Origin of the sequence: Heyndrickxia shackletonii (genome assembly GCF_001420715.1) — a bacterium.
Classification (GTDB): domain Bacteria; phylum Bacillota; class Bacilli; order Bacillales; family Bacillaceae_C; genus Margalitia; species Margalitia shackletonii.
In genome coordinates this window covers 1,897,889-1,949,458 of record NZ_LJJC01000004.1, presented here as the reverse complement: position 1 = coordinate 1,949,458, position 51,570 = coordinate 1,897,889, and the positions used below count along the sequence as shown (strand labels likewise).

At 36.8% G+C, this 51,570-nt stretch carries 57 protein-coding genes, 1 pseudogene and 1 riboswitch (1 of these 59 running past the window's edge); of the genes and pseudogenes, 14 read left to right on the top strand and 44 right to left on the bottom strand.

What is annotated here, in order from left to right:
• Window positions 1-14: 14 nt before the first annotated feature.
• The 12 genes and pseudogenes from AN964_RS09235 to AN964_RS09180 form a co-directional block, all read right to left on the bottom strand.
• Window positions 15-278, bottom strand: a pseudogene (locus AN964_RS09235) (IS1182 family transposase); the annotation flags it as partial.
• Between the two features lie 370 nt (window positions 279-648).
• Complete coding sequence (locus AN964_RS09230; protein WP_055739399.1) at window positions 649-2,421, bottom strand: ATP-binding protein; 1,773 nt, start codon at window positions 2,419-2,421, stop codon at window positions 649-651.
• Window positions 2,418-3,134 carry a response regulator gene (locus AN964_RS09225; protein ID WP_055739398.1) on the bottom strand — a complete coding sequence of 239 codons (717 nt, stop codon included), beginning with the start codon at window positions 3,132-3,134 and terminating at the stop codon, window positions 2,418-2,420. The genes AN964_RS09230 and AN964_RS09225 overlap by 4 nt, the downstream gene beginning before the upstream one ends.
• Window positions 3,135-3,240: 106 nt before the next feature.
• On the bottom strand, window positions 3,241-4,443 hold the full coding sequence (gene ccsB / locus AN964_RS09220; RefSeq protein ID WP_055739397.1) for a c-type cytochrome biogenesis protein CcsB: 1,203 nt from the start codon (window positions 4,441-4,443) through the stop codon (window positions 3,241-3,243).
• 12 nt (window positions 4,444-4,455) lie between these two features.
• Complete coding sequence (resB, locus tag AN964_RS09215) at window positions 4,456-6,090, bottom strand: cytochrome c biogenesis protein ResB (protein WP_055739396.1); 1,635 nt, start codon at window positions 6,088-6,090, stop codon at window positions 4,456-4,458.
• 17 nt (window positions 6,091-6,107) lie between these two features.
• Window positions 6,108-6,647 (bottom strand): thiol-disulfide oxidoreductase ResA, encoded by a 540-nt coding sequence (gene resA / locus AN964_RS09210; RefSeq protein WP_055739395.1) that lies wholly within the window; start codon window positions 6,645-6,647, stop codon window positions 6,108-6,110.
• Window positions 6,648-6,750: 103 nt separating this feature from the next.
• Window positions 6,751-7,482 (bottom strand): 23S rRNA pseudouridine(2605) synthase RluB, encoded by a 732-nt coding sequence (gene rluB, locus AN964_RS09205; protein WP_055739394.1) that lies wholly within the window; start codon window positions 7,480-7,482, stop codon window positions 6,751-6,753.
• 317 nt (window positions 7,483-7,799) lie between these two features.
• Window positions 7,800-8,333, bottom strand: coding sequence for a spore maturation protein (locus AN964_RS09200; RefSeq protein WP_055739393.1), 534 nt, complete (start codon window positions 8,331-8,333; stop codon window positions 7,800-7,802).
• A gap of 5 nt (window positions 8,334-8,338) precedes the next feature.
• Entirely contained in the window at window positions 8,339-8,926 is a 588-nt protein-coding gene (locus AN964_RS09195; RefSeq protein WP_055739392.1) for a nucleoside recognition domain-containing protein, read from the bottom strand.
• The gene (locus AN964_RS09190; RefSeq protein ID WP_055739391.1) at window positions 8,919-10,037 is read right to left on the bottom strand and encodes a D-alanyl-D-alanine carboxypeptidase family protein; all 1,119 of its coding nucleotides are present in this window, start codon (window positions 10,035-10,037) and stop codon (window positions 8,919-8,921) included. Before AN964_RS09190 ends, AN964_RS09195 begins: the two co-directional genes overlap by 8 nt.
• Before the next feature lie 319 nt (window positions 10,038-10,356).
• The gene (gene scpB, locus AN964_RS09185; protein ID WP_055739390.1) at window positions 10,357-10,941 is read right to left on the bottom strand and encodes an SMC-Scp complex subunit ScpB; all 585 of its coding nucleotides are present in this window, start codon (window positions 10,939-10,941) and stop codon (window positions 10,357-10,359) included.
• Entirely contained in the window at window positions 10,942-11,691 is a 750-nt protein-coding gene (locus AN964_RS09180) for a segregation/condensation protein A (RefSeq protein ID WP_055739389.1), read from the bottom strand.
• A gap of 468 nt (window positions 11,692-12,159) precedes the next feature.
• Here AN964_RS09180 and AN964_RS25435 point away from each other — a divergent pair, with 468 nt between their 5' ends.
• Window positions 12,160-12,252: a YjcZ family sporulation protein gene (locus AN964_RS25435; RefSeq protein ID WP_083489277.1), complete on the top strand. Its 93-nt coding sequence runs from the start codon at window positions 12,160-12,162 to the stop codon at window positions 12,250-12,252.
• 150 nt (window positions 12,253-12,402) lie between these two features.
• On the top strand, window positions 12,403-12,897 hold the full coding sequence (locus tag AN964_RS09175; protein ID WP_055739388.1) for a DUF309 domain-containing protein: 495 nt from the start codon (window positions 12,403-12,405) through the stop codon (window positions 12,895-12,897).
• Between the two features lie 37 nt (window positions 12,898-12,934).
• Here AN964_RS09175 and AN964_RS09170 read toward each other — a convergent pair whose 3' ends face one another.
• The 20 genes from AN964_RS09170 to AN964_RS09075 all read right to left on the bottom strand — a co-directional run bounded on the left by AN964_RS09170 (window position 12,935) and on the right by AN964_RS09075 (window position 31,011).
• Complete coding sequence (locus AN964_RS09170) at window positions 12,935-13,297, bottom strand: GNAT family N-acetyltransferase (RefSeq protein WP_055739387.1); 363 nt, start codon at window positions 13,295-13,297, stop codon at window positions 12,935-12,937.
• A gap of 339 nt (window positions 13,298-13,636) precedes the next feature.
• Window positions 13,637-14,965 (bottom strand): diaminopimelate decarboxylase, encoded by a 1,329-nt coding sequence (gene lysA / locus AN964_RS09165; RefSeq protein ID WP_055739386.1) that lies wholly within the window; start codon window positions 14,963-14,965, stop codon window positions 13,637-13,639.
• 297 nt (window positions 14,966-15,262) lie between these two features.
• Window positions 15,263-16,744, bottom strand: coding sequence for a spore germination protein (locus AN964_RS09160; RefSeq protein ID WP_055739385.1), 1,482 nt, complete (start codon window positions 16,742-16,744; stop codon window positions 15,263-15,265).
• Window positions 16,707-17,300: a stage V sporulation protein SpoVABEA gene (gene spoVAEA / locus AN964_RS09155; protein ID WP_055741194.1), complete on the bottom strand. Its 594-nt coding sequence runs from the start codon at window positions 17,298-17,300 to the stop codon at window positions 16,707-16,709. Before spoVAEA ends, AN964_RS09160 begins: the two co-directional genes overlap by 38 nt.
• A 33-nt stretch (window positions 17,301-17,333) precedes the next feature.
• A complete protein-coding gene (locus AN964_RS09150; RefSeq protein ID WP_055739384.1) occupies window positions 17,334-17,756 on the bottom strand; it encodes a stage V sporulation protein AB in 423 nt (140 codons plus the stop codon).
• Window positions 17,746-18,366, bottom strand: a complete 621-nt coding sequence (locus AN964_RS09145; protein WP_055739383.1) for a stage V sporulation protein AA — start codon at window positions 18,364-18,366, stop codon at window positions 17,746-17,748. Before AN964_RS09145 ends, AN964_RS09150 begins: the two co-directional genes overlap by 11 nt.
• 390 nt (window positions 18,367-18,756) lie before the next feature.
• Window positions 18,757-19,515 carry an RNA polymerase sporulation sigma factor SigF gene (gene sigF / locus AN964_RS09140; RefSeq protein WP_055739382.1) on the bottom strand — a complete coding sequence of 253 codons (759 nt, stop codon included), beginning with the start codon at window positions 19,513-19,515 and terminating at the stop codon, window positions 18,757-18,759.
• 12 nt (window positions 19,516-19,527) lie between these two features.
• Window positions 19,528-19,968: an anti-sigma F factor gene (spoIIAB, locus tag AN964_RS09135; protein ID WP_055739381.1), complete on the bottom strand. Its 441-nt coding sequence runs from the start codon at window positions 19,966-19,968 to the stop codon at window positions 19,528-19,530.
• A 2-nt stretch (window positions 19,969-19,970) separates the two neighbouring features.
• The gene (gene spoIIAA, locus AN964_RS09130; RefSeq protein ID WP_055739380.1) at window positions 19,971-20,321 is read right to left on the bottom strand and encodes an anti-sigma F factor antagonist; all 351 of its coding nucleotides are present in this window, start codon (window positions 20,319-20,321) and stop codon (window positions 19,971-19,973) included.
• Between the two features lie 116 nt (window positions 20,322-20,437).
• The gene (locus AN964_RS09125) at window positions 20,438-21,607 is read right to left on the bottom strand and encodes a D-alanyl-D-alanine carboxypeptidase family protein (RefSeq protein ID WP_055739379.1); all 1,170 of its coding nucleotides are present in this window, start codon (window positions 21,605-21,607) and stop codon (window positions 20,438-20,440) included.
• Between the two features lie 209 nt (window positions 21,608-21,816).
• Window positions 21,817-23,121, bottom strand: a complete 1,305-nt coding sequence (locus AN964_RS09120) for a pyrimidine-nucleoside phosphorylase (protein WP_055739378.1) — start codon at window positions 23,119-23,121, stop codon at window positions 21,817-21,819.
• Entirely contained in the window at window positions 23,121-23,951 is an 831-nt protein-coding gene (locus AN964_RS09115; protein WP_055739377.1) for a purine-nucleoside phosphorylase, read from the bottom strand. The genes AN964_RS09120 and AN964_RS09115 overlap by 1 nt, the downstream gene beginning before the upstream one ends.
• Window positions 23,952-23,962: 11 nt before the next feature.
• A complete protein-coding gene (deoB, locus tag AN964_RS09110) occupies window positions 23,963-25,150 on the bottom strand; it encodes a phosphopentomutase (protein WP_055739376.1) in 1,188 nt (395 codons plus the stop codon).
• 212 nt (window positions 25,151-25,362) lie between these two features.
• Window positions 25,363-26,256, bottom strand: coding sequence for a site-specific tyrosine recombinase XerD (gene xerD / locus AN964_RS09105; protein WP_055739375.1), 894 nt, complete (start codon window positions 26,254-26,256; stop codon window positions 25,363-25,365).
• 6 nt (window positions 26,257-26,262) lie between these two features.
• On the bottom strand, window positions 26,263-26,475 hold the full coding sequence (locus AN964_RS09100; protein ID WP_055739374.1) for a YqzK family protein: 213 nt from the start codon (window positions 26,473-26,475) through the stop codon (window positions 26,263-26,265).
• A gap of 207 nt (window positions 26,476-26,682) precedes the next feature.
• Window positions 26,683-27,156 carry a ferric iron uptake transcriptional regulator gene (gene fur / locus AN964_RS09095; protein ID WP_055739373.1) on the bottom strand — a complete coding sequence of 158 codons (474 nt, stop codon included), beginning with the start codon at window positions 27,154-27,156 and terminating at the stop codon, window positions 26,683-26,685.
• 111 nt (window positions 27,157-27,267) lie between these two features.
• Window positions 27,268-27,918, bottom strand: a complete 651-nt coding sequence (spoIIM, locus tag AN964_RS09090; protein WP_055739372.1) for a stage II sporulation protein M — start codon at window positions 27,916-27,918, stop codon at window positions 27,268-27,270.
• A gap of 183 nt (window positions 27,919-28,101) precedes the next feature.
• The gene (locus AN964_RS09085) at window positions 28,102-29,283 is read right to left on the bottom strand and encodes a class I SAM-dependent methyltransferase (protein ID WP_083489275.1); all 1,182 of its coding nucleotides are present in this window, start codon (window positions 29,281-29,283) and stop codon (window positions 28,102-28,104) included.
• Between the two features lie 14 nt (window positions 29,284-29,297).
• Entirely contained in the window at window positions 29,298-30,467 is a 1,170-nt protein-coding gene (locus AN964_RS09080; protein ID WP_083489274.1) for an endonuclease Q family protein, read from the bottom strand.
• Window positions 30,454-31,011 (bottom strand): NUDIX hydrolase, encoded by a 558-nt coding sequence (locus tag AN964_RS09075; RefSeq protein ID WP_083489273.1) that lies wholly within the window; start codon window positions 31,009-31,011, stop codon window positions 30,454-30,456. Before AN964_RS09075 ends, AN964_RS09080 begins: the two co-directional genes overlap by 14 nt.
• Window positions 31,012-31,244: 233 nt before the next feature.
• Between AN964_RS09075 and mciZ the strand changes: the two genes are divergently transcribed.
• From mciZ to AN964_RS09060, 4 genes are all read left to right on the top strand, one after another.
• The gene (mciZ, locus tag AN964_RS25430) at window positions 31,245-31,373 is read left to right on the top strand and encodes a Z-ring formation inhibitor MciZ (RefSeq protein ID WP_083489272.1); all 129 of its coding nucleotides are present in this window, start codon (window positions 31,245-31,247) and stop codon (window positions 31,371-31,373) included.
• Window positions 31,374-31,441: 68 nt separating this feature from the next.
• A complete protein-coding gene (locus AN964_RS09070; protein WP_055739369.1) occupies window positions 31,442-32,353 on the top strand; it encodes an aldo/keto reductase in 912 nt (303 codons plus the stop codon).
• 503 nt (window positions 32,354-32,856) lie between these two features.
• Window positions 32,857-32,940: riboswitch (cyclic di-GMP riboswitch) on the top strand.
• Between the two features lie 26 nt (window positions 32,941-32,966).
• Window positions 32,967-33,110, top strand: coding sequence for an anti-repressor SinI family protein (locus AN964_RS25425; protein WP_083489271.1), 144 nt, complete (start codon window positions 32,967-32,969; stop codon window positions 33,108-33,110).
• A 149-nt stretch (window positions 33,111-33,259) separates the two neighbouring features.
• Window positions 33,260-33,592: a helix-turn-helix domain-containing protein gene (locus AN964_RS09060; protein WP_055739367.1), complete on the top strand. Its 333-nt coding sequence runs from the start codon at window positions 33,260-33,262 to the stop codon at window positions 33,590-33,592.
• Window positions 33,593-33,643: 51 nt separating this feature from the next.
• Here the strand turns inward: AN964_RS09060 and AN964_RS09055 are convergent, their stop codons facing one another.
• The 4 genes from AN964_RS09055 to AN964_RS09040 all read right to left on the bottom strand — a co-directional run bounded on the left by AN964_RS09055 (window position 33,644) and on the right by AN964_RS09040 (window position 36,682).
• Window positions 33,644-33,901 (bottom strand): YqkE family protein, encoded by a 258-nt coding sequence (locus AN964_RS09055; RefSeq protein WP_055739366.1) that lies wholly within the window; start codon window positions 33,899-33,901, stop codon window positions 33,644-33,646.
• An 82-nt stretch (window positions 33,902-33,983) separates the two neighbouring features.
• Entirely contained in the window at window positions 33,984-34,652 is a 669-nt protein-coding gene (locus AN964_RS09050) for a CoA transferase subunit B (protein WP_055739365.1), read from the bottom strand.
• 29 nt (window positions 34,653-34,681) lie between these two features.
• Window positions 34,682-35,371 carry a CoA transferase subunit A gene (locus tag AN964_RS09045; RefSeq protein WP_055739364.1) on the bottom strand — a complete coding sequence of 230 codons (690 nt, stop codon included), beginning with the start codon at window positions 35,369-35,371 and terminating at the stop codon, window positions 34,682-34,684.
• A 123-nt stretch (window positions 35,372-35,494) separates the two neighbouring features.
• The gene (locus AN964_RS09040; RefSeq protein WP_055739363.1) at window positions 35,495-36,682 is read right to left on the bottom strand and encodes an acetyl-CoA C-acetyltransferase; all 1,188 of its coding nucleotides are present in this window, start codon (window positions 36,680-36,682) and stop codon (window positions 35,495-35,497) included.
• A gap of 264 nt (window positions 36,683-36,946) precedes the next feature.
• On the opposite strand from AN964_RS09040, the gene AN964_RS09035 reads away from it, so the two are divergent.
• From AN964_RS09035 to AN964_RS09015, 6 genes are all read left to right on the top strand, one after another.
• Window positions 36,947-37,603, top strand: coding sequence for a 5-bromo-4-chloroindolyl phosphate hydrolysis family protein (locus AN964_RS09035; RefSeq protein ID WP_055739362.1), 657 nt, complete (start codon window positions 36,947-36,949; stop codon window positions 37,601-37,603).
• The gene (locus AN964_RS09030) at window positions 37,600-38,778 is read left to right on the top strand and encodes a toxic anion resistance protein (RefSeq protein WP_055739361.1); all 1,179 of its coding nucleotides are present in this window, start codon (window positions 37,600-37,602) and stop codon (window positions 38,776-38,778) included. The genes AN964_RS09035 and AN964_RS09030 overlap by 4 nt, the downstream gene beginning before the upstream one ends.
• Window positions 38,779-38,895: 117 nt before the next feature.
• Window positions 38,896-39,792, top strand: coding sequence for a hydroxymethylglutaryl-CoA lyase (locus AN964_RS09025; RefSeq protein ID WP_055739360.1), 897 nt, complete (start codon window positions 38,896-38,898; stop codon window positions 39,790-39,792).
• 70 nt (window positions 39,793-39,862) lie between these two features.
• On the top strand, window positions 39,863-39,994 hold the full coding sequence (locus tag AN964_RS27260) for a hypothetical protein (protein WP_268888405.1): 132 nt from the start codon (window positions 39,863-39,865) through the stop codon (window positions 39,992-39,994).
• A gap of 477 nt (window positions 39,995-40,471) precedes the next feature.
• Window positions 40,472-41,392, top strand: a complete 921-nt coding sequence (locus AN964_RS09020) for an alpha/beta hydrolase (protein ID WP_055739359.1) — start codon at window positions 40,472-40,474, stop codon at window positions 41,390-41,392.
• Between the two features lie 79 nt (window positions 41,393-41,471).
• Window positions 41,472-41,684 carry a CDGSH iron-sulfur domain-containing protein gene (locus AN964_RS09015; protein ID WP_055739358.1) on the top strand — a complete coding sequence of 71 codons (213 nt, stop codon included), beginning with the start codon at window positions 41,472-41,474 and terminating at the stop codon, window positions 41,682-41,684.
• Between the two features lie 36 nt (window positions 41,685-41,720).
• Here the strand turns inward: AN964_RS09015 and AN964_RS09010 are convergent, their stop codons facing one another.
• From AN964_RS09010 to AN964_RS08980, 7 genes are all read right to left on the bottom strand, one after another.
• The gene (locus AN964_RS09010) at window positions 41,721-42,053 is read right to left on the bottom strand and encodes a YolD-like family protein (RefSeq protein ID WP_055739357.1); all 333 of its coding nucleotides are present in this window, start codon (window positions 42,051-42,053) and stop codon (window positions 41,721-41,723) included.
• A complete protein-coding gene (locus tag AN964_RS09005; RefSeq protein ID WP_055739356.1) occupies window positions 42,050-43,336 on the bottom strand; it encodes a Y-family DNA polymerase in 1,287 nt (428 codons plus the stop codon). The genes AN964_RS09010 and AN964_RS09005 overlap by 4 nt, the downstream gene beginning before the upstream one ends.
• Window positions 43,337-43,687: 351 nt before the next feature.
• Window positions 43,688-43,867, bottom strand: a complete 180-nt coding sequence (locus AN964_RS09000) for a FeoB-associated Cys-rich membrane protein (RefSeq protein ID WP_055739355.1) — start codon at window positions 43,865-43,867, stop codon at window positions 43,688-43,690.
• Window positions 43,868-43,879: 12 nt separating this feature from the next.
• Window positions 43,880-45,889 carry a ferrous iron transport protein B gene (gene feoB, locus AN964_RS08995; protein WP_055739354.1) on the bottom strand — a complete coding sequence of 670 codons (2,010 nt, stop codon included), beginning with the start codon at window positions 45,887-45,889 and terminating at the stop codon, window positions 43,880-43,882.
• On the bottom strand, window positions 45,886-46,119 hold the full coding sequence (locus tag AN964_RS08990) for a FeoA family protein (protein ID WP_055739353.1): 234 nt from the start codon (window positions 46,117-46,119) through the stop codon (window positions 45,886-45,888). Before AN964_RS08990 ends, feoB begins: the two co-directional genes overlap by 4 nt.
• A 190-nt stretch (window positions 46,120-46,309) precedes the next feature.
• A complete protein-coding gene (locus AN964_RS08985; protein ID WP_055739352.1) occupies window positions 46,310-47,107 on the bottom strand; it encodes an SDR family NAD(P)-dependent oxidoreductase in 798 nt (265 codons plus the stop codon).
• A 167-nt stretch (window positions 47,108-47,274) separates the two neighbouring features.
• Window positions 47,275-48,240 (bottom strand): MBL fold metallo-hydrolase, encoded by a 966-nt coding sequence (locus tag AN964_RS08980; RefSeq protein ID WP_055739351.1) that lies wholly within the window; start codon window positions 48,238-48,240, stop codon window positions 47,275-47,277.
• Window positions 48,241-48,687: 447 nt separating this feature from the next.
• Between AN964_RS08980 and proC the strand changes: the two genes are divergently transcribed.
• Window positions 48,688-49,503 (top strand): pyrroline-5-carboxylate reductase, encoded by an 816-nt coding sequence (gene proC, locus AN964_RS08975; protein ID WP_055739350.1) that lies wholly within the window; start codon window positions 48,688-48,690, stop codon window positions 49,501-49,503.
• Window positions 49,504-49,583: 80 nt separating this feature from the next.
• Window positions 49,584-50,606, top strand: a complete 1,023-nt coding sequence (gene namA, locus AN964_RS08970; protein WP_055739349.1) for an NADPH dehydrogenase NamA — start codon at window positions 49,584-49,586, stop codon at window positions 50,604-50,606.
• A 51-nt stretch (window positions 50,607-50,657) separates the two neighbouring features.
• Here the strand turns inward: namA and rnz are convergent, their stop codons facing one another.
• On the bottom strand, window positions 50,658-51,570 hold the 3' portion of the coding sequence (gene rnz / locus AN964_RS08965) for a ribonuclease Z (protein ID WP_055739348.1). 14 nt of this gene lie beyond the right edge of the window; only the last 913 of its 927 coding nucleotides appear in the window; its start codon lies beyond the right edge, outside the window; the stop codon is at window positions 50,658-50,660.

Sequence of the window (51,570 nt, the reverse complement as noted above, 5' to 3'; positions counted from 1 at the left end):
CCCTCTCTTATCTAGGCCATATTCGTTTTTAATTCTTCAATCGTTTGACGCATCGAACGAATGCCAAATGTATATTGAATAAAGGTAAGTTTAATCAAGATCACGGGATCAATACTTGGGCGTCCAACTGCGGAATATGTTTCTTCCACTAAATCATAAATGAAAGAGAAATCAATCGCTGCCTCCATTTTTCGGACTAAATGATTTTCGGGAACCAACTGGTCTAAAGCGATCATTTCTACTTGATCACGTTGAATGGAATTATGTTTTGAAAGCATCTTCATCACCCCAAGTATTATTTCTATTTATATTTTAAAACAAAAAAGACTGTAGGCAAGCTCGATCTTCATCGAGTTTGTCTACAGTCTGAAATGCGCTAATTTTTTAGCGCATTTCTTTTTATTTTATCGATAAGAAAGAAAAACGGCATTCATTTGTCCAGCTCCAGGTGAACTTTGAACTTCAATTTCAATAGAGCCTATCGGCTAGCGGATTTCTACGTCTCAAGTCAACATCAGTTCGTGAACTACCTCACTGTGTTTCCTTTATCTCAATCGAAGACTCCGAAATCCGTACTCCGATGAGCAAGGCCTTCCGCTTTTCTGTGTTTCCCATGAAACAAGATTTCTCGTCAGAATTAGCACTATTTCATGAAGTGTACGGCAAAAAGAAGGAAAATGTCGTGCCTTGTCCAATTTTGCTTTTAACAAAAATATGTCCATTATGAGCATCTACAATATTTTTAGCAATCGCGAGCCCCAATCCTGTACCTGATTTACCGCGTGTTCTTGCTTTATCCGCTTTATAAAAGCGCTCAAAGACAAACGGTAAATCCTCCTCTGGGATCCCTGACCCATTATCCTGGACATGAACTGTGATTCCATTCTCTTTTCTATCCACCATCACTTTTACATTGCCATTTTGTCCGGTATGTCTAATTGCATTATCTATAAGATTGGTCAATACTTGCTCAATTCTGTCAGGATCCAAATCAATAGAAGTATTATTATCAGTTATTCTTTCATATGAAAGATTCACGTTCTTTTCGCGTGCAAGACCTTGAAATTTATTCGTAACCCTTTCAATAAACGGATTTATTTCCGTATCTTCCTTGTACAATGTTATGTGTCCAGCTTCCATTCTTGCTAAATCAAGCAGTTCATTTACAAGTCTGCCAATCCTTAAAGTCTCATCATAAATAATTTTTGCAAATTCTTTCTTTTCCTCATCCGATGCTGCAATATCGTCTATAATCGCTTCACTATATCCTTGCAGCATAGCAATTGGAGTTCGCAATTCATGTGACACATTGGCAATGAAATCATCCCGAAGCTTATCCAGTTTTCGTTCTTCCGTCATATCCCGAAGTACTGCAACTGCTCCACGAACATCTTTTTGATTATACAGCGGACTGACAATAACCACATAGGAATGTCCTTGTATCTTTAATTCATCTGTTTGCTCTTTTTCTGTTTCAATCACTTTGTGAAGTAAAGCTAATATTTCTTCTGGAGCAGGAAGATCTAGATTTTGACTGGGGTCATTTAACCATTGCTGAAGAAACTTCTCTCCTGGAGGATTGGTAATTAATATCGTTCCATCCCTGTCAAAGGTTAATACTCCATCCGCCATACTGCTTAATATGGATGTCAATTGCTCTTTTTCCTGCCGAAGAGCATTCATATTAAATTTTAATTGTTTTCCCATTTGATTAAACGCTGTAGCCAATTCCCCAATTTCATCATGAGTTAAAATAGGGACCTTTGTATCAAATTTTCCTTTTGCCACCTCAAATGCTGCAAGCCTCATCTTTCTTAAAGGAGCAGCGATTCTTGTCGACAAGAAAAATGCAAAGAAAGTTGTTAAAATAATTGCTATTCCTGCTGAAAGCAAAATGATTTTTGTTGTTTGCTGTGTCGTATCTTTTAATACGTTTAATGATTGATAGATAAAAATTGCTCCATTTTCACCCTTTACTGTTTGTAAAGGTACACCTACCACGAGTGTATTATCATAACGATTTCGTGACTTTTCATTTGGGGGTTCTATTTCCTTTTTCTCTGTCTTTTGGCTTTTAAAAACCTTTGAAAGCTGCGGATCATTTAAAATCTTGGCAGGAGTGATATGTTTATTTTTACTTGGAGCTGAGTAAAAAACATTACTTCTATTGTAGGCAATAATAACTTGAGTTGGTTTATCCACTATTTCTAACGCCATCTGAATTCCTACATTATCATTCGGATGTTGCTCAACGATGTGAGCAATTTTATTTGCGGTTGTCTCTAAATCCTGTTCAATTTGGGTAACATGATAACTCTCGAAAAATTCAAGTAGTAATATAGTCAGGATGAAAAGGACAAACGAAACTAAAAGCAAGATAGTTAACCATAGTTTGCCTACAACACTTTTCCAAATTTTCATTCAGAAGTAACCTCAAATTTATAGCCTACTCCCCATACTGTTATAATCATTTTCGCCGCATTTTCCGACACGCGGTTTAATTTTTCTCTTAATCTTTTAACATGGGTGTCCACCGTTCTTAAATCACCAAAAAACTCATAATGCCAAACTTCCTTCAGCAGATGTTCACGATCAAATACTTTATCCGGTGATTTTGCAAGGAAATATAATAATTCATATTCCTTTGGAGTAAGATTCACTTCTACCCCATCAGCGGTAACGCGATGAGCATCATTATCAATAGATAAGTGCGGAAATACGATAACATCCTTTGCCTTTGTATCTGTGTTCAAAAAGCTTGTAGAGGATGATCTTCTTAACAGTGCTTTCACCCTTAAAACTACTTCACGAGGACTAAATGGTTTTACAATATAGTCATCGGTCCCTACTTCAAAACCTTCTACACGGTTTGCTTCTTCCCCTTTTGCTGTTAACATAATCACGGGAGTAGATTTCACAGCTCGAAGTTCTTTACAAACCTCAATCCCATTTTTTCCAGGCATCATTAAATCCAGTAAAATGCAATCATAATCATTTTCAATCGCTTTTATTAAAGCTGTTTCACCATCTTCTGCTTCCTCAATTAAATAATTTTCTCTTTCTAAATACATTTTTAATAATCTTCTAATCCGATCCTCATCATCAACAACTAAAATTCTTGCTTCAAATTCCATTACAATGACCCCCTGTTTCATATTTCGAAAAAAAGCCTCCACATTAGTGAAGGCATTTATTTACCGGACGAAGCGCCGTCCCAAAAAGTTTCATCAAATTTGGAAATTACGCATAAGAATGTAAGCCTGCTATCACTAAATTGACCGCTATTAGATTAAACATAATAATCGCAAAACCAATTACTGCAAGCCATGCTGATTTACTGCCGTGCCAACCTTTTGAAAGACGTAAATGCAAAAATGCTGCATAGAATAACCATGTAATAAGTGCCCAAACTTCTTTCGGATCCCAGCTCCATGCTTTCCCCCACGCTTCTTGTGCCCATATCATTGCAAATATTAGCGCACCTAATGTAAAGACTGGAAATCCAATAATTACCGAGCGGTAACTAATCTCATCTACTAAGTCTAGTTTAATATTCTTTACTAAAGGCTGCAATAATGCTCCGATTCGTTTGCGTGTAATTAATCGAATAAGGATATACAAAATAATTCCTGTAAAGACGGACCAAATCACTGTATTTAACTTCACCGCATTGATGAGAGCAGGAACATAAAATAATGGTTTAAATTGATCCGGATTTTGCATTTTCCCTTCATGCGGTCCAACAATTGCTGGTAGTTCAAAAGTCATACCTTGTTTACCTGCTTGTTCGACACCCTCTTTGTTCACCCAATCAAATTTTGCTGAATAATTCGTTGCGTGGAAGATTGATGTGATAATAATAAATCCAACAACGGATATAAGGATAAACATAACAAATTCCAGCCAAAATGTACTTTTGCTTTTTTTCGTTTGATTGATACTCTTCACTAAATAGATTAATCCTGCTGCAAAACTGATAGCCAGAATCGCTTCTCCCGTTGCCGCTGTCGTTACATGAATATGAAGCCAATAACTTACTAAAGATGGTACTAATGGATTGACTTCTCTCGGGAACAAACTTGCATATGCTATAACGAGTAATGCTACAGGTAATGCAAATACTCCTAATACTGCAGTCTTATAGATTAAGTAAATGATGATAAAAGCAGCTACAAGCATCATTCCAAAAAATGTAGTGAACTCATACATATTGCTAACAGGTGCATGACCTGAAACGATCCAGCGTGCAATAAAATATCCGAGTTGACAAACAAACCCTATGATAGAAATGGTAATACCTATCAAGCCCCAACGATTCATTGCTCTTCCTTCCGTTTTTTTGGAATCGGTGCGGATCGCACCGCCAAAAAAGAATGTCCCAATTAAATATAAAACGAAAGCTACAAACAATAAATTACTGCTTATACTTAATAGCTGATTCATTTCCATCCCTCCTTATTCGATCTCTTTTTCTTTCTTACTTTCTTGCTGATCTAGTGGTATCGGTACATTAGTACCCTCTAAGATTGCCGCTATCTCGGTTTTGATTCCATAATAATTTTTATTTGTATGAGCCGCAACGAAAACTTTTCCGTCTTTTCTAAGCAGCCAAATTCTTCGATGATTCCAATAAGCACCTTGAATGACTCCTATCATAAAGATAGCACCACCGACTGCCAAAATCCATAAAGTTAAATCCTTATGAACCGTTAAAGCGGAAACATTTCTAGTCTCAATTCCTGCAAATGACATTTTATAATCATTTACTCCAAGAGGCTCCACATTTTGTCTGATTGCAACGAAGCTTACCTCACCCTTAGGGTGTTCCGGAGTAAACATTTTAAATAAAAAGGCAGGATTGTCCGGGATACGTGAACTTGACTGTGGTTCGCCATTCTTTGCAAAACCAGTAAAATTAGGATAATACCCGATTAATTCTACCCTATATCCCTTTTGCAGATTATAAACATCTTTTGGATTGAAAAGGTCTATTTTTACAGTTCCAAATGTTTTTCCAGTTTTTTTATTCGTCAATTGTAAAGACATTGATTTTAATTCGTTTGGTTTATAATCCATTTGATAAACGGAATAATGAGCAAATTTCAAAGGATGATTTACACTTATTTTGTCATCCTTTACTTTTTCTAATTTATCCGATTCACCTGGAAGAGCTCCGTCTTTACGTTTATATAACGTTACATTTGTTTGGAAGTTTTTCGCTACTGTGCCGACTCGATCTAAAGCTTGGTCAAAAGCCTTATTATCTTTCCCTTTTTGATATGTATCGAGAATAAATTGGTGGTTTTTCAGTGCATATTTTTCATTAGTACCGGGAATAACATTTGTTTCTCCCTCTCTTATCCAAAGTAAATCATCCACATACATTCCAGGAACAAAGCGAAGCATTGCTCCAATCAAGAATATGATAAGACCTATATGATTTACATATGGTCCCCACCTGGAAAAACGATTTTTTTCTGCAAATAAATTTCCGTTTTCTTCTTTAACATTATAGTGTTTATCTTTTAATCTTTCTTTTACTTTAGCAAGTGTTTGATCACCTGTATCAGAACCTTCAATAAAAAGACGTTGACGCTTAAGAAATCCTTCATGCCTAGTTACACGCTGATTTTTCAAAGCCCTGTGAAGTGGAATGAAGCGATCAAGACTGCAAATAACCAAGGAAACCCCAATTGCAGCAATTAATAAGAAATACCACCATGATCCGTATAAATTATCAAACCCTACTTTATACCATAACTGACCAACCCATCCATATTCGTCATGATAATATTGTTCAGGAGACAGGTTTGTAGGTAACATATCCTTTTGCGGAAAAATAGTACCTAGTGATGAGGCAACTAAAGTAATGACAATAAGCCATACTCCAACTTTTACGGAAGAAAAGAAATTCCAAATTTTATCTACAATTGTTTTATTATATGTTTGGGAACGTCTTGCACTTCCTTCATAGCGCATATTGTACAGCTTTTCTTTTTCCGCTTCTTCCGTTAGCGCTTTCCCGCAAGATTCACAAAGGATGGTACCGACCGGATTCACGTGTCCGCACTCACATTTCATTTCACTCATATGTAAAACTCCTTAGGTTAAGGTTTAATGCTCTCCATAAACCCTTTAAAATCGTTTTTCGTTAAATTTTCATTGCCAATAATCACTTTTTTTACCTTTCCATCAGGACCGATCAGAACGGAATGAGGCAGATTATCTACTCCATACACACTTTGCACATCCCTGTCTTTATCCATTAAGATTGGAAAAGATAACTTATATTGCTTGACAAATTTGTTAACGATAAAATTTGCTTCCCCGACATTGACAGCCAATATTTCAACACCTTTGTTTTTGTATGTTTTATACACATCATCCATGTACGGCATTTCCGATTTACAAGGCGGGCAATAAGTTCCCCAAAAGTTTAAAAATACACCTTTCCCCTTGTAATCCGAGAGGCGATGTGTATTTCCCTGCATATCCGTCAGTTGAAAATCCGGTGCCTTATCCCCAACACTAAGTTTCCCTTGATTATCCTTATTTAGATTTGCATATAATGTGTAACCAACCGCTGCTAATAAAATAATTAAAATTGCTGTCCGTATGTATAATCTTCGCTTTTTTTTCTGAGACATTTTTGCAACCTCCAATCTATAAAACGGTCACACACTTTTGGCTTCATTATAACATTATTGAAACTATAGCAAAAAAGCATTATTTGAAGGTTATGTGAAACTTTTACATTCCGCTGCCGCTTTCGGCCATTGCCCGTAACTGTTTAACCTCATGCGGGGTCAATTCCCGTATTTCTCCGGCATTTATACCACTTAATGTTAAAAAAGCAAATCGTTCGCGTCTTAACTTTTGAACGGGATGTCCTATTGCTTCGAGCATTCTTCGAACTTGTCGGTTTCTTCCTTCATGTATGGTTATTTCCATGATTGATTTTTGCTTTTTCTTATCGAATGATAATAGCTTCACTTTGGCCGGAGCAGTTTTGCCATCTTCAAGACGAATCCCTTTTTCTAATTGCTTTAAAGCCATTTTTGTCGGTATCCCTTGTACTTTCGCTACATAAGTTTTATTTATTTCATAACGTGGATGCATAAGCAAATTTGCAAACTCCCCATCATTTGTTAATAATAACAATCCGGATGTATCATAATCTAATCGACCAATTGGATATACCCTTTCCTTAATATCCGGCAGAAAATCGGTTACTACTTTTCTACCCTTATCATCTGATACCGCAGAAATTACTCCACGTGGTTTATAAAATAAAAAATATACTTTTTCTTCTTTTTCTAGCGGTATTCCTTCCACTTCAATTTTATCTGATGGAGATACCTTGGTTCCAAGCTCTTTCACTACTTTTCCATTCACTTTCACTTTTCCTTCAATAATTAAACCTTCAGCCTTCCTGCGTGAAGCAACTCCTGCTTGTGCAATTACCTTTTGCAGTCTTTCCATTTCTTTTCACCTCATATTAAGTTCTTTATCAATTGGCTTCTTTCTTCATCTTTGTTGCTATTTCAACCGAAATTCTTTCAAATTCCATATTCAGCACTATTATGGATAACTATCTTTAAAATAGATGCCCTGAAACTAGGACTGAATAGGACTTTAAACTAAGTTCGAAAAGGAACAATGTATTCAAAAAACAGCCTTATCCTTTATGAATTATTACATATGAAAAGGAAAAAGCAAAGAAACTATTCTTTTATCCAGTCTACCCTTTTCAGACAAAATAAAAAACTAGCCGCTAACGACTAGTTTTTTAAGTATCATTACTTACCGAACATTAACGAAACAATAATAATTGCTGCAGCAATTCCTACTAGGTCTGCCAGGAGGCCAACTTTTAAGGCGTCTCCCATTTTCTTAATTCCGACTGCTCCGAAATAAACAGTTAAAACATAAAGGGTTGTGTCTGTACTTCCCTGAATAGTGGATGCCAATCTGCCAATATAAGAATCCGGATGATGAACAGATAATATATCACTCATTAATCCTAATGCAGCATTACCGGAAATCGGCCTTATTAATGCAAGCGGAACAACTTCTGATGGTACGCCAAGCCAATCCAGCATCGGCCGCAGGAATTGTACAAAGAAATCGAGTGCACCAGATGCCCGAAAGACAGTAATGGCTACAAGCATCCCAACTAAAAATGGAATGATTGAAACAGCAATTTTTATTCCTTCTTTTCCGCCTTCTACAAAAGTTTCATAGGCGGGTACTTTTTTCCACACACTGTATATTAATATAAACCCTATTAACAACGGGATAATCCAAATCGAAACAAGCGAAATCCATTGCATTTAATTCACCTCTTACGCGATCTTTTATAATGATAGTAGCGATCAATTAAGATGGCAGCGATGGTTGCGATGAATGTTGCAATTAAGGTAGGTCCAACAATTTCTGTAGGAGAAGCAGATTTATAATTCATTCTAATCGCAATGACTGTTGTTGGTATGAGGGTTAACCCAGATGTATTCAGAGCTAAAAAGGTGATCATCGATCTGCTTGCAATGGGCTTTCCGCCATTTAATTCTTTAAGCTGTTCCATTGCTTTTATTCCTAATGGTGTGGCTGCATTACCCAGGCCAAACATATTCGCCATAATATTGGATAAGATGTATCCTAATGCTGGGTGATCTTCCGGAACTTCCGGAAATAGTTTTTTAATGATTGGCCGAAATAATCGGGACAGTTTATCCAGCAGCCCAGATTCTTGGGCAATTCGCATGATTCCAAGCCAAAATACTAAAATACTGATGAGTCCGATGCATAAAGTTACCGCTTCATTCGCAGAATGAAAAATCGCCTCATTAACTGCCTTCATTTTCCCATTCACTGCTGCAAAGATTAATCCTATAATTGTCATTCCAATCCAAATATAATTAACCATTTGTTTTCACACCTATTTGGATTAAAAAGACATGCAAGAATTCCTTAATCCAACCTTCTTTGGCTTTTTTATTCGTAAAATGATAATAAATTGGAACCGTACGAATCGGTGTTTTATCCAAATATATAACAGCTTTGCCAACTATTTCAGGAATCTTTTCAGGGTCCTTCCAGCTTTTGTTTGGTTTCATCACTTTATATTCAATTTCGACTTCTTCTCTTTCCTGCTTTGTTAGCGGATAATCTACCTCATGTTTGATATACACATTATTTTTTAAGTATTTGTTTTTTATAGCTGAAATTTTTCCTTGCTTTAAAATGATGGTAGAATCGTAATTTTTAAATCCGTATTCGAACATGGAAATATGGTCATTCCAATCGTCCGGGTCATTTAACGTTACAACTATAAGATTCTCACCATTTTTGGAAGCGGTCGTAACAAGAGTACGTTTTGCCAATTTTGTAAAACCCGTTTTTCCACCTGTGCAGTATTTGTATTTTTCTGTCAATAGGCGATTCTTATTTCGCCAGCCTTTATACGTTTTTGTTCCTGCTATTTTTTGATACGTTTTATTTTGCATGGCATATCTTGTTAGCAATGCCATGTCGTAGGCGGTGGAAAAGTGATCCATTTTTCTGCTATCCAGTCCATTTGGGTTAGCAAAATGGGTGTTATTCATTCCGATTTCCTTTGCCTTTTGATTCATTAGAAATACAAAACCTTCAATACTTCCTCCTACATTTTCCGCAATTGCATTGGCTGCATCATTGCCCGAACGCAACATCAGACCGTAGACCAAATCTTCAAGCTTTACTTTGTCACCCGGTTTTAAATAGATGGAAGATCCTTCAGTACGAACGGCCTTTTCACTAATCGTCACTTTCTTTTCTAATTTGCCTGATTCAATAGCAAGAATGGCTGTCATAATTTTAGTGATAGAGGCAATTCTGCTAACTTCATTCGCGTTCTTTTCATACAAAATTCTTCCGCTATCTTGATCCATTAATATAGCACTCCTCGCACTAATGGATCCTTTAGCACCTGCTGTTCGAGGAGGAAATACGGTTAGAATTAGAACAAAAATAACGAGAAGGAAAATAATTCGTTTCATGAATTTGCTCCTCTTCCTTTTAATCTTTTATACCTTGTCGAATTTAGATTTCTTCTAAAAAAATTCTTTGTACAAGTCTATGCTGGACAAGTAGGAATATGATTAGAAAATAAGAAAAGCGCAAGCGCCGCAGCTCTAGCGTACGGATTTCGTAGTCGCTCACCTCGAGATAAAGGAAACACAGTGAGGTAGTTCACAAGCTGACGTTGACTCTAGCCGATAGGCAACTGCAGTTAGACAAAGGAAATTACAACAAAATAAAAAGAAGGTGAAGGAACAGTGTGTACACTGTTCCTCCACCTTCTGAACCATTTTTCCATTAGTCCATCGTTTCCTGAAATTTTTCGAAAAATAAATCGGCATCCTCTTGCGGGAAATCATCCTCTACTTTTTCCGGTAACGGAGGTAATTCCTTTAAATCTTTTAAACCAAAGTAATCTAAAAATTCTTTAGTGGTTCCATATAAAATGGCTCTTCCAGTGCCATTCGCACGCCCAACATCTTTAATTAATCCTTTTGAGAGTAATGTTTGCAACGGGCGTTCTGTTTTTACTCCCCTAATTTCTTCAATTTCAAGCCTTGTAATCGGCTGCTTATAGGAGATGATTGCTAATGTTTCCAAAGCCGCTTGTGATAATGTGTGCATTCCAGGAGATTCTACAAGTCTTTTTAAATAGATAGAGTGTTCCTTCTTTGTAGCCAGTTGAAAGGTACCAGCAAGTTCTATTAATGTAATTCCGCGGTTAGGGTTTTGTTCGTACTCTTGTCTTAACATTTCTACAACCTCAACAGCTTGAAATTCTTCAATTTCAAGTACCGTTTTAATTTGTTTCAATGATAGTCCTTCATCACCGGCAGCAAATAGCAAGCTTTCAAGAATGCCTAGCCAATTTATTATTTCCATTCAGTTCACTCCTTTTGGCCGTGATATAAAAATTTCGTGAAAATTGCCTTCCTGCTCTACAAAAATCTCATTTCGTTTCATAAGCTCCAGTATTGCGAGAAAGGTAACAACAATATGATCCTTATTTGGAAATGGAAATAAAGAGTTAAAACTTCTTTTTCCTGAAGATATGGTAACTTCTTTGATAATTTCTTCCATTCGCTTCTCAATAGATATTTCCTGGCGGGTTATTTTTGTTGATAATGGCTTTTGTAATTTTTTTCTTCTTAAAAGCTTGTTAAGAGCACCAATCATATCGTATACAGATATATCGATATCTAATTTATCCGGCTGTATCTCTTTCATATATTCCGTTAAATCACTTGGAGGTTTAGTAAACATTTGGCTTCGATCTTCCTCCAAATGTTTTAGCTCTAGTGCTGCTTCTTTATATTTTTTATACTCAATAAGCTTTTCAACAAGATCATCCCGAGGATCCTGTTCTTCATATTCGAAATCATCTTCCGATAACTCTTCTTCCTGCTGAGGGAGTAGCATCCGGCTTTTAATTGCCAATAACGTGGCAGCCATAACTAAATACTCACTCGCAACATCAAGTTCTAAAACTTTCATTGCATGGACATATAATAAATATTGCTCGGTTATTTCAGCCATAGGGATATCGTAAATGTCTATTTCCAAACGATTTATTAAATGAAGCAATAGGTCTAAAGGACCCTCAAAGGCCTCTATTTTTACACTATATTCCATCGAATCACCAATTCCAATTTTTAAAACTTTTATACACTCGTTTTGTACAGTCTTTGTCCAGCTGCGGCGCCTATCGGCTAGTGGATTTCTCCGTCTCCTCCCTACGATAAGTCAACATCAGGTAAAATTACATTTCAAATTTTACTCGTTGAAAATGGAAGTGCTATTTTCACTTGTTCGTTTACTACCTCACTGTGTTTCCTTTATCTCGAGGTGAGCGACTACGAAATCCATACGCCGGTGAGCAAGGGCCTTCGCTTTTCTTAGTATAGAGGATATTACCTTTAAGGGAAACAAAAATTTATTTTCTGAAAAGTTATTCCCCTTTTTGAATGTAACAATCTTTCCGATATCAACCTTTTAGATAAATCCGCCTAAATCTTCTTCAAATTTAGGCTTTGGCCTATACAACCTATTACACCCATTCATAGTATAAATCGTACAAAACTATTTTAGGAGGTTAATCATATGGCCGATGGATTCGGATACGGCGGCGGCTTTGCGTTAATTGTAGTATTATTTATTTTGTTAATCATTGTTGGAAGTGCATATATTTACTAAACCTTTCCTAGCCTTCTATGAAAAGAAATCGGTTTATAAGCTGATTTCTTTTTTATGGAAAAAAATACAAAAGTCCTCGCTTTTTTCAAACATAGCTATCGCTTTGTGTTAAAATTTATATAGTTTGAAATAGAGAGGAGTATCTTTTTTTTGAGATTTCCGAATGCATATATTCAATTTTTAATACATTTCCATGGTGACAGGGACTATTTCGAATGTCATGAAATATTAGAGGATTATTGGAAAGATACGGAGCCCGGCAATCGAAATTCTATTTGGGTGGGATTTATTCAGCTAGCTGTAGCACAATACCATTATAGGCGCGGAAATGATATTGGAGCAAAAAAATTATTGTTAAAATCCATGAACATTCTTAAACAAAGAAAAATCGAATTAACAAAGCTTGGGATCGATATCGATCCATTCTTTGTATTACTAGAGAGCTTATACACCTCATATATAAATGGCAGTGCATATAAAAATATAAATTTACCTATTTGCGATCAGTATTTATTAAGTATTTGTAAAAAGGAATGTGTTCAATCAGGGTTAGAATGGTGCAGTGATGATGACCATATTTCTAATTTCATTGTTCATCGTCATCTGTATAAGGACCGAGCTGATGTTGAAACAAGACGGAAATAACCATAATTTGAAGAATAATGCATAGAAAAGGCACAGACTATTCGTCTGTGCCTTTTTCATGAAAATCGCATTTATCAAAAAAGCTTTCCGTTTGTTCATTAGGTAATAAATTTTTATCTTCGTAAATATGCTTTAAAGCTTTCAGCATATTTTTGCCAATACCTTCATGGCGATGTGACGGATTAACAGAAATATGTTGTATTTCAACCTTATCGCCTTTTAAGACTACTCCAACAAGTCCTATTACATCATCCTCTTTCCACAAGAAAAGTTGCCACTCATCGTCCGTTTCATACTGTTTCATGGTTTGCTGCAACTTTTTTAAATCCTTTTCATTTGGCATAAATGATAAAAGTCCCATAGCAATTTTCTCAAAGGCCTTCTTATACCTAATTAACATAAAATATCCCTCGATTATCGTTCTTTTACTTTTTTACCATTATGAACATTTAGACATAAAAGTAAACCTGTATCATTTAGTGTGCGATATAAACGATTCCTATCATACTAGAATCCTATAAAATGTACAAGCCAAAAAATTACTTTTTAACAAAGAAAAACCAATAATACAGTCCCCATCCCAATGCAATTATACAAATGATGATGAATAACAATATGTTATTTTTCTTCAAATTATTACACTCCCCAAAACAGAATAGCACTATTAAACAAAATAGTTTATTATCTTCCACTTGTCAAATATACAATCTATCTGAGGAGTGCGATTATAAAAATCTAATTAAAGGGTTTCAATAACAGACCGTTCTATTAAGGGCATGTCTAAACGGATAATATCTTCATATGTTTCCCTTTTAATGACGAGCTGAGCTTTCCCTGACTCCACAAAGACAACTGGAGGCCTAGGTATACGATTATAGTTATTTGCCATGGAATAACCGTAAGCACCTGTACAAAAGACAGCCAATATATCAGAACAATCCGCTTTTGGCAGCGGTAAATCCCATATAAGCATATCTCCGGATTCACAGCATTTTCCAGCTATCGATACCGTTTCCTCCACTTTATCATTTGGACGATTTGCAAGTACCGCTTCATATTTTGCTTCATAAAGTGCAGGACGGATATTATCACTCATTCCACCGTCAACGGCAATATATTTTCTAACATTAGGTACTTCTTTACTCGAACCGACACTGTATAAGGTTGTTCCTGCTTCGCCTACTAATGATCTTCCTGGTTCAATCCATATTTCTGGCATATTTAATCCGAGGAGGCTGGTTTGTTCGCGTACCTCATGAATAATTTCACTGACATATACCGAAGGAGATAAAGGCGCATCGTCCACCGTGTAGCGTATTCCGAACCCTCCGCCTAAATTTAACACTTTAGGAAAATAGGAATAGCGTTTATTCCAGCTTGCTAATTTTTGAATTATTTTTTTGGCAGCTAACACAAACCCCGTTGTTTCAAAAATTTGTGAACCAATATGGCAGTGAATTCCTAATACATCTAAATATTTAGATGCTAACGCTTTTTCTAATGCAATATCCGCTTGACCGTTTTGCAAATCATAACCAAATTTAGAATCTTCCTGTCCTGTTAGTATATAGTCATGAGTATGCGCCTCTATACCGGGAGTAACCCTTAATAGTATTGAAATATTCTGATTCCTTTCCTTGCACAATTGATCCAATAATTCTAATTCGTAAAAATTATCGACTACGATACAGCCGATTTGATAGTGTAAAGCCATTTCTAATTCTTCTTTACTTTTGTTATTACCGTGAAAATGAATTCTTTCCGGTGGAAAGTTAGCTGCAATCGCGGTATATAATTCTCCTCCTGAAACAACATCCAACGATAAGCCTTCTTCGTTTACTAGATTTATCATTGCTATGGATGAAAATGCTTTACTGGCATATGCCACTTGTGCATTAACAGCTAATTTCTCAAACGTATTTTTAAATCCTCTTGCACGATTTCTAATCAATTCAACATCATATACATATAAAGGTGTTCCGTACTTTTCCGCTAATTCAACAGTATCTACTCCACCAATTTCAAGATGACCCTTTTGATTTACTTTTGATGTTCCATGAAAATACATATTTTTCCCTCTTCCCTTTACGATATCCTTTCAATTTCCAACCTAACTTTTATAAGAAAATAGACAGCCCGTCCAATGACAAACTGTCCAAAATATCCGTTGTAAATAAGAATAATTTATCACATTAAAGCGTTATTTGCAAAGGCTCTTTTCTTAAAATTAGTTGTTTTTGTATACGATAACTTTTGATAATCACCTATTTGGGCTAAAATGATAAATTTTATAAGAAAAGATGACCTTTAACCAAGTCTGGGTAGGGATTTATAACTGATATAAAAATATCCTTGTCAAAGCTTTTTAAGAATTTGGCGGCTGCCTAAATCGATCCCTCGGCTGAACAATGCTTGGACGAACTGCAGATCCCGGAACTGTCCGTCTAATTAATATTTGTACAAATGCTTGTGGGTTAAAAGGAAGGAACGGCCATAAATATGGAGCATTTAACGTTCGAACATTAGCTAAAAATAAGATAAATAATGTGCTTCCAATCATAAACCCCGGAACTTTAAAAAATGCTACGCAAAGCAACAAAAATAGTCTTACGATTTTATTTGCCACACTTAATTCATAACTCGGAGTTGCAAATGTTCCAATTGCCGCAACTGCAACATATAAAATAACTTCAGGAACAAATAGACCAACATCGATTGCAATTTGTCCGATTAATACTGCTGCAATTAAACCCATTGCAGTCGCAAGCGGGGTTGGAGTATGGATGGCTGCAATCCTTAAAAAATCAATCCCAATATCCGCAATGAAAATTTGTACAATCATTGGTATATGAGTATGTTTATTTGGTCCGATAAACTCTAACTTATGCGGAAGCAATGAAGGTTCTACAACAAATAAATACCATAAGGGCAACAAAAATACGGAAGCGATTATACCTATATAACGAATCCAGCGCACAAATGTCCCGACTGCCGGAGCATTTCTATATTCTTCTGCATGCTGAGAATGATGGAAAAAGGTAGCAGGTGTTATCATCACACTTGGTGAAGTATCGACAAAGATTAAGACATGACCCTCCAGCAGATGAACAGCACCCACGTCTGCTCTCTCCGTATAGCGCACGAGCGGATATGGATTGTATTTTTGTTTTAATATAAATTCCTCCACCGTTTTATCTGCCATCGTTATTCCATCGACATCAATTGCTTTTAAATCCTTCTTGATTGTTTCCACTAAGTCCAGATTCGCAACACCATCTATATAGCCTATAGCAACATCTGTTTTGGATCGTTTCCCAACTTTCATAATTTCAAAGCGTAATCTTTCATCGCGGATTCTTCTTCTTGTCAGTGCAGTGTTTAAAATAATATTTTCAACATAACCATCCCGTGAACCTCTGACTACTTTTTCTGTATCAGGTTCTTGAGGCTGACGTCCAGGATAATTTCTTACGTCAACTATGATTGCTTCCCCGACACCCTCCACTACAATACCTATCAAACCTGATAAGACTTGAATTACCATTTCATCAATCGTTTTGACAATTTGTACTTGCTGGTGAACAATTCGGTTTTTTACAATATCATACACTTTAGTAGAAAGCCGTTCTGTATCATTTAACGTAACTAGGTACTCTAGTATTTCTATAATAAAGCTTGTATCTGACAATCCATTCACATAATAAAAGTGAACATTCTTTTTGAGTACTGTAATTTTTCTAACTCCTATATCAAAGCTAGTACCCAATCCAACCCTTTTCTTATAAAAATCCTCTAAATCATCAAGACTTTTAGGAATTGGTTCCTTTGTCAAATCTGCTTCTGCCATAAAACCCACTCCTTTCCAGAATTAACTTTATTGCCTCCATGGTAATTGGTGCCCCATTCTTGTAATGATCCACTTTCCCCATCTTACCAATATCTCCAATCCCGACAATAATGGGAACATCCAATTGATCAAGACAATAAACTGTATCTCCATTAATTCTTTGCAGTTCCATATCAGGTTCTCCAAATTTATCAACACCATAGGGGGTTAAATTTCCGTTACGATCAATACTAACGTCCACTTTTGCCCATTCTCTATCATGCGTATTGGAAGAAACAGCAAGTACACCTAATACCTCGATATCATTATGTTTTGCCACATACATCAAGGCTTGTTCACCCCTGCCCTCGCCTACAAATCCACTGTCATCGAACATTACGAATACAGGGTCACTTGGAGCGCTTTTAATCATTTTTACAATCTCTTCTCCTGTAAATAACGAGGGATTTCCTCCTGATTGCGAAATACATCTGCCTCCGATTTCTTTTGCAACCAATTCAATCGCATGCTTCGCATATTCATCACCATCTGTAATTAATATCACCTGGCGCTTCATATTCATTCAAAAAATTCCTTTCAGGCTCAGAAATTAACGATCAACGAAATAAATCCAATGAAACAAAGATCCAAAAACCTTCCCAAAAACAATGGCCATCAACGCGATTATCAAATGCCCTTCTACACCGATACGTTTTGTTAAAATGGGAATGACATTTACTACTTCGGTTAAGGCAGCTGCTAACATCCCTACAAAGACTCCACAAAATAGTCCGATTGGAACGAGAAATAAGGAAGAGATAGAAAAGGTCGTATCCTGTAGTCCGACCCAATCACCAAAAATCGTTCCTAATACGATGGACCACTCATATTGATAAATCTTATTATATGTTTTTGTTAATTGCGTCAGCCTAGGCACAATCCCTAATACTGTTAAAAAGGCTACAAAACCGCAACCCACAATTAATCCACCAGCAAAACCTATAAATAGCAGGATAATTGTATTAATGATCATCTAGGTGTCTTATAGCTTCCTTATTTTCATTTACTATCACATATTGATCTAAATCTTGCTGGTAGTTAAATATTTCAACTTCTAGTGGGCTTGGCTCTTCATTGAAACGTTTTTTGAAGATATGATTAAAAAAAATAATCATCCCTAGACCAAGACCAATCGAGTAAGGAATTTGTAAAATTAATGGTTTGTTCACTGTTCTTCCAGTGATCATTTTATAAATCTTTTGATGTACTTCCTGCATACTTACATCTTCATGAAAATTCATAATAGCTAGCGCGGATCCAATGAAAAGCAGCAGCCAAATGATAATAAAAAAGGGAAGGGATACCGTTCTTTTTTTATAAATTACCTCCACAATTGTCTGTGATGGTCCAACCAATTGGATATCCAATTCACTCCATTTCTTTTTTAATACATCAATGATTTTCATAACATCGATTACCACCGTGTTTTTATCTTCTTTTGTAACTTGATAAATAAAAATCTCTTTTAGCTGTTTCAAATATTTATCTGGTGCGATTATTTGGGCAATATCATTTAAGGTGATCCTGCTATTTTGATTTACTTCCACTCTATTTCGCATTCGTAAATAAATGGAATCTTCCATGTTTATTTCATCCCCTGCCATTTTATTTCTGTATTCTGTAGTATGTGGAAAGGGCAATATTATCATTCATAGAAAAATCAAATGCGGAAGCGCCTTGCTCATCGGCGTATGGATTTCGTAGTCGCTCACCTCGAGATAAAGGAAACACAGTGAGGTAGTTCACGAACAAGTGAAAATAGTACTTCCATTTTCAACGAGTAAAATTTGAAATGTAATTTTACCTGATGTTGACTTATCGTAGGGAGAAGACTACGAAATCCACTAGCCGATAGGCGCTGGTGAAATTTGAAGTACCAATTTCACTTGAAGCTAGACGTAGACAACTTTAAAAAAAGGTTATCTATAGTGTAAAATTAAATAATTTCCTGAAACATTAAAAAACCGCAGGAATTATAATTCCATACGGTCTTTCATTTGCTCCAGTATTTTCTTCTCCAGCCTAGATACTTGAACCTGTGATATACCAAGTCTTTCGGCTACCTCTGATTGGGTTTGGTCTTTATAGTACCGCAAATAAACAATCAGCCGTTCCCTATCATCCAAACCCCTTATTGCCTCTTTTAAAGCTATTTTGTCAAACCATTTTTGATCATTTTGATCAGCGATTTGGTCTAATAATGTAATTGGATCACCATCATTTTCATAAACTGTTTCATGAATAGAGGATGGAGCACGACCCGCTTCTTGGGCCATGATGATATCTTCAACAGGAATATCTAAATAAAGAGCAATTTCATTAACAGTTGGTATCCTACCATTCGTCTTGGACAACTCATCCTTTGCCTTGCGAATTCGATTGCCAATTTCCTTCAAAGACCTACTTACCTTTACAGTCCCATCATCACGAATAAAACGCTGAATTTCACCAATGATCATCGGAACTGCATAGGTGGAAAACTTTACATCATATGATAAATCAAATTTATCTACAGATTTCAATAAACCAATACAGCCTATTTGAAATAAATCATCCGGTTCGTAGCCTCGGTTTAAAAAGCGTTGAACGACAGACCACACAAGCCGCATGTTTTTTTCCACAATTTGATTACGTGCTTCCTGATCTCCATCCTGGCTTTTTTGGATCAAATCCTTTACTTCTTGATCCTTTAAAAAAGTCTGTTTATTCTCCTTCTTTACCTCCACATCCATTGGCACGACTCCTTAATTACATAAGGCATTTTTTAAAGCCAAATGCTTTTTTAAACGAACAATGGTGCCTAGTCCTGGTTGTGATTCAATCATACATTCGTCCATAAAATTTTCCATGATTGTAAAGCCCATTCCTGATCGTTCAAGTTCAGGCTTGGTTGTAAAAAGGGGCTGGCGCGCTTCCTCGATATCCGTAATCCCGACTCCTTCATCCCGAATCGATAAGTCAACAAAGCCATCTTCAATAGCAAGATCAATGTAGACTATTCCGCTTGGATTTCCTTCATAACCGTGAATAATTGCATTGGTAACAGCCTCGGAAACAACTGTTTTTATTTCCGTTAATTCATCTAAAGTTGGATCCAATTGCGCTATAAAAGCTGCTACTGTCACCCTTGCAAATGACTCATTTTGGCTTAGTGCACAAAACTGTAATTGCATTTCATTTCTCATTGCTACGCAACCCCCAATCTTTGTAAAGCATATTGTTCAGATTCATCTAAACGAATAATCTTAAACAAACCCGACATTTCAAATAATCGTTTGACTGCCGGTGAGATTGCGCAAACAACCATTTCACCATTTTTCTGTTTTACCTGTTTATATCTTCCAAGGATGACCCCTAAGCCTGAACTATCCATGAACGATAAATGTTCTAAATTTAAAACAAGATGCTGAATATCATATTTGTCAATAGCATTTGTTACATCGTTGCGAAGAGTTTCCGCTGTATGGTGATCTAATTCTCCCTTTAATCGAATACACAAAACATCTTGCTTCACTTCTAAATCAATTGTAAGACTCACTATCCACAGCCTCCTTAAATCTGTTATAGTGAGTCAATTCGATATTTTTACCCCATTTTCCTTCCTGTTGACAAAACTAGAAGCAGGTCGCTAAAATTTGCGAATATTCGACTACTTTAATTCTGAGTAAATAGTCCAAATGACCGTTTAAAAAGCTTCCACCATCCGGCACTTTTCACATTTTCTTTTGCAACTAGGTCAGACTTAACCAACACTTTTCCATCTTTTTGTACCGTTAATGTTCCAACAATATCGCCTTTATGAATCGGTGCTTTTAGATTCTTTCTAAAAGTCTTTGTTTTTACAATATTATCTGATTTTTCCCCTCTTTTGGTTAAAACAGATATTGGTTCACTAGTTACAGCATGAATATATTTTTTCTCACCTTTACTCACCTTTACTTCGCCTAATGATTGCCCGCTTTTATATAGAGGATGTGTAACATATTGGGAAAAGGCAAAATCAAGCATTTTTGATACTTGTGCATTTCTCACTTTTGTGGAAGGTGCACCAAATACAACTGCAATGACTCTCATATTATTTTTCTTCGCTGTCGCTGTTAGACAAAATTTTGCTTCGTTGGTAAAGCCCGTTTTCAAGCCATCTACTCCTGGATAAAATTTAACAAGTTTATTGGTGTTTACTAACCAAAATTTTTTATCCGTATTTTCCCGCAAGTAATCCTCATATGTACCGGTAAATTTCGTAATTTTTTCGTATTTTAACAACTCTTTTGCCATAATGGCCATGTCATAAGCAGAACTATAATGATCTTTTACAGGCAATCCGGTTGTATTTTGAAAATGGGTATCTTTTAATCCAAGTGCTTTTGCCTCTTTATTCATCATAGCGACAAATGATTCTTCACTTCCGGCAATTTTTTCAGCCATCGCAACCGCTGCATCATTAGCAGAACCGATAGCGATCCCTTTCAACATTTGTTCTACCGTCATCTCCTCCCCCGGTTCAAGGAAGATTTGAGACCCCCCCATAGATGCCGCATATTCACTCGTACGAACCTTTTCGTTCCATGAAAGAGTACCTTTGTCAATTGCTTGCATAATAAGGAGCATCGTCATTACCTTTGTCATGGATGCCGGAGGAAGTTTTTCATGGCTATTTTTTTCATATAAAATACTTCCTGTATCTCTCTCGATTAAGATAGCCGATTTTGCTTCAGGTGCTAACTCTGAATTGCCTTCTGCAGCATAGGAGTAGGCACTCCCTATCACAATACTTGAAAAAATAATAAACGAACAAATGATGAAACTGCATATCTTTTTCATAAAAGACCCCTCCAATAATTTCCTTTTAGTTGTTTAAAAAATTGCTAAGTTTAAATTGTTTACATTACCATAAGTGTCTTTGCCTTGATGGAAATTTTACAATATACATAACCACATTTTTTCCATTTCAAGTATTTTTATTCAAACTTTTCCTTTACAAAAAAAAAGAAAAAACTGTTGAGATTTCTCCCAACAGTTTTTTCTTTATATTAAATGGTTATTTCTTCTTGAATCAGTTTTGGAGCGGATACTTTTTGTGTTGAAATTTTGATATTTTGATAAAGCGTCTCTTTTACTTCCTCAATATCTTGTTGGTTAGCATAAATGGTTACAAGTGATTCGCCTTTTTTCACTTGATCTCCGATTTTTTTCTTTAAAACAAGGCCTACAGCAAGATCAATTTCGGATTCTTTTGTTGCTCTTCCTGCTCCTAACATCATGGCAGCAGTTCCAATTTCATCAGCAACTATTTCGGAAACATATCCATCCTCAAGAGATGGAAGTTCAATTTGAAACTGTGCTTGTGGCAGTTTCGAAGGATCATCCACAACCGAAGAATCTCCCCCTTGTGATTGTAAAAACGTTTTAAACGTTTCAAGTGCCTTACCATTCGCAATAACTTCCTTCAATTTTTCTCTCGCTTCTGCGGTAGAAGATGCTTCTCCTCCTAGATACACCATATAGCTGCCTAAGGTTAAACATAATTCTGTTAAGTCCTCCGGTCCATTCCCGCTAAGTGTATCAATTGCTTCTTTTACCTCTAACGCGTTTCCGATTGCAAAGCCAAGGGGTTGGCTCATATCGGATATAATTGCCATTGTTTTTCGTCCAACATTATTCCCAATATTCACCATTGCTGTCGCTAGTTCTCTTGCGTCATCCAGTGTTTTCATGAACGCGCCTGCGCCTGTTTTAACATCTAAGCAAATCGCATCTGCACCAGCTGCAATTTTTTTACTCATAATGGAGCTAGCAATTAATGGAATACTGTCTACTGTTGCTGTAACGTCTCGGAGCGCATAAAGCTTTTTATCTGCAGGTGTAAGATTACCGCTTTGTCCAATGACAGCAATTTTATTTTCATTCACTAATCTGATAAATTCATCATTTTCAATCTCAACATGGAAGCCAGCAACGGATTCCAATTTATCGATTGTTCCACCTGTATGTCCTAAACCGCGCCCACTCATTTTTGCGACTGGTACTCCAAGTGCAGCTACAAGCGGTCCCAATACAAGTGTTGTAGTATCTCCAACACCACCAGTTGAGTGCTTATCTACCTTAATGCCCTCGATACCAGCAAGATCAATCGTATCTCCCGAATTCACCATTGCCATTGTTAAATCTGCACGCTCTCGTTCCGTCATTCCTTGGAAAAAAATAGCCATTGTCAACGCACTTACTTGATAATCCGGGATTGTATTATTTGTATAACCATTTATGATAAATTGAATTTCTTCTGTTGATAATTCTTTGCCATCTCGTTTTTTCTCAATTAAATCCACCATTCTCATCATTCTTCACCCATTTTTATATTTTTTACAATCTCTTTTACATATGTTAAAAACTGAGATCTTACTTTATCCGTTGTTTCTATTACTTCATCATGTGTTAATGGCTGATCTAAAATACCTGCAGCCATATTGGAAATACAAGAGATACCTAATACTGAAAGATCAGCATGTCTCGCTACGATAACCTCCGGAACTGTAGACATTCCGACTGCATCCCCACCAAGTGCACGGAGCATTCTCACCTCAGCAGGTGTTTCATAGGTTGGCCCTGTATTGCCAACATATACACCTTCTTGAATGGTTATATTCAGCTTTTCTGCCACTTCTTTAGCAAGCGCACGTAAATCCTTGTTATAGGCTTGAGACATATCTGGGAATCGCGGCCCTAAACGACCATCATTCTGACCAATTAACGGGTTATAGCCCATATTATTAATGTGATCAGATATAATCATTAAATCACCAGGCTGAAAGTTTTCATTTATCCCGCCAGCCGCATTGGTCACAATAAGGATTTCAACCCCAAGCTGTTTCATCACGCGGACCGGAAAGGTAACTTGATCTAAACTATATCCTTCATAGTAATGGAATCGTCCTTGCATTGCGACAACTTCCTTTTCCCCTAGTGAACCAAATACGAGTTGTCCTGCATGCCCCGCCACAGTTGAAACTGGAAAATCTGGAATCTCATTATAAGGAATTTTGATAGGGTTTTTGATTTCATCTGCTAAAACACCTAATCCAGATCCTAAAATTAATCCAATTTTCGGTTTTCCCGTATATTTGTTCTGTAAAAATTGAGTGGCCCTTTCAATTTGACTATAATCCACTGCTACTCCCCCTAGTTTTGTAAGTCTTTTAAAAAGCTTGTTCCATACTGTGGCATCTTCACATGGAAATTATCCGCGACAGTCGCACCGATATCTGCAAAAGTTCTTCTTAAAGGCAATTCTTTACCGCCATCAAAACGTTTGGAATAAATAAGTAATGGCACATATTCTCGAGTATGGTCTGTTCCATGGTGTATTGGATCATTACCATGGTCAGCAGTAATAATCAATAAATCATCATTTGTCATTTTTTCAAACACTTGAGGCAGTCTCGCATCATATTCCTCTAATGCTTTCCCGTATCCAATTGGATCACGGCGATGGCCGTATAGCGCATCAAAATCAACAAGATTGATGAAACTTAGCCCGGTAAAATCTTTATCAAACGTTTGAATGAATTTGTCCATTCCATCCATATTAGAAGTAGTTCTAATAGCTTCTGTGACACCTTCACCATCATAAATATCAGATATTTTTCCGATTGCAATCACATCAAATTGATTATCCTTTAATTCATTCATAACCGTACGATCAAATGGCTTTAATGCATAATCATGGCGATTTGGTGTTCGCGTAAAATTACCTGGCTCTCCGATGAAAGGACGCGCGATGACACGGCCAACCATGTATTTTTCGTCTAATGTTAATTCTCTCGCAATTTCACAAATTTTATATAGTTCATCAAGCGGTACAATGTCTTCATGTGCTGCAATTTGCAATACAGAGTCAGCAGAAGTATAAACAATGATAGCACCAGTTTCCATATGTTCTTTTCCAAGCTCTACTAATATTTCGGTACCGCTTGCAGGTTTATTTCCAATCACTTTTCTCCCTGTTTTTTCCTCTAATTCCTGTATTAATTCGGAAGGAAATCCTTCAGGAAATACTTGAAATGGAGTTTTAATATTCAACCCCATAATTTCCCAATGCCCCGTCATCGTGTCTTTTCCGTTTGAAGCTTCTTGCATTTTAGTATAATAAGCTAATGGTTTTTCTTCCTTTTTAATTCCCTGTATCTCTCTAATATTCGAAAGACCTAATTTCCCCATATTCGGCATATGAAGGCCATTCATTTTTTCTGCAATATGACCAAACGTATCTGCACCCTTGTCATTAAATTTTTCTGCATCCGGCGCTTCACCAATTCCTACTGAATCCATTACAATTAAATGAATTCTTTTATATGTATAATCAGACATGATAAAACCTCCATTCAAAAATTTAAGCGCTTTAATTTTTCTTAATAAATATCATTCCCACTACTTTTACCAATAATCGAACAATTAACTTGTAAGAGGTCTGACCTCTATTTTTATTTTACTAAATTTAAAACATAATAGACAAGGAAAAACCGCTAAAATATTTTAGCGGTTTTTAAATAAACTTTTTTGCTGCTACTAATCTATCTAAATTATGCACGTGGATGATGTTTTGAATAAACATCCTTTAATCTTATTTTTGTCACATGAGTATATATTTGAGTGGTGGAAATGTCCGCATGTCCCAGCATTTCCTGTACAGCACGTAAATCGGCACCGTTCTCTAATAGATGTGTGGCAAAAGAATGTCTTAAAGTATGCGGTGTTAAATCTTTTTCTATATTTGCTTTTTTTGCAAGTCCTTTTAAAATTTTCCAAAATCCTTGTCTAGTTAAACGATTACCGTGATGATTCAAAAATAAAGCTTCCGTTGAATTTTGTTTTGACTTGAGTTTTGGACGTCCAATACTAATGTATTTCTCAATTACATTACTTGCTGTTTTCCCAATCGGAATAATTCTTTCCTTATTTCCCTTTCCAATACAGCGAATAAAGCCCATTGTCAGATGGAGATCATCTAAGTTAAGTTGAATTAATTCACTGACACGAATCCCAGTGGCATATAGCAGCTCTAACATTGCTCGATCTCGGATTCCTAAAGGAGAATCTTCATCAGGGGATTCCAACAAAGCCTCAACTTCTGATAAGTTCAAAACCTTTGGAAGGGTCTTTTCAATTTGCGGCGATTCAATATGCACAGAAGGATCATGCTCCGTAGCTTTTTCCCGTAATAAGAATTGATGAAAGGATCTGACAGAAGCTACATGTCTAGCCAATGTTTTAGCTGATTTCCCCTGCTTCTTTAAATGATGCAGAAAGTGAACAATATGTACCCTTGTTATATCATTTAAAGAGGTAATTTGTTCTACTTTTTGAATATATAAAAGATAATTTTTTAAATCCCGTTCATAGGACAGAATCGTATTTTTAGATAACCCTTTTTCCACCACCATAAAGTGGATAAAATCCTGTAACCGGTCTTCCATTAAGCATTACTCCCCATCCAAATAAAAAAGTAACAGTCGATCTACCCAATTAGAATCCTTTTTATTAGTAGAATTCACTTTAATCGCTGTCCCTTTTGGCTCATCATAATGATGATAATTCTCGTATTCTTGATTTACCCACATAATACCATAATAGAAGAGTAATGTGCACCCGGTAAATAAGATAAACACCTTCAATGTTTTAAAAAACAGCCTCATTCCAGACATTCTTCCTTCGTCCTTCCCTCAAACATTTTGATTATGCTTAATACAAGCTATGACAGATCTGAGGGATTTTATACCTGAATCTATGAAATATTAGAACAAATGCGAAAGCGCTGGAGCTAGACATGGACAATTTTTTAAAAAGTTATTCACAAGGTTAAGTTTTATCATTTCCTTCAATATAAAAAAGACTGACTCCTATTATTCTGAGTCAGTCTCTTCTTCTTTATTCTCTACTTTATCATGGCATCGCCAGCAAATTCCGTGAAATGTTAGACGATGATCCTTAATTTTAAAATTCCAGCGTTTTTCAACAATTGCCTCAACATCTTCAAGCAAATCTTCTTGTATTTCATCCACTGCACCACATTCAATACATACTAAGTGGTGATGAAAATGGGCTGCGCCTTCCTGGCGTAAATCATAGCGAGAAACTCCGTCACCGAAATTAATTTTATCGACAACCTTTAATTCCGTTAGCAACTCTAAGGTACGATAAACAGTAGCTAACCCAATTTCTGGTGATTTTTCTTTTACAAGGAGGTAAACATCTTCAGCACTTAAATGGTCTTCTTCATTTTCAAGCAACACACGTACGGTCGCTTCGCGCTGTGGAGTTAGCTTATAGCTTGCTGAGTGTAATTGCTTTTTTATCCTCTCGATACGACTTTCCATCTAAAGTATCCTCCCTTGCCCACTATCACACTAATTATAGCAGAAGGATTTCATTTTTCAAAATAAAATTATTCTCATCTGGAAAGTGTACTTCTTATTAATTAATAATAATTATTTCTGAATATACGTGACTACTGATTTCATTAATGCTGGGGATATATATGCCTCAATTCCGGCAGCAGCGGCAATTGCCCCTGCTGCTATCAGTATGAAAACAACATAACTCGAAAAGAGCGGAATTAAAGGAAAAGCCATTGTTTGTTTAACAAATATTTTTCGTATTAGCTGTAATGAAAAACAAACAGAGACTACAGCGATAAAAATAAACATCGGGATGATAAAAAGGTTTTGCGGCAATACTGTTGCAAAAGATAACAAAAAACCACTCCAGCCCATCTGATTAACTAAAAAACCAACTGAGAAGCCTACTACTACGCCTTTTAAAAACAACAAAATAAGAATGAGCGGAAGCCCAATAATAGAGATCCCTAACAGCCACATAAATCCCAAAAATTTTATATTATGAAGGAAGCTTAGCCTAAATAAATCAGAAGAATCGGCAACTTTATCATTAGAAACTACTCCAAAAAATTGATTTAAATAATAATATAAATCATCCTTTTGAGAGGGAGAAAGACTATTGACAATAATCGCTCCAAAAACAATACCCATTAAAAATAGGACGATAACAAATAAATAGATTGAGGAGTATTCTTGGACATGAGTTATGATAGGATTAGACTGCAACTTTTTTTTCCGCATTTTCTATCCTCCTGCTTTACATTTAATAGAAACCCTGCTAGCCTTTCGCCATTCAAGATATCTATTAAACTTTATGCACTCATTTACTAGGTTATTCCTTTCCTGCGTGATAAGGAGCAAAAATACTTAAAAAGAAGGAGAGAAAATAGTATGGCCGCCATTAAAACGGCGACCATTCATAAATTATATCTTTCTAGCGACTAATGTAAAAGTTTTCGGCAATCCGATATCATGAATTTTATGATTTGGTTCCTCTTCAAGGACTTCAATAAGCATCTCACTCTGGCCGACTGTCGTAATCAATTCACCTAATGTCCATTTTCTTTGTAAGACCTCTTCCGTATCTTCTCTTTTTTCTTGTGGCATATGCTTGCTAAATGCCACTTCCCGTTTGGAGATTGCTGGGTCAAAGTAATTACCTGTTACCTTATGTTTTTTACCTGAAGAGGTAATTAGTTTTGTGGAAACAGGGTGAAATTCATGTAAGATAAATTTACCATTTGGCCGAAGGAGACTTGATACAATCTTTACTAATGGAAATAAATCTATAAAATAGTGGAGGACACCAAGCTCCATTAAAACATAGTCATATTGCCCTCTATGCTCTTCTATAGGGATCGATAAAATATCGGAAACTACATATTCCAATGGTAATTCGACTGCACTTGCTATCTCCTTGGCATATGCTTGATTTTCCTTTGAAAAATCAACAATAGTTACCTGAGCTCCCAGTAAAGACAGTGCTACTCCTTTAATCCCGTTAGATCCCATTAAATGAATGACTTTTTTACCTGACAGATTGTCAAAATATTTATTAAAAGGATAGAGTCGCCAATTTGGATTTTGTTTTATTTTTTCTGCTACAACTGCAGGGTCTCCATGACGGTTTAATAGTGCTTCATAATTATGCTGATTCCATGCTTCCTCATTTTGATTCGTCACTATCTGCTGCTGTTTATTTAGAAAGGCATGTATCAACTCAATTTCTACATCACTATTTCGATAATAGAGATATTGGTAGAGAGAGATACACCAAAATGAAATGCCATCCTTTTTCAATTCTACACGATAAGGATTTGTACGAATGGTAGTATTAAAAAAACATTCGATAAATATCGTATATCCTTCATATTGTACTTGAAAGGATGCATTTACTTGGTTCTTATTGATCTCAGATAGGGTGGAAGGTGGAAAAAGCGAATAGGCTTTTTCAAATACATCCCATTGAATCTCTAAAAACACTTCATTTGAATGGTCTATTTCTACTCCTTGTATCCTAAGGGAAGTCGTTTTCACAAATTGATATGGAATCCCTTCTTCATCCAATCTCTTGGTTAACTCAGTTAATAATTCAATGTAGTTCATTTTTCTCCACCATATTATTTAGTATTATCCACTTTTCCATATTGACCGCCTCCTCCAGCCATAAGCTGAAGCGTTCCTTGTCTTGCTTGCATTATCATATCAGCTAAATCCGCTTTCACCACTTTTTTCAATTCTTCAATCGGTACATTGTGTAAAATATTCATTTCCGTATCAAAGTAATCTAATAATTTGTGCAATGTTTTCGGACCTAATCCTGGTAGGAAATCAAGCGGGACTTGATGTACATAAGGAGGTCGCTTTGGGCTTACTTGATCTGTTGCCAGTTCTTTTATTCGTTCAGACACTCCCTTTGTGAAATGAGTGGATCCACAGTGAGGGCAAATGTCAGCCACTTTTGGCTCAAAGCATTTCGAACAGGTTGTTCGATAGTACTTGCCAAGATATGGATTCAATCCGTAATTTGCGACAATTCCATTACCGTCTTTACCATGTAAGGCTTTTTCTAATGCAGCAAAGGTCGGAGATTCGAGCTTCATTATCTGATATTCACGGGCAATTTTCCCTAAAGAATGCGCATCGGAATCACTGACAAATGTAAAGTGATGCAATTCTTTAATTCGGTCCGCCATTTCTGTGTTAGAGCTCAACCCTAATTCAATCCCGTCAATTAAATCGGGATCCAGAATTTCGGATATTGATTTTTCTACACCCTTTCCATACAAACTTTTGAATGGGGTGAAAACATGTGCAGGAATAAAAATTCCGCCTAATGATTTTATTTTCTTTTGTAACGGTACAGCACTTTCATGTATCCTTTGTGTGCTTAATTGGACATTTTTGACCTTTGTTTGATACCACATCGAAAAATTCTTTAAAGCCTCTAAAGTAGGAAAATAGCCAAGGACATGAATTGGACCTTTACAATTCTCGTCATTTACTTCAATTTCTACTCCGGGAATGAGTGTAACCGTTTCTTGAAAACGGAATCCCCCCTCTGCCATTTCCCTTAGGTCTCCACGATAAATCAAGTCTTCTATTTCAGCAATGACTTCCGGAGAATGACAGTCAATGATGCCTACCATATCTAAACCTTTAGGGGACTTTGCCGTATTTAAGATATTGGTAAGCGTTAATGATTTCGATGCAGTAATTTTTACTGGTTTTCCGGTTTTCGTCCTCCCGATATGAATATGGAGGTCGACAAAATAATTATTCACTCTTATTCAACGCCTCTTTTAATTGTAGATATTGAATTGCGTACAGTGTTTTGGCATCATAGATTTTCTTTTCCTGAATTAATTGAAGTGCTTCTTCCAGTGTAACCTCTAATAATTCCACAAATTCGTCTTCATCAGCACTTTTTGGATTTTCTACTTTCTGCAAGCCTTTTGCTAAGTATAAATGAATAAGTTCATCAGCGAAGCCTGGTGATGTATAGAATGAACAAATAAGTTCTAGTTTTTCACATGAGTAGCCAGTTTCCTCTTCTAGCTCCCTTATAGCCGTTACATCTGGCTTTTCTCCTGGTTCTAATTTACCTGCAGGAATTTCAACTAATGCCCTATCCATTGGTTTTCGATATTGATCCACCAAAATAATTTTATCGTCTGGAGTAATAGCTAATATGGCAACTGCCCCTGGATGTTTAATAATTTCCCTCTTTGCCGTTTTACCATTTGGCAGTTCTACTTCATCTATTTGCAGACGGACAACCCTGCCCTCAAAAATTTTCTCTGACCTGATTGTTTTCTCTTCAAATTTATGCATCATAAACTCTCCTTGTTCTTTTCCATAAACTACTATTCATACATTTTAACAAACGGCTCTGTTAAATAATAGTGTTGACGTCTTATCGTCTTATGTGTACATGTTCCCTACCGTTAATGTTCCCTAGTAAAACCCGCACATGTGTATGCGTATAACTAAACACTATTATAGCTTAACAAATTTTAAAAAGCGGAGGCTAATAGGAAGCCCGCTAAAAAGAAGGTGACATACCCGTGAAAATATTTGTACATTCGAAAGGAATTACAATGAGCGGCAAGGCATGGGAAATAAGAGAGCAATTAAAATCATATAGAAAACAGTATTACTATGTGCTTGATTGGGTAAAGTTAATCAATCGTTAGCAAATATTTTGTTAAAGTAAACTGTTTTTCGCTACAATAGTAGGAAACAAATTGAAAGGAAACCTGTCATGAAAAAAAATAGACTAGGAAACTCAGATTTATACGTTTCTGCACTTGGATTAGGATGCATGTCTCTTGGAACAGATGAAAAACATGCACAAGAAATTATATACGCTGCATTAGAGGAAGGTATTAATTATTTTGATACGGCGGACCTATATGATGTTGGAGCAAATGAGGAGATTGTCGGGAAGGCATTAAAGGATGTCCGTGACCAAGTCATTATTGCCACAAAAGTAGGAAACCGCTGGAACAAGAATCATTCCGGGTGGAGCTGGGATCCTTCTAAAAAATATATAAAGGAAGCTGTAAAGGAGAGTCTTAAAAGATTACAAACAGATTATATTGATTTATATCAATTGCATGGGGGAAACATCGAGGATAATATCGAGGATACAATTGAAGCCTTTGAAGAATTAAAATCGGAAGGAATTATTCGGTATTATGGAATTTCCTCTATTCGTCCTAACGTGATTCGTGAATATATTGAGAAATCCTCCATTATTAGCATTATGATGCAATATAGTCTTCTGGATAGACGACCTGAGGAAATTTTTCCATTTATTAAAGAACACTCAGTAAGTGTTGTGACAAGAGGACCGCTTGCTAAAGGATTATTAAGCGAGAAATGGACTAGCAAGCTATCTGAAAAAGGCTATTTGGAATATTCCCATCAGGAGCTTCACGACTTACTTTCTAGTATTCAAAATAAATTGGTTTCTGAGAATAGATCCATGACGGAATTAGCCCTTCAGTTTAATTTAGCGAATGATACTGTAGCTTCTATAATTGCTGGAGCGAGTTCAGTCAAACAAGTTCGCATAAATGCACAAGCCACTAGGTCCGATTCTTTAAACGAGGATGAACGAAAGATTCTTCTTACGTTAACAAAGGAAAATATCTATAAGGAACATCGATAAAAGAAAAGGTCTGGATTGCCGGACCTTTCTTTTGGTTGTCTAGCATAATGCCAATCGATAAGTGAATCTCCGGGTCTCCTCTCAACGATAAGTTAACATCAGCTCCTAAAATACCTTGCAGTGTTTCCTTTACCTCAGTCAATGCCCCTACAGGTAAAATTTGCACTTCCATTTCAATATGAACAAGGCATTTCCACTTTTATGATTTTTGGGGGTAACTATTCAAAAAGTTTTCAACAAATTCTTTTCTTTTTTTACAAATAAGTATTCGTTTTTTCAAATTATATTTTAGAAGAAATAAAAAGTTGCGATGTCATAAAAACTTTTTTTACCATATAACGACAAAATCATTTAAATAGTATGATAATTCATTTCTCGTTTTATTCATTTTGTGGCATTATTTCAATTATTCGACATCGACATAATTTTCGAGTATGGCTAAATCATTTTCGTTATACTCAAAAATGTAGACAAAAAGTAGTAGATAATAAGAATGAATTATTATCAGAAAAAGGCAAACTTATTGAAAAATAAGGACGCAAAGTCACAGGTCTAAGGTTTAATACGATGACGGCTGGGCTACCTGAAATACATGGTATTTTAGGAGGTAAAAATGGAGAAAAAATTAATGGCAAGTACACAAACACTGGATCAGGAATGGATTGATTTAATTTTAGCAGCACTCGATATGGGAATTTCTGTTCAAGAAATAAAAGACTTCTTTCATAAAAAAACCTCTGGATTAGATGTAATGTAAAAAATTTTCCTAACATTCTACTATACATACTATTATTCACATTTTAAAATATTTATTGCAATTATTATAATTTTTTTGCAAATCCGTTCTAAATATGGAACCCGAATTTCGTTATATGTTATAATAAATCGAAGGAAGGTGACATACTTATGATTGGACAACGCATAAAAAATTTCCGATTACAAAGGCAACTATCATTATCAGAGCTTGCCGAAAGAGCAGGTGTCGCAAAATCTTATCTAAGTTCCATTGAACGTAATATTCAATCAAATCCTTCTGTTCAGTTTCTGGAAAAAGTATCAGCCGTTTTAGGAGTATCTGTAAATGCATTACTCCATGATGAGGGGGAAGAAGGATTTGACCACGCAGAACTTGACTCTGAATGGGAACTGTTAGTACGTGAAGCGATGAATTCTGGTGTCTCTAAAAATGAGTTTCGAGAATTTCTCGAATTTAATAAATGGAAAAGGAATAATAAATAAAGCGTTCGTTATGATGATTTGAACGCTTTTTATTTTTCCTTTTTCCAAACCCTATTTAAATTTCTTCCAGTCCATTGGATTTTCATTTAATAATTCTTCAAAGGATTTATTCTTTTCCTTTCTTCTTCTTTCTTCTCTCTTTCTTTCTTCCTCTTGAAGCTTTTCATTTTCTTCCTTTTGTACTAAATCATGCTGTGCTTGTTTTAATTTTAATAATATATCTTGATTTAAAGAATCCTTCAATGTAAGCTTTTCATCCTGCTTTTCCTTTTTAGGTTGATACTTTTGCTGTTTTTTTGTTTTTGCCATTTTGATTTCTCCCTTAAGTTTAAAAATGAAGAAAAAGAATAGGTATCATGTAACCTACACTCCCATCATTTTACTACAGTGACTAATAAGCTTCTAGTCTTACATCTTCAGCTACCATTACAGTTGGCTCCGTCGAAGCAAGTACTTCCTCCACTGTGTATCCTTTTGCCACTTCCCTTAAAATAAGTCCTTTATTGGATACATCGATAACAGCTCTATCCGTAATAATTCGGTTAACAACGCCTTTCCCTGTTAAAGGAAGACTGCATTCTTTGAGAATTTTAGGCTCACCATTTTTATTCACATGGTCCATAATAACAATGATTTTTTGGGCACCATGAACTAAATCCATCGCTCCCCCCATGCCCTTGATCATTTTCCCCGGGATCATCCAATTAGCTAAATCACCTGAGGCCGATACTTCCATTCCGCCCAAAATTGCTATATTTATATGACCGCCCCGAATCATCGCAAACGATTCTGCACTATCAAAATAAGCTGCACCCGGAATTGCCGTCACCGTTTCTTTTCCGGCATTGATTAAATCTGCATCAATCTCCTCCTCTGTAGGATATGGGCCAATTCCAAGCAAGCCGTTTTCCGACTGTAAAACAACTTGTTTATTATCGGAAATGTAATTGGCAACTAATGTTGGCATTCCAATTCCCAGATTTACATAATGGCCATCTTCAATTTCCTTCTCCGCTCTTCTAGCAATCTTTTCCCTTATTGAACCTTTATCAGCTGACATATTCTTCTCTCCCTTCCTTAATGTGCAAATTATTTTCTAATGGTTCTTCTTTCAATACGTTTTTCTTGATCCCCTTGAATGATCCTTTGCACATAAATGCTTGGAGTATGAATAAAATTAGCATCCAGCTCCCCGACTTCATAGAGCACCTCTACCTCTGCAATCGTTACCTTTCCTGCAGCCGCGATCATCGGGTTAAAATTACGGGCTGTTTTGTTGTATACTAAATTCCCCATTTTATCACCTTTCCAAGCACGAATTAAACTAAAATCTGCCGTTAATGCTTCCTCCAAAACATATTCTTTCCCATTAAACGTCCTCGTTTCTTTCCCTTCTGTAATTGGTGTTCCCACACCTGCGGGAGTATAAAATGCAGGAATTCCCGCTCCTCCTGCTCGTATTTTTTCTGCCAAGGTGCCTTGCGGGGTTAATTCCACTTCTAATTCGCCAGCTAACACCTGGCGTTCGAATTCTTTATTTTCCCCAACATATGACCCTATCATTTTCTTAATCTGTTTATTTTGCAAAAGCGGTCCTAATCCCCAATCATCTATCCCGCAGTTATTAGAAATAACCGTTAAATCCTTTACCCCTTTTTCGACAAGTGCAAGAATTAAATTTTCAGGAATTCCGCAAAGACCGAAACCGCCAACCATTATTGTCGCACCGTCTTGAATATCTGCTACCGCTTCCTGGAAGGATGTATATACTTGCTTCAATTATTCTCTCTCCCCTCTGGTTTCGTAAAAATATATTATTGATGATCATACCGCCTTATGCGTAAACGTTCACGTGTACGCATAAGACTATAAATCGAGGTAACAATCAGTAATTAACCGCTTTTAAGCTAATTCAACAATCGTGGCTACCCCTTGCCCCCCGCCAATACAAAGGGTAGCTAATCCGTTTTTCGCTTGTCTTCTTTGCATTTCGTGAATAAGGGTGACAAGGATTCTTGCCCCACTTGCTCCAATTGGATGGCCAAGAGCAATCGCCCCGCCGTTTACATTCAAGATTTCTTTATTAAACTTCAATTCCCTATCAACTGCTAGGGATTGTGCAGCAAATGCTTCATTTGCTTCTATAAGATCCATATCCTCTAACGACATATTTGCCTTTTCCAGCGCTTTCTTGACCGCTGTTACAGGACCAATCCCCATTACACTTGGATCCACCCCGGCATTGGCATTTGCTTTTATCGTTACAAGTGGTTTAATCCCCAATTCATTTGCTTTTTTCCTAGACATTATGACTAATGCTGCCGCTCCGTCATTTATTCCGGACGCGTTTCCTGCTGTAACCGAACCATCTTTCCTAAAAGCAGGTCTTAATGAACTTAATTTCTCCACCGTTGTGCCTTTTTTAGGATATTCATCTGTTTCGAAAATGATGGCATCCCCTTTTCTTTGCGGAATTTCAACAGCTACAATCTCGTCCTTGAACTTGCCTTCTTCGATTGCTTTTACAGCTTTGCTTTGACTCTCCGCAGAGAATTGGTCCTGTTCCTCACGGGAAATTTCATAGCGGTCACAAAGATTTTCTGCTGTTATTCCCATATGATAATCATTAAAGGCACACCATAATCCGTCTTGAATCATACTATCAACTAGCTTTTGATCTCCCATCTTAAAGCCGTCCCTTGCACCTTTTAATAGATATGGCGCCTGACTCATGTTTTCCATCCCACCGGCAACAATTATATCTGCATCTCCTGCTAAGATTGCTTGTGTGGCAAGATGAACAGCCTTTAGTCCCGATCCACAAACTTTATTAATCGTCATCGAGGAAACACTTTCCGGAACCCCAGCCTTTATAGCTGCTTGACGCGCTGGATTTTGTCCCAGCCCAGCCTGCAAAACATTTCCCATAATAACCTCATCAATTTGGTCCCCTTGTATCCCGGCTCGTTCTATTGCATGTTTGATTACGATTCCACCAAGCTCTGGAGCTGGTATATTTTTCAATGATCCATTGAAGCTTCCAATAGCCGTTCTAACTGCACTCACAATCACAACTTCTTGTTTTTCCATCCTTTGGTCCTCCTCTTATATAAAAGTCAGCTTGAAACCGCTAACATTTTCTCTTCTTTGTCTATTTTCGATAAAAAATTGATTTTTCCTGCTGAAGCAGGAAGTTGATTCTTATCGTTTGAGTACTTAAGATGTATAGTACAATACTACTAGAGATGTATTTCTTTCATAGCTGATTTTTTTTATAATAAAAGTTAATGAAACCTTTTTATTCATCATTCGTATTTGAGTTGTAGCTGCTCTAGATTGGAGAGTCGATTAATAATGAAAACATTTTTTTCCTTCATTACCCGTATATTTGTTGCAATACCTGTTGCGGCACTCGTATGGCTGATTAGTTATTTTGGTTTTGAGCAAACCCTTTTATATTCATCCGGTTCCGCAATACTCGGAGGCGCAATCATATATATTGTGATAAAATGGATCACCAAAAGAAAATTTTTGAAAAAACATCAGCTTTCTCGAAAAGAATTTGCTTATATTGTCCAAAACCTTAAGGAAGCTAAGAAGAAAATTCACCGTTTGCAAAAGGTATTCTTTAACGTGCGAAACATTGGCGCATTTAAGCAAATGCTTGATCTTATCCGTCTTGTAAAAAGGATCTACGCGATTATCAGAAGAGAACCAAGAAGATTTTATCAAGCAGAAAAATTCTTTTTCTATCATTTAGATTCTATTGTGGAATTATCTGAAAAATACGCGTTTTTAGCTGCACAACCGGTAAAAAATAATGAATTATATTTTTCTTTAAAGGATACCCGCAATACTTTAAAGGAGTTAAAAAGGACGATAGAGAATGATTTATATGAAGTGTTATCGAAAGACATTGATCATCTTGAGTTTGAACTGAATGTAGCAAAGCATTCTTTAAAACCACCAATAGACACTTCTTTAGATGACGAAAGGAGATCAACAAAATGAGTGAGTCAAAGGAAAGCCTATGGCAAGAAGATATAAGTGAAGGATTGGATGATTTACTAACCAATCCATTTGGAGAAAAGGAGCTTGTAATTCATGATGCTCCTGCAACAGCCCAGGCGGAAAAGCCGCAAAGGCTAATTGATGTTTTACCAGAACAGAACCGTGAAAAAGCAAGACAGTTGGCTGAGCAAATTGATCCAAAAAATCATCAGTCGATTATAATGTACGGAACACAGGCTCAATCAAAGCTTTTAAACTTCTCCCATTCCATGCTTGACCACGTCCAAAAAAAGGATATTGGAGAAATTGGAGAAATATTAGGCGATTTAATGAAGAAATTGGAACAGGTTAACCCCGAAGAATTAGCTCCTGAAAAGAAAGGGCTATTTTCGAGAATGTTTGGAAAAATCTCCAGTTCTGTTCAAGAGGTATTATCAAAGTATCAAAAGACTGGTGCGCAAATCGATAGAATTAGTGTTAAATTGGAGCTTTCGAAAAAAACACTTTTATCCGATATCAATATGCTCGAACAACTATATGAAAAAAATAAAGATTATTTCCATGCCCTAAATATTTATATTGCTGCAGGTGAATTAAAAGTTGAAGAATTATACACAAAAACCATTCCAGAATTAAAGAAAAAAGCGGCAGAAACCGGCGACCAAATGGCCTTTCAGGATGTTAATGATATGATACAATTTGCAGATCGTTTAGAGAAACGATTACATGATTTAAAGCTAAGCAGGCAGATTACGATTCAAAGTGCACCACAAATCAGGTTAATTCAAAATACAAATCAAGCATTGGCGGAAAAAATTCAGTCTTCGATAATGACTGCCATTCCGCTTTGGAAGAATCAAATTGCGATTGCGTTAACACTTATTCGCCAGCGCAGTGCAGTCGAAGCTCAAAAACAGGTATCTAAAACAACAAATGATCTGCTCCTTAAAAATGCCGAAATGCTAAAATCAAATACAATCGAATCCGCGAAGGAAAATGAACGCGGACTTGTTGATATCGAAACATTAAAGAAAACACAAGAAAATCTTGTTTCGACATTAGAAGAAACGCTTCGCATTCAACAAGAGGGCCGTGCAAAACGCTATCAGGCTGAACAAGAGCTGATCACGATGGAGAATGAATTAAAGCAAAAGCTGTTAAATTTAAAATCATAAAGCTAAAAGCAATGTCTAATTCTATGGCATTGCTCTTTTTTTATGAAAAATCATATTATTATTGCAATTCCATCTCTCCTCTTTTTACAATAGACTTATAACAAAGGGGGAGAAATCATGGTATTACCAACAAAGGCTGTTATTATCGAGGTCGGGCCTCGTGATGGATTGCAAAATGAAAAAAGCTTTGTTCCAACGGATATCAAAAATAAATTTATTGAGCAGTTAAAGTCTTCCGGGGTAACAGAGATGGAATTAACTTCATTTGTTTCGCCTAAATGGGTTCCGCAAATGCAAGATGCTGCAGAGATTGTTTTGGTTAATTCCTCGGATACCTATCGAAATATTGTACTTGCTCCTAACCGAAAAGGAGTTGAACGCGCTTTAGAAACAGGCTGCAAAGCCATTGCTGTATTTGTCGGAGTCAGCAATAGCTTTAATAAAAAAAATATAAATAAAACGACTAGAGAAAGTATGGAGGAGCTTAAACCAATTATTGCTGAACTAAAGGCCACTAATGTTTTTGTTCGGGCATGCATTTCCACTTCGTTTTATTGCCCATTTGAAGGGAAAATAGCAGAAGAAGATACCATTGCACTTTGTAAAGAGTTTGCCCAATCAGGGGTAGATGAATTAAGTGTTGCCGATACAATTGGGATGGCTGCCCCTACTGAGTCATTTTCCTTATTCTCTAAATTAAAAAAACAACTTCCCGAGGTTTTGCTAACCGCTCATTTTCATGATACAAGAAAAATGGCGCTTGCCAATATTTATGCTGCACTCGAGGCAGGCATTGATCGTTTCGATACATCGGCAGGCGGTCTTGGAGGCTGCCCATTTGCTCCGGGAGCAACCGGAAATGTGGCGACGGAGGATGTTGTTTATATGCTGGAGAGGATGGGGATTGAAACCGGCATTCATTTAGATGAGCTCGTCAAAGCCATTGACATTATTGCCCCATCCATTTCTCGAAAAATTGAAACCGGATATTATCAATTAGCGAAAGCAAAGTAAAATGGTATAGTTTTTATTGATAATGCTCAATTTAATGATATCGTCTATTTTAAGGAGGTATCATGCAACTATGACGAAGCAGCGTGAAAAAGGCTATAGTCAAAAAGGCAAACCAACTGCTGACACAACCAAAAATGTGTTAGCTGCTGAAGAACTGAATAAAGCGATTCATCCGACTAAGAGACAAAATTCTGAGCAATAATTCCACTTACCTCGATAGGCCTTGTCCTTCATCCACTTGATGAAGGACATTTTGCTTTTTGTCTTGGTGTAACTTGTCCTTCATTCCTTTGATGAAAGACAGTTTGCTTTTTATCTTGTGCGTAACTTGTCCTTCATTCACTTGATGAAGGACATTTTGCTTTTTGCCCTAGCGTTACTTGTCCTTCATACTCTTGATGAAGGACATTTTCCTCTTTGTCTTGGTGTAACTTGTCCTTCATCCACTTGATGAAGGACGTTTTGCTTTTTGTCTTGGTGTAACTTGTCCTTCATCCTCTTGATGAAGGACGTTTTGCTTTTTGCCTTGGCGTTACTTCTCCTTCATTCCTTCGTTGAAAGACAGTTTGCTTTTTATCTTGTGTGTAACTTGTCCTTCATTATTGTGATGCCTTCATTTTTTATGTCATCCTTTTCATATGGTAAAATGAAGAAAATGGTATTTTGGAGGTGGCTATCATTGAAGAAAGTTCTTTCTATTCTGGGAGGCACTACTTTACTTGCTGCAGGTTTGGGATTCTATATGTCACAACGCATCATCTATATGATGAAAAAGGATGAAAAACTTATTTTTGATCGTGAAGTAAAGGCAGAAAGAATCGATCCTATCCACTATGAAGATTTGCCAAAACAAGAAGTTTGGATCGACTCTCCCTTCGGCTACTTAATTAAAGCAATTGTGATACGACCTTATCCCGATAGAAAAAAATACATGATTTTTTCACATGGTGTAACGGAAAACAAAACGAATTCCATCAAATACATGAACATTTTTCTAAAAAGAGGCTTTAATGCGATTATTTACGATCATCGCCGGCACGGGGAATCAGAAGGTAAAACAACAAGCTATGGATACTATGAAAAATACGATTTAAAAGCGGTTGTCGATTATTTAATCTCAACCGAAGGAGAAGATGTCTTTTTTGGGATTCACGGGGAATCCATGGGTGCTGCTACAGCCCTTCTATATGCCGGCAGCCTTGAAGACCGGGCTGATTTTTATATTGCGGACTGCCCTTATTCCGATTTTCGTGAGCAGTTAGCCTACCGAATTACAAAAGAGATGAAGCTTCCTGGAAAATGGTTTCTGCCTCTTGCTGACTTCTTTGTGCGTATTCGAGGCGGTTATAGCCTGAAAACTATTTCCCCTATCCAGGTTATAGACAACATAAAAAAACCCGTTCTATTTATACATAGCCAAAAAGATGATTACATCTTGCCGGAAATGACAAAGACGTTATACAACAGGAAGAAAGATCAAAAAATGTTATTCATGGCTACTATCGGAGGGCATGCACAATCCTTCAATGAGAATAAGGAAGAATACGAGCAAGCAATTGATGAATTTTTTAGTTTGTATTTGAGTGAAGAAGTGCTCTAACTTTAGAAAAGGTTGCATTTTTTTCATTTTCTTTATACCATCTAAGAAGACATGATAATTTTAGAAAGGGTGGTTACATATGGCAAAAGTGCAAATTAAGGTGAATGATAATGGGTCTTACCGTGTATCCGGTGACGTCGAACTTATTGATGCAGAAGGAAATGTTTTCGAAACAAAGCCATCGTTTTCATTATGCCGCTGCGGATTATCCAAAAATAAACCGTTCTGTGACGGTTCACATAAAGGGAATTTTGAATCATGTGTTCGCGCAGAGAAAAAGGAAGTAGAATAGGTTCATCGCGAAAAAATAACCGTCCAAATGGGCGGTTTAATCTTTTATTTGTACATTTATTATTTCGTGGAAATGCACGAATTCTATGTTATCATTCATCGTTTTGACTTTCATTTTTTTTTCTAAAGGGTCCATTTTCATTACCCTGCCAACCATATTCTTTATAAATCCATTTTCAAAAATAGAAAATTCTAAAGGCAGCTTAAATTCCTGTGCGTACTTTATCCTCTCTTCAAACTCCTGAATTTGATATTCATCCAGCACTGGTTTGTTTTGCCGTTTTAAATCTACCGACATATCCCTTAACATTTTTACATGCTCCGGCAGCATTAAGGAGACCCATTTTTTATTTCCTCTATCACGGATCATGCTTTATGCCCTCCCACAAGTGCGGAGCGTTTTAAAGATGTCCCAGCTTCAGTAAAAGAAACAGCTCTCAATATCGATGCAGAACCAAACTTATCTCTAATTTTATCTACCACATATCCTAAATCATGTAATTTTGCTTTATTAGGCTCAAATAAATTCAGCTGCATGCTTCTATCATTCACAATATTGGAGAGAGTGATGGTTATTTGACGAACATTTTTGCCTGTATAAAACTTATCAAATAACTTCAAACACACTTGATAAATGGTCATGGTTACATTGGTCGCCTCTTCCATTGTATAGGATCGATGAAAGCCTCCTCCAAAATCAGAATCACTGTATCCAATTCCTAAACTAATCGTTCTTCCCGATTTTTTTGATGCACGGGCTCTGCGTGCTACTTCCTCACACATTTCTAATATGACTACTTTGATTTCATGCTCTTCTTTATAATCACGCAGTAATATTTGGCCTTTTCCAAAGCTAATTTGCCCATCTATAATAGGAGCTCCCAACTCGGATAAATCTACACCCCAAGCATGATGGTAAAGTTGGTTTCCCATAATACCAAATTCTTTTTCCAATAATTTCAGGTCATATTTTGCCAAAGTACCTACAGAGAAAATCCCCATTCCGTTTAGCCTTTTTTCCAGCCTTCTTCCTATCCCCCACATTTCCCGTAATGGAGATACGGACCATAGTTTGGTTGGGACATCCTCATAGGTCCATTCCGCTATTCCATTCTTTGCTTTTTTCGATTCCAAATCTAATGCCAATTTTGCCATCAGCATATTGGGGCCAATGCCAATCGTGCAAGGCAGTCCAAAGTTTTCAAAAATCTCATTTTTGATCATATGCGCGATTGTTTTTGTGTCACCAAATATATTTTTCAGGCCATCCACTTTAATAAACGATTCATCCACACTGTAGACATGAATATCTTCCATAGGTGCATACTTATTAAAAATTTTTATTAATTCTGTGGAGATTTGTAAGTAAGTCGACATTTGCGCTTCAACAATTTGAATCCTGCTGTCATTAGGAATATTAAACAACCGGGAAGATGCTGATTTAATGCCAAAGTCCTTTTTTAATTTCGGAGAAGCGGCGAGCACAATACTTCCTGGCTGCTCTTTGTTTCCAACCACAGCTAGATAGCATTCCATCGGATCTAGCCCACGTATAACAGCACTGCAACTTGCATAGAAACTCTTCATATCGATGCATAAAATCTTATGATGCGGGAGTTTGCTGTAATCAACGGTCACTTTCTTCACCTTCATTAGGTTTTATTTATTTCGCATTAACGAACTTATGTTCTTATTATATTCTATATTGTATTCGAATATACGTTCGATTTCAATTTATATTTTTTGGAAACAAGTTATTGGATGGGTTGAAAAACATGAATACTAATGAGGTTTCACTTTTTTTGCGGACACTGATTCCGTTATTTGCTAAAAAGCGCACTAAATTAGCCACCTTTCAGCTAAATAACGGAACGTATGTCCGATAAAAACGGAAACCACCACTTTTGTCACACATAACGGAACGTATGTCCGCTCATTTTCACATTATGCTAAAAAGCCTAAATCGCAATGCGATTTAGGCTGAATTCTCCACTAAGCAAAAAACTATTTAATTGAAAAGGGGTTTACTTTTTTATCTTTTAACACCGTGTTACAGGCTGATTGACAGTTATTTTTTAAAGAGCAATGGGCACAGGCACCTTGCTTACTCTTCTTCATAAATTTATACAATGTAAAGGCAGCATATCCGAAAATAAGTACCCCAATAATAATACTTGCCAACATTCGTATCACTCCTTATATTCCGAGAATGAACTTTCCACCATGGTAAATAATCAACGATAGAGCATATGCAATAACAAGCGCATAACCAATGCTAAACAGCGTCCATTTCCATGAAGAGGATTCATTTCGAATCGCTGCCACCGTCGCTACACATGGAATATAAAGCAAAACAAAAACTAAGAAGCTGTAAGCTGATAAAGGTGTGAAATAATGCGACAATAACCCTTGAAGAGCTGTTGAGTCTGGCGTATGGTAAATAATCCCCATCGTCGAAACAACCACTTCTTTTGCTAAAAATCCTGTAATTAAAGCAGCACCTGCCTGCCAAATTCCGAATCCAAGGGGAGCTAATAGTGGAGCAAACCAACCGCCAACGATTGCTAAAAAGCTATGGTCCAAATCTACTCCCATGCCTCCCGGTCCAAAATACGATAAAAGCCAAATCACAACAGACCCGCCAAAGATAAAGGTACCTGCCTTTCGAACAAAGCCTTTTCCTTTATCCCATGTGCTTCTCCATAATGTTAAAGCATGTGGAACACGGTAAGGAGGCAGCTCAATGACAAACATGGAAGGTTCATTTTTCATTAGCACTTTTGAAAAAAGCTTCGCTAGTACAAGCGCCACGACAATACCTAAAACATATAATGAAAAGACGATAATAGCTTGATGTTTTTGAAAAAAGGCACCAACAAACAAAGCATAGATCGATAATCTTGCTGAACAAGACATTAATGGAGTTAATAGAACCGTTAATAATCGCTCTTTCGGCTGTTCAATCGTTCTCGCAGCCATAACACCGGGAACATTACATCCAAAACCGATTACCATAGGAATAAATGCTTTTCCATTCAATCCTACCTTTTCTAACACACGGTCCATGACAAGCGCCGCTCTAGCCATATAACCCGAATCCTCGAGGAGTGAAATAAACAGAAACAACACAAAGATTTGCGGAACGAAAACAAGAACACCGCCAACCCCTGCTACGATTCCATCGAGAACAAGAGCTTGAATAAATGAACTGGCACCAACGGCCTTTAATCCTGCATCAATCCAATTGCTTAACGAACCTGAAATAAAGGAATCCAGCAAATCAGATAATGGCGTCCCAATCCAATCAAAAGTAACCGTAAACATAAGAAACATAAAGGCTAAAAAGATAGGGATTCCTAACCAGCGATTCGTAACAATTTTATCGATACGATCCGTCCAATTCTTTTTCTGTTCGACCTGTGTATTAATACTATCTTGAATAACTTGTTCAATCCAGATTCGACGTTTTTCAAAGATCAGTCTTGAAGCGGATGAGAAGGAAGTCGTTTCCTTAACTTCACCTTCCACCGAATCGATAATCTGGGTTAAAATCTCTTTAGACACCCACCGCTCTATGTATGTGCGAGCATCGGGATTCCCTTCCAAAACCTGGAGGGCAAGCCAACGAGCGGGAAGATGCAACTCTTTATCTTTTAATATATTGGTGATTTTCGTAACTCCAGTTTCGATTGCATCACCATATTGTATATTTGGAATGTTACTTTTTACATCCTTAATGGCTGTAAGCTGCAGTGTGAGCTCATGACAACCTTTCCCGCTTCTTGCAGTAATCGGGACAACGGGGATACCCAGCTTTCTAGAAAGCGTTGCCGCATCAATGTGAATGCCCCTTCTTTCAGCGACATCGATCATATTCAAACCGATAATAACGGGACTCCCAAATTCAAGGAGCTGAATAGTAAGTTGTAAATTTCTTTCAAGCTGTGATGCATCGACAATATTAATAATATTTTCAAATTGTTCGTTTAGGAAAAATTGAATAACAACAGATTCGTCTTTTGAAAATGGATAGAGAGAATAAACACCTGGCAAATCAATAAGATCGCCTTTTATTTCCTTCAATCTTCCTACTTTTTTCTCAACCGTAACACCGCTCCAGTTTCCCACGTACTCATAGGAACCAGTTAAATGATTAAATAAAGATGTTTTTCCGGTGTTCGGATTTCCAACTAGTGCAGTAATCATGATTCACACTCAACCTTAATTTTTTTCGCATCGTCTCGACGAATCCCAATTAATTGGCCTTGGCATTCCACCATACAAGGCCCACCAAAAGGCATTAAACATTTTAATTTTATTGGACAACCTTCAAAAACGCCTACATGGAGTAAACGGTGTTTTAATGTCTCATCAACTTGAGAAAGATCAGAAATACTTCCTGCTTTGCCTTCAAGTAATTCTAATAAAGTCGCCATGATCATTTCTCCGTTCTAATATTAATTGAGAATGATAAATCTTCTCATTTACTAAATTTATTTTATCACGAACCTGGGCAATAAGGAATAAAAAAATGCATTGGAAATGAGAATTTTTATCAATCGTTCACAATTCCCCTTCCTTAAATGAAAAAAGAACCGAAAACAATCGGTTCAGACAACTTCACCCTTACTTTTTATAAAATGCTTTTCCCCCTACCTTTTCAACAAGACGTGGAAATAATGAATAAAGAATACTGCCTGCGTTCATCCAACGCGGCAAATTGATTTCTCTTCTTTTTGTAAAAATGCTTTGCACAATTATATCCGCTAATTTTTCCGGGTTCAGCATATACCGTTCAATATTTTTAATGTATGATCCTGATTTGTCTGCTATATCAAAAAAACCGGTTGCTATTGGTCCAGGATTAACGGTTGTAACAAATACATTGTATGGCGCTAATTCCATGCGCAGACTGTTGGAAAATCCAATAACGGCATGTTTTGTTGCAGCATATGCACTGGATTTTGGTGTTGCCAGTTTTCCAGCTTGAGAGGCGATATTGATAATGTGACCGGATTGTCTATTTCTCATAAAGGTGAGGACTTCTTTCGTACAAGCTATTAATCCGATTACGTTTACGTTAAACATTCCTTGAATATCCTTAAGAGTTGCTTCATGTGCTTCATCAAAAATACCGTACCCTGCATTGTTAATTAGTACATCTATGGGACCAACTTCATCATATATTTTTTTGAAAACGCTCGGGATATCTTCCACAACGGAGACATCAAGCTTTTCAATAATACATTTTATAGAAGACGTTGTTTCAATGGTTTTCTTAATAGTTTCCAGTTTTTCGAGATTCCGGGCAAGCAACACGACATTGGCACCGTTTTTTGCAGCTGCAAACGCTATTTGCTCACCAAGACCGCCGGATGCCCCTGTGATGACAACGGTCTTCCCTTTTAATCTTTCATTAAACATATTTACCTCCAATTATTATAGACGGACTCCTAAAAGAGATTTCCTTTCGCATTTTCCTTAATTGTTTTCCCTAATTAGTAGATTATACAGCATTATCAGTACTAGCAAACGGGTTTTATTCGTAACGAAGACTATCCTGAACATGAAGCACAAGGCGACATGACCCGTTAACGTATTGAAAAATAGGCAACTCCTTTTTCATCTATCCTTTTTTGAATTTCATCAATAGATAATAGAAAGTCAAGCTGAGCAGTTGTTTCAGATAATGTCAATCCAAGTTCTTTTTGGTAGACAGCAGGAAATAGCTTCTTACAAATTTCATATGTAGACAAAGGACTTTCCTTTAACATTTCTTTTACTTGCATTGCACGATCATACTGTCTTTGTATTCGGCGTTCAATTAGCGGATGAACTTTTGCTACATCCGCTCCATGACCAGTATAAGTCGCCGTAATATTGTACTCTAATAATTTTTTTAACGATGCATTATATTGTAATTGTGGCTTCGGACGCTCTTCACCAGCAACCAATGGAGGTTCCAATAAAGGATTCGAAGAAATCGTTGCCAACACATGGTCCCCCGCAATTAAGATGCCATCCTTTTCCTGATAAAAAGACAAATGACTTTGTGCATGACCTGGTGTCTCCAGTACAGTCCAATCCGTATGTCCAGGGATTCGATAATTCTCCTGAATAGTGTCTGTAACAGGGCGATATGCTCCAAATTTTAATGGCGCTTTCCATTTTTTCAAAAGAACCGGAAAATCACCTTCAATACCAAATTCCTGAAAAAGTTGAAAATAAAACTGGTCATGATCAGCAAAGAATTGCTCATCTTCCTTTAACCAAGGAACACAATATGGATGTCCGAATATTTTTATATCCTCCGGCAGCCAATCTAAGAAGCCGACATGATCTGGATGATGATGGGTTAAAACAACTTGCTCAATATCCTCAGGTGTATAGCCTAATTGAGAAAGCTGAAAGATAAAGCTGTCCCATGCTCCCTTTGTTTTCACCCCTGCATCTATTAATGTTAAAGCATCCCCTTTGATTAGATACATATTCACGTCTCCCACCGGAAAAGGTGTAGGTACAGTTATTTTCGAAATATTCTTATCCCACGATACCATATGGTTCCCTCCAACCCTCATCATATTTATATAATCAGTGACCTATTATTTAAGGAATTAATATTTATATTGTAGTCTTTTCATCATGGATTGTCATTATATCGATATAGAATAGCCAGAAAATTTTAAAAAAGGTATTGACAGACAAGCAGTTTCTTTAGCATAATCTATAATAATTTAATCTTTAAAACTAGCTGTGACCAAGGCTATTAGATGAAAAATGATGAAAGAGAATGAAGTTCATTGGCTGGAAGACTTCATCATCCCCTTTTTCACTCGAACCTACCTTGCGAGCTGATTGGAAAACCAATACGTATCTCGGCGTTAACGACCCAAAGATGAATGCCAAGTGCATTCAAATTAAGGTGGTACCGCGAAAAAATTTACCCTTCGTCCTTTGGATGAAGGGTTTTTTGTCTTTAGAAAAATCTTGGGGAGGAATGAGTGATGAAAATATCTTTTATAGGTGCAGGATCCATGGCTGAAGCAATGATTAGCGGATTGATAAGCAATAATGTTGTAGAAAGCGGTCAAATTTACGTCACGAATCGCTCCGAAAATACAAAGCTCCATCATTTGCAGCAAAAATATGGTGTGCAAACAACTTACGATCTGAGAGATCTATTCCATCAAACAAATATAGTTGTGTTAGCTGTAAAGCCGAAGGATGCAAAAGAAGTCCTGCAGAAAATAAGCCTCTTCATGCAACCAGAAACTCTCATTATTTCTGTTATTGCAGGAGTATCAATTGCAACCATCGAGAACATATTAAACATACATGCACCTATTATTAGAGCAATGCCAAATACATCCGCGGCGATTGGTCAGTCAGCAACCGCTATCGCAAAAAATTCGTTGGTTAACAACGACCACTTAGAATTAACACTTTCCCTATTATCGGCTATTGGAATGACGATGATAGTAGAAGAAGAAAAACTCGATGCGGTTACCGGGTTGTCCGGAAGCGGACCAGCTTACATATACTACATCGTTGAAGCAATGGAAAACAGTGCAAAGGAAATTGGTTTAGAATCTGAATTAGCAAAGAAGCTCATTGTTCAAACCCTTTTAGGTGCAGCGGAAATGCTAAATCATTCTAAAGAGAAGGCGGAGAAATTAAGAATCGCTGTCACAAGTCCTGGCGGAACCACAGAGGCGGGAATCCGTGTTCTGGATCAACACAAAGTAAAGGATGCCCTTGTGAACTGTATTAAAGAAGCTACATTGCAATCAAAACGCCTTTCGAAGCAACAAAGCAGCTAAAGAATTGTAAGCAAGTTTCTTTTATACAAAAGGGAGGGTTGATATAATAAACATATTCAAAAAAAAGGAGGTATATTTTATTGACAGTAAAATTATTTGAACCATATAAACTGAAAAATGTGACACTTAAAAATCGAATCGTCATGTCTCCAATGTGCATGTATTCTTGTTATAAAGAAGACGGAAAAGTAACAGATTGGCATTATACACATTATACAGCTCGTGCAGTCGGTCAGGTTGGCTTAATCATCCTAGAAGCAACAGCCGTCACTCCGCAAGGCAGAATTTCACCGCAGGATTTAGGAATTTGGAGTGATGATCATATTGAGGGACTTACGAATTTAGTAGGAATGCTAAAAGAGCATGGGGCTGCAGCGGGAATTCAGATCGCACATGCGGGAAGAAAAGCTGAGCTTGATCAGGAAATCATCGCACCTTCCGCAATTGCTTTCAATGAAAAAATGAAAACCCCTAAGGAAATGACCTTGGCGGATATTAAAGATACAATCGAAGCATTTAAACAAGCTGCTGTGCGTGCGAAAAAAGCTGGCTTTGACGTTATCGAGCTTCATGGTGCACATGGTTATCTAATTAACGAGTTTCTCTCTCCGCTTTCCAATCATCGTAATGATGAATATGGCGGATCCTTGGAAAATCGCTACCGTTTCTTAAAAGAGGTAATCGATGCAGTGAAAACGGTATGGGATGGTCCATTATTGGTTCGTGTATCTGCAAATGACTATCATCCAGAAGGACTTAACATTGACGATTATGTACAAATGTGCGGGTGGATGAAGGAACAGGATGTTGATTTAATTGATGTAAGCTCTGGGGCACTTGTACCTGCCAGAATCAATGTTTATCCTGGTTACCAAGTAAAATATGCAGAAGCTATTAAGCATGAATCCAATATTGATACGGGTGCAGTAGGCCTTATTACATCTGCAAAGCATGCGGAAGAAATTTTACAAAATGAACGTGCTGATTTAATCATTATTGCGCGCGAATTATTAAGAGATCCATATTGGCCGCGAACTGCAGCAAAAGAACTTGGAGTGGAAATCAAAGCTCCCGTACAATACGAACGAGGCTGGAATATATAATAATCACAAAAGACCTTTGCTTATGCAAAGGTCTTTTGATAACTACCTACTCTACTTACGAGTGGGAATCTCTATTTCAAAAAAATCATGGGCAATATATGTGTTTGGGAAAATACTCTTTGCTTCTTTGACAAGTTGTTTTGAATCTTCCAAGCCATATCTAGAGCTAATATGTGTTAAACACAAGACATTTACATCCGCCCGTTTTGCCGTTTTGGCAGCTTGTGATGTAGTAGAATGAAAATATTCATACGCCATTTCCTCGCTATCTGCTGAAAAGGTAGATTCATGTACAAGAATATCTGCATTAGAAGCTAGTTTTACTGCATTTTCACATGTTCGAGTATCCCCTAAAATAGTTATTATTCTTCCTTTGATTGTTGGACCGAGGTAATCACCTCCATGAATAATCTTATTGTTTTCCAATTCAACCGATTCACCTTTTTTCAATTTTGCATAAATAGGTCCAGGTGGTACCCCCTCTTCTTGCAGCTTCTTAGCATTTAAAGTACCAGGCTTGTCCTTCTCAATAATACGATAACCAAATGATTCTACTGCATGATCCAGTTTTGCAGCCTCTACTATAAATTGATCATCTTCAAAAATAACACCATCTTCTATCTCGACAATTTTAAGAGGGTATTGCAGATGTGTATCGCTAATTTGCAAGGATACAACAATAAATTGACGCAATCCTTTAGGACCATATATGGTTAATTCTGTGTCTCCGCTTTGAAATGAACGGCTCCCCAGTAATCCCGGCAGGCCAAAAATATGGTCTCCATGTAAATGGGTAATAAAAATTTTTTCAATCCTTCGAGGTTTTAAAGCTGTATGTAAAATTTGGTGTTGGGTTGCTTCCCCGCAATCGAATAACCATACTGTTTTTCGCTCTTCCAATAATTTCAAGGCAATGGAAGTAACATTTCTGAGTTTAGCAGGGATTCCAGCACCAGTCCCTAAA

Bases quoted from the DNA above. Each gene is read 5' to 3' on its own strand.
- AN964_RS09120 (WP_055739378.1), bottom strand. From the start codon at position 23,121: ATGAGAATGGTGGATTTAATTGAGAAAAAACGAGATGGCAAAGAATTA.
- AN964_RS09230 (WP_055739399.1), bottom strand. From the start codon at position 2,421: ATGAAAATTTGGAAAAGTGTTGTAGGCAAACTATGGTTAACTATCTTG.
- AN964_RS09040 (WP_055739363.1), bottom strand. From the start codon at position 36,682: ATGGAAAAACAAGAAGTTGTGATTGTGAGTGCAGTTAGAACGGCTATT.
- AN964_RS08985 (WP_055739352.1), bottom strand. From the start codon at position 47,107: ATGTTTAATGAAAGATTAAAAGGGAAGACCGTTGTCATCACAGGGGCA.
- scpB (WP_055739390.1), bottom strand. From the start codon at position 10,941: ATGGAAATAATAAATTGGCTAGGCATTCTTGAAAGCTTGCTATTTGCT.
- feoB (WP_055739354.1), bottom strand. From the start codon at position 45,889: ATGATTACTGCACTAGTTGGAAATCCGAACACCGGAAAAACATCTTTA.
- AN964_RS09180 (WP_055739389.1), bottom strand. From the start codon at position 11,691: ATGGAATATAGTGTAAAAATAGAGGCCTTTGAGGGTCCTTTAGACCTA.
- AN964_RS09070 (WP_055739369.1), top strand. From the start codon at position 31,442: ATGAAAAAAAATAGACTAGGAAACTCAGATTTATACGTTTCTGCACTT.
- AN964_RS09160 (WP_055739385.1), bottom strand. From the start codon at position 16,744: ATGGCAGAAGCAGATTTGACAAAGGAACCAATTCCTAAAAGTCTTGAT.
- resA (WP_055739395.1), bottom strand. From the start codon at position 6,647: ATGTCTCAGAAAAAAAAGCGAAGATTATACATACGGACAGCAATTTTA.
- AN964_RS09055 (WP_055739366.1), bottom strand. From the start codon at position 33,901: ATGGCAAAAACAAAAAAACAGCAAAAGTATCAACCTAAAAAGGAAAAG.
- AN964_RS08990 (WP_055739353.1), bottom strand. From the start codon at position 46,119: ATGGCGACTTTATTAGAATTACTTGAAGGCAAAGCAGGAAGTATTTCT.
- AN964_RS09015 (WP_055739358.1), top strand. From the start codon at position 41,472: ATGGCAAAAGTGCAAATTAAGGTGAATGATAATGGGTCTTACCGTGTA.
- AN964_RS08980 (WP_055739351.1), bottom strand. From the start codon at position 48,240: ATGGTATCGTGGGATAAGAATATTTCGAAAATAACTGTACCTACACCT.
- spoVAEA (WP_055741194.1), bottom strand. From the start codon at position 17,300: ATGAAGCGCCAGGTGATATTAATTACAGATGGTGATGAATATGCGAAG.
- AN964_RS09195 (WP_055739392.1), bottom strand. From the start codon at position 8,926: ATGGTTAATTATATTTGGATTGGAATGACAATTATAGGATTAATCTTT.
- AN964_RS09125 (WP_055739379.1), bottom strand. From the start codon at position 21,607: ATGAAAAAGATATGCAGTTTCATCATTTGTTCGTTTATTATTTTTTCA.
- AN964_RS09225 (WP_055739398.1), bottom strand. From the start codon at position 3,134: ATGGAATTTGAAGCAAGAATTTTAGTTGTTGATGATGAGGATCGGATT.
- proC (WP_055739350.1), top strand. From the start codon at position 48,688: ATGAAAATATCTTTTATAGGTGCAGGATCCATGGCTGAAGCAATGATT.
- AN964_RS09035 (WP_055739362.1), top strand. From the start codon at position 36,947: ATGAAAACATTTTTTTCCTTCATTACCCGTATATTTGTTGCAATACCT.
- deoB (WP_055739376.1), bottom strand. From the start codon at position 25,150: ATGTCTGATTATACATATAAAAGAATTCATTTAATTGTAATGGATTCA.
- AN964_RS09010 (WP_055739357.1), bottom strand. From the start codon at position 42,053: ATGATCCGTGATAGAGGAAATAAAAAATGGGTCTCCTTAATGCTGCCG.
- AN964_RS09030 (WP_055739361.1), top strand. From the start codon at position 37,600: ATGAGTGAGTCAAAGGAAAGCCTATGGCAAGAAGATATAAGTGAAGGA.
- AN964_RS09145 (WP_055739383.1), bottom strand. From the start codon at position 18,366: ATGGAAGATTCCATTTATTTACGAATGCGAAATAGAGTGGAAGTAAAT.
- ccsB (WP_055739397.1), bottom strand. From the start codon at position 4,443: ATGAATCAGCTATTAAGTATAAGCAGTAATTTATTGTTTGTAGCTTTC.
- AN964_RS09085 (WP_083489275.1), bottom strand. From the start codon at position 29,283: ATGAACTACATTGAATTATTAACTGAGTTAACCAAGAGATTGGATGAA.
- rluB (WP_055739394.1), bottom strand. From the start codon at position 7,482: ATGGAAAGACTGCAAAAGGTAATTGCACAAGCAGGAGTTGCTTCACGC.
- AN964_RS09000 (WP_055739355.1), bottom strand. From the start codon at position 43,867: ATGTTGGCAAGTATTATTATTGGGGTACTTATTTTCGGATATGCTGCC.
- AN964_RS09025 (WP_055739360.1), top strand. From the start codon at position 38,896: ATGGTATTACCAACAAAGGCTGTTATTATCGAGGTCGGGCCTCGTGAT.
- AN964_RS09050 (WP_055739365.1), bottom strand. From the start codon at position 34,652: ATGTCAGCTGATAAAGGTTCAATAAGGGAAAAGATTGCTAGAAGAGCG.
- fur (WP_055739373.1), bottom strand. From the start codon at position 27,156: ATGGAAAGTCGTATCGAGAGGATAAAAAAGCAATTACACTCAGCAAGC.
- AN964_RS09060 (WP_055739367.1), top strand. From the start codon at position 33,260: ATGATTGGACAACGCATAAAAAATTTCCGATTACAAAGGCAACTATCA.
- AN964_RS09200 (WP_055739393.1), bottom strand. From the start codon at position 8,333: ATGCAATGGATTTCGCTTGTTTCGATTTGGATTATCCCGTTGTTAATA.
- xerD (WP_055739375.1), bottom strand. From the start codon at position 26,256: ATGGAAGACCGGTTACAGGATTTTATCCACTTTATGGTGGTGGAAAAA.
- AN964_RS25425 (WP_083489271.1), top strand. From the start codon at position 32,967: ATGGAGAAAAAATTAATGGCAAGTACACAAACACTGGATCAGGAATGG.
- lysA (WP_055739386.1), bottom strand. From the start codon at position 14,965: ATGTATTTTCATGGAACATCAAAAGTAAATCAAAAGGGTCATCTTGAA.
- AN964_RS09150 (WP_055739384.1), bottom strand. From the start codon at position 17,756: ATGATCATTAATACAATTATCCTGCTATTTATAGGTTTTGCTGGTGGA.
- AN964_RS09190 (WP_055739391.1), bottom strand. From the start codon at position 10,037: ATGAAACGAATTATTTTCCTTCTCGTTATTTTTGTTCTAATTCTAACC.
- AN964_RS09075 (WP_083489273.1), bottom strand. From the start codon at position 31,011: ATGCATAAATTTGAAGAGAAAACAATCAGGTCAGAGAAAATTTTTGAG.
- resB (WP_055739396.1), bottom strand. From the start codon at position 6,090: ATGAGTGAAATGAAATGTGAGTGCGGACACGTGAATCCGGTCGGTACC.
- AN964_RS25435 (WP_083489277.1), top strand. From the start codon at position 12,160: ATGGCCGATGGATTCGGATACGGCGGCGGCTTTGCGTTAATTGTAGTA.
- AN964_RS27260 (WP_268888405.1), top strand. From the start codon at position 39,863: ATGACGAAGCAGCGTGAAAAAGGCTATAGTCAAAAAGGCAAACCAACT.
- AN964_RS09100 (WP_055739374.1), bottom strand. From the start codon at position 26,475: ATGAGGCTGTTTTTTAAAACATTGAAGGTGTTTATCTTATTTACCGGG.
- spoIIM (WP_055739372.1), bottom strand. From the start codon at position 27,918: ATGCGGAAAAAAAAGTTGCAGTCTAATCCTATCATAACTCATGTCCAA.
- AN964_RS09170 (WP_055739387.1), bottom strand. From the start codon at position 13,297: ATGTTAATTAGGTATAAGAAGGCCTTTGAGAAAATTGCTATGGGACTT.
- sigF (WP_055739382.1), bottom strand. From the start codon at position 19,515: ATGGATGTGGAGGTAAAGAAGGAGAATAAACAGACTTTTTTAAAGGAT.
- spoIIAB (WP_055739381.1), bottom strand. From the start codon at position 19,968: ATGAGAAATGAAATGCAATTACAGTTTTGTGCACTAAGCCAAAATGAG.
- AN964_RS09005 (WP_055739356.1), bottom strand. From the start codon at position 43,336: ATGAAGGTGAAGAAAGTGACCGTTGATTACAGCAAACTCCCGCATCAT.